Raw genomic sequence first — 57,671 nt, 5'->3', positions numbered from 1 at the left:
CGACCCCGTCCACCCCACGGTCATCCCCCCGCGCTCCGCGACGAACGCCGCAATCTCCTCCGGCGTCGCCGACTGATCCGGCTGCCACCGAATCGTCACGCGGGTCCGTGACGGTCCCTCCGCCGTCAGCTGCACCGTTGTGTGCATGTAGGCCGGCCACAGCGGCGCCATCGGGTGACGCGACAACCGCTCCTCTGCATCCGTGAAGCATTGCGTGTACGCGAGCAGGTGCGGCCGCTCGATGCGCTGGTACGCGATCTTGCCGTACAGCGTGAAGTCGCCACTGCGCATCGAGTAGAAGCCCTCGCCGCCGCTGCGGATGTCGATGCGGTGGAATGTCATCGTCATGCCGGTCGGCGGCAGCCACCTGGCGAAGTGCTCAGGCTTGGTCCACAGGTCGAACATGCGGTCGATCGGCGCGTCGAAGCTGCGATTGATCACGAACACGTCGGTGTGCGACACCTGCTTCTCGAGGAACTCGGCGAGACGATCCCACGTCCCGTTGCCACCGGCGGACTTCACGAAGGCGCGCGCCTGCGCCGCCTCTTCGGCCGTCGCCAGCGTCATGCGCATGTCCAACTCCGTCTTGCCGCCAATGTCCTTGAAGGTGGCCGTCACGCGAAACATCGGCTTCGCATCCGCCGACGACGCACCATGGTCATACACCAGCTTCGCGCGCGGCTCCACTTCGTGATAGCGCGTGAAGTTCGGCCAGTCCTTGCCATCGGGGCCGTGCATGGTGTAGACCCACGTGCCGCCCGGGCGCAGGTCCTTGCTGTGGGTCGTTAGGGAGAAGCCTCGCGGCCCCCACCATTGCCCGACATGCTCGTCCTTGGTCCACGCGTCCCACACCAGCGAGACGGGGGCGTCGTACACGCGCGTGATGCGAATCTCGTTCGCGGCTTCGTAGGGGCTAGCGGTCTGGCTCATGGGAGGGGTCCGGAGGGGTGGGCGGGGTGGGCGGGGTGGGCGTCGTGAGCGTCTTGAGGTAGTCACCCAGTCGGTCGAGGCTCGCTTCCATGTGCGCGCGATACTCATGCATCCACGTGTCCACGTCGCGGAGCGGCGCCGAGTTGAGCGTGCAGGGGCGCCACTGCGCCTCCCGCCCCTTGGTGACGAGCCCCGCCCGCTCCAGCACCTTGAGGTGCTTGGTCACGGCCGGGAGCGTCATGCGCCCCAGGAACGGCTCGGCGAGCTGCCCGACGCTGGCGTCCCCCTCCCGCAATCGGGCGAGGATCGCCCGCCGGGTCGGATCGGCCAGCGCCGAGAAGGTGAGGGACAGCGTGTCGACCATTCTTTACCGTCAGGTGAATTAACCGAATGGTATAATACACAGCGACGCGAACGGCGCAAGGACGTCTGCCCAGGGCGCACCCCGCGGCTCCTCAACCTCTCCCCGTACGAACTAAAGCGCGCCCAGCTCCCGCCGAGTCGCGCTTTCCACATCGTGTACAAACCGTTGTCCTGCTAGTAGCTAGGGACGGAATCGAGCCGTGCCACCTCGGCGTACGTTGGCGTTCGCGGTGTGGAGCGACGTCGAGCTCCGATTCGTGTTCGCCGATGGGCGTGAGGGCAGCGCGCCGCTCGAATGGTTCCCGCGGCTGCGCGACGCGGCCCCGGTAGCGCAGCGGAGCTACCGCCTGATCGGGGGCGGGATCGGGGTGCATCGGCCGGAGCTCGACGAGGACATCTCGGTCGCGGGGCTGCTGGCGATACACTGAGGGGAGGTCACCAGAAGAGAAGGCCGCGCCGGGAAAGCTCCTCGGCGCGGCCTTGTTGCATGCTTGGATGGCAAGCGACGGAATCGAACCGCCCGTACGCGAATCTCCCAAAGCTCTCGCGCACCGTCAGCGCTTCGCTTTCGCTCGGCGGCTGGGCTTCCGCGACTGCTGCAGGTGCTCGATGAGCGCCCGCAGCGCGCGCGAAGCTGTCTGTCGCTGCGGATAGTACAGATAGTAGCCCGGGAACGGCTCGCAGAACTCCTCGAGCACCTCGACCAGCGCGCCGCTCGCCAGCTCCTCGCGAATGTACGCGTCCATCGCCATCGTCACGCCGAGTCCCGCGGCTGCGAGGCGGCGGTTGATCGCCGAGCCCGTCGAGAGGACGCGCGCAGGAACGGCGACGGTGAAGGCGCGCCCTTTCTCCGTGAACTCCCAACGATAGGGGGGCGCGTCGGTCGACGCGTGCCAGTTGAGGCACTCGTGATCGACAAGCTCCCGTGGATGCCTAGGTACGCCGCGCCGCTTGAAGTACGCCGGCGCGCCGACGACGGCCATGCGCAGGTCGCCGGTGACGGGGACGGCGATCATGTCCTTGTCGATGGTCTCGCCGAGCTGCACGCCAGCGTCGAAGCCTGCAGCGACAATGTCGACGGGAGCGTCGCTGATGGTGAGGTCGAGGCGCACGTGCGGATGCGTCGCAAGGAAGGTCGGGAGCAGCGTCTCGCCCATCATCGAGAGGGCGGCGCTCGACGTGTGCAGGCGCAACGTGCCGCGCGGCTCGTGCCCCAGCTCCCCCACCGCAGCGGCGGCGGCGCGCACCTCGTCGAGGGCAGGCCGCAGCGAGTGATACAGCCGCTCGCCGGCCTCCGTCAGGTGCACGCTGCGCGTGGTGCGCCTGACGAGTGCGACGCCGAGCCGCGCCTCGAGGCGGCGCACGGCCTGGCTCACCGCCGAGTGGCTCATGCCGAGCCGCTCGCCGGCGGCACGGAATCCTTTCGTGTCGGCGACGGCGACAAAGGTCGCCATGCCATCCAACTCGTCGCTCATGCGTCCCTCGGCTGCCCCCCGGCGGTCCCTCGGGTGTCCCGACTGGACGGAATGCTGACCAGGGTGGACACCGCTGGCAAGTAGATCGACCGCCTTGTGCGCGGGCACATTGCCATGCACCTCAGCGCGCAGCCGTCGCCATGGCCACCGTCGTCCCGAACGTCACCCTGAACAACGGCGTCGAGCTCCCCTCGCTCGGGCTCGGCGTCTTCCAGAGTCCGCCGGCGGAGACCGCCGCCGCGGTCGAAGCGGCGCTCCGCACCGGCTACCGCCTCATCGATACCGCGGCCGCGTACGCCAACGAGCGCGAGGTAGGTGAGGGGATCCGGCGCGCGGGCCTCGCACGCGACGACGTCTTCATCGAGACGAAGGTCTGGATCAGCGACTACGGCTACGATACCGCGCTCCACGCCTTCGACAAGAGCGCGCGCAAGCTGGGCGTCGAACAGCTCGATCTCCTCCTCCTGCACCAACCGCTCCCTTCGGCGTTCGACCGCACGCTCGCGGCGTATCGCGCGCTCGAGACGTTGCTCGCCGACGGCCGCGTGCGCGCCATCGGCGTGAGCAACTTCATGCCCGATCACTTGGAGCGCCTGCTCGTCGTGGCGAAGGTCGTCCCGGCGGTGAACCAGATCGAAGTGCACCCCTACTTCCAGCAGGCGACGCTGCAACGCATGCACGCCGCGCACGGGATCACGACGCAGGCCTGGTCGCCCATCGGCGGCATCACGTCGTACCGGGGGATGGAGAAGCGCAGCTTCGACGATCCGACGCTGCTCGCGATTGCGCGGCAGTATGGCAAGTCGGCTACGCAGGTCATGCTGCGCTGGCACGTGCAGGAGGGGCGCTCGGCGATCCCGAAGTCGGTCCGGCCCGCGCGCATCGCCGAGAACTTCGACGTCTTCGACTTCACTTTGACGAGCGAACAGATCGCGGCCATCGATTCGCTGGAGACTGGCGTGCGCGGCGGACCCGAACCGGACTCGATCACGCTCGAGGCGTACGGCCGGCCGATCCCTGAAGCATGAGCTACCCATGGCGTTCCAACTGCCCCTAACATCAGCCCCCACTCGCATGAAGCGGATCCTCGGCGCGCTCGTCGCGCTCATGATCGTCCACGTCGCGCCGCTGCTGGCGCAGGCCGCCGGCACACCCACCGCCGCCGAGCAGGAGGTGCTCGCCCTCTCGCGCACAAAGTGGCGCTGGATGGCGGACAAGCAGGGCGACTCGCTTGCCACGCTGTTCCACGATCAGTCGATCTTTGTCCATATGGGCGGCGCGTGGGGGCGGACGCAGGAGCTCGACGTGATCCGGAGCGGCGGGATCCACTACAAGCACGCGGAGGTCTTCGAGGCCTCGGCGCGCATCATCGACGCGACCGCCATCGTGTTCGCACGCATCCGCCTCGACGCCGTCGTCGGAGGGAACGAGGTGAGCAACCCGTTCCTCGTGACGGAGGTCTACGTCCGGCAGGGCGGCGCCTGGAAGCTCGGCTCGCTCTCGTTCACGCGCCTCCTCACCCCGGGGTCGTGACATGCCGGCCGAGCGGAACAACTCGTTAGGCCGTCGCCCCTTCCTGCAGGCGGTCGGTGGAGTCGCCGTCACGTCGTTGCTCGGTGCCGTGCCGACGCCCGTCGCGTCGCAGCCCAGCGTCGTCGCGACGGGCGATACGGACACCAAGCAGTCGATGGGGCGCCGCCGGCTCGGGACGCTCGAGGTCTCCAGCGTCGGGATCGGCGTGCAGAACATGTCGCGTCGCTACGAGACGACGGTGCCGTACCGTCCGGAGATGCACCGGATCATCCGTGCGGCCTACGACCGCGGGATCACCTTCTTCGACGCGGCCGAGGCGTACGTTCCGCACGAGGTCGAGCGCATCCTTGGCGAGGGGATCGCACCCTTCCGCGACAAGGTCGCGATCACCTCGAAGTTCGGATGGAACATCGACCTCGAGACCGGGCAGCGCCGCCCGGGGCTCAACAGCAAGCCCGCGCACATCAGGCTCGCCGTGGAGGGAATGCTCAGGCGCCTGCGCACCGACCGCATCGACCTCCTCTACCAGCATCGCGTCGACCCCGAGGTCCCCATCGAGGACGTCGCCGGGGCGGTGCAGGACCTGATGAACGAAGGGAAGGTCCTGCACTGGGGGCTTAGCGAGATGGGACCCAACACGCTGCGCCGCGCGCACGCGAGCCTTCCGGTCACTGCCGTGCAGAACGAGTACTCGATGCTCTGGCGCGGGCCGGAAGAGGGGATCCTCGCGCTCTGCGAGGAGCTCGGTATCGGCTTCGTCCCCTGGAGCCCGTTAGGCGTGGGCTTCCTCACCGGTGCCATCGATGCCTACACACGCTTTGCGCCTGGCGACATCCGTGGCGTCGAGGGGCGCTTCTCCCCCGAGCACCTTCCGCACAACCTCGCCCTGGTCGAGCTGCTGAAATCGTGGGGCGAGCGGAAGCGGGCGACGCCGGCACAGATCGCGCTGGCGTGGCTCCTGGCGCAGAAGCCGTGGATCGTCCCGATCCCCGGGACGACGCGCGTGTCGCACATGCTGGAGAACGCCGGGGCAGCGGACGTTCGCTTCACGGCGAGCGAGGTCTCGGAGCTGAATGCGGCCGTGCGCGCCATCGAGGTCCACGGCTCGCGTCTCCCCGACCAGGTCCTCGTCTTCTCCGGGGTCGAGGCGCCGCTCAGGAGATGAGCACACGAACCGTTAGGCACACCGGAGCACGGACGATGCAGCATCGCGCGCTGGGCACGAGCGGTCTCGAGGTGTCGGCACTCGGGCTCGGGTGCATGGGGCTGAGCTTCGGGCTCGGGCCCGCGACCGACCGGGGCGACGCTGTGCGCCTGATCCGCGCCGCCGTCGAACGCGGCGTCACCTTCTTCGACACGGCGCAGATCTACGGGCCGTACACGAACGAGGAGGTCGTCGGCGAGGCGCTGGCCCCGTTTCATGGGCAGGTGGTGATCGCGACCAAGTTCGGTTTCGCGTACGATGCGGACGGCAAGCCGGCCGGTGGGCTCGACAGCACCCCGGCAACGATCCGCCGCGGGACGGAGGATTCGCTTCGTCGCCTACGCGTCGACGCCATCGACCTGCTCTACCAGCATCGTGTCGACCCCGCCGTCCCCATCGAGGAGGTGGCCGGGACGGTCCGCGACCTGATCGCCGAGGGGAAGGTGCGGCACTTCGGGCTGTCGGAGGCCGGCGTCCGCACCATCCGTCGCGCGCATGCGGTGCAGCCCGTCACCGCGCTCCAGAGCGAGTACTCGCTGTGGTGGCGGGAGCCGGAGGGGGAGATCTTCCCGGTGCTCGAGGAGCTGGGGATCGGCTTCGTCCCCTTTTCACCGTTAGGCAAGGGCTTCCTGACGGGGAAGATCGACGTGAACACCACGTTCGACCCGAGCGACTTCCGCAACACGGTCCCGCGTTTCGCACCGGAGAACCGCGCAGCCAACCAGACGGTGGTGGAGATGGTGCGCGCGATGGCGGCGCGGAAGGGATGCACGCCGGCGCAGCTCGCCTTGGCGTGGGTGCTGGCCCAGCGGCCGTGGATCGTCCCGATCCCCGGAACCACCAAGGTGCACCGGCTGGAGGAGAACCTCGGCGCCGTGGACGTCGAGCTGTCGCCCGACGAACTGCGCGAAATCGGCGACGCCTCAGTGCGCATCGAGGTGCAGGGGGCGCGTTACTCCGAGGGCTCGCAGCGATTGATCGACCGGTGAGGTGATCATCATGTCATTCAGGACCTTCGCACCGTCCCTCGCGATCGTGCTCGCCGCGTCAGGTGCCGTGGTGCATCCGGCGAGCATCGCCGGCCAGCAACCGGCGCCGCGTACCGCACCCCAGCCATACGTCGTCGGCAATCCGCTCGGCGTCACGCGTCCGGCGCCTAACGACTCAAGTGGGACGTTCGCGCCGATGTCGGCGAACGTCACCGTCTTCGGCGCCATTCACAACGCCGAGAGCTGTTCGTACGATGCCGCGCGCGGCCTCATCGTGGTCCCCAATCGCGGCGTCGCGCAGCGCGTGCAGGCGAACGACGCCTTCGTCTCGCTCATCAGGCATGACGGATCGGTACACACCCCGCGCTGGATCGGCGTGCAGCCGCCGGCGACGCGCGCATCCGTGGCACCAGCGCTCACGCTCAACGAGCCGTTCGGGAGCGACATCGTCGGTGGCGTGCTGTACCTCGCCGACAGCGACGGCAACGCCTCGACGAGCGATCCGCGCGTTGCGGTGATCCGCAGGTTCGACATGAAGACGGGCGTGCCGCGCGGCGAGATCCGCGTCGACCGTTCGCCTTGGCTCAACGATCTTGCCGTCACCGCAGATGGGACCATCTATGCGACGCAGACCGGCGGTCTCGGTCCCGACGCCGACCCCGCGACGTGGCAGGTGCTGAAGATCACGCGCGACGGCGCCATTCGCACGTTCGTGCAGGGGACGCCACTGCGCATGCCTAACGGGATCGCGATCGACCCGCGCGGAAACATCGTGGTCGTCAACAGCGGCGACTCCGCCGTGCTCACCTTCGCGCCGAGCGGGACGCTTCTGGTGACGGAGCACGCCGCGCAGGCGGGGAGCGACGGCGTGGTGATCATGCCCGACGGGACCAAGTACGTGAGCAGCGTCTTCCAGGGCGGGGTTTCCCGGATCACTCCCGGCCGCCCCGCCGAGCTGATCGCGCGGAACATCCCCAGCGCGGCGTCGATGTGCTACGACGCGGCGGGGAACCAGCTCGTGATCCCGATGAATGACCAGAACGGGCTGGCGTTCATCCGGCTGGGGGAGCGTCCGAGGGGACGACCTCTTCGTCCGTGAAGCACTCGGTGCGGGTGCTCGTTGGCGGCACGGGGGCTGCCTGACGGGTTGTGGGCGGGAGCAGCGCCGAATCTCCGGGCGCCTGCCGGACCTCTACTGGGGGATCGAGGGAGGGGGGGCCTCTACCATCCCTCTACCCCCTCGAAATCAGCCGAAAACACGACGGGCCGCCGATATCGCCTCGGCGGCCCGTTCGCATAACTCATTGTCTTTTCAGTCTTACCCGCAAATGGCTAGGGACGGAATCGAACCGCCGACACGCGGATTTTCAGTCCGCTGCTCTACCAACTGAGCTACCTAGCCCCACTCTCCTCCCAACCCGCAGGGAGGACCGGAGAATGTAAACGCCCCTACCCCCCCAACTCTACCCCCCGCAAGTACCCGATACTCGCCCCCAACGCCTCCTTCGGATTCGCCACCAGGTCCTGCTCCACCAGGTAGTGCTCCACCCCCACACGCTTCGCCGCGCTCAGGATCCTCGGCAGCGGCAGCACCCCATCCCCCGCGGTCGTCATCTTCGGGAAGAGCGCCATCCACTGGCTCGCGTCACCGCCATCGCCCGCGAAACGCACCTTCTCGCTCATGTCCTTGATGTGCAGCAAGCGATAGAGCCGTGGATATGCCGTGAGCAGTTCGACGGGGTCGGCGCCGCCGGCCGTGGTCCAGAACAAGTCCATCTCCGCCGCGAACACCGCCGGGTCCACGCGATCGAGCAGCACGCGCAGCGGGATCGCGCCCTCCATCGGCGCCAAGCCGTACCCGTGGTTGTGGTACAGCACCTTGAAGCCGTACGGCTTGGCCTTCGCCCCCATCGCATTGAAGCGATCGGCCATCCGCTTGTAGTCGTCGAGCGTCTTGCGGTACGGCGCCGGGATGTTGCTGATGCCGAGATACCTGAGCCCCAGCGCCTGCGCCGCTTCGCCCACCTGCTCGGGGCGCGCCAGGAGCGTGGCGAGTTCGATGTGCGCCGAGGCGGCCTTGAGCCCGTGCTGGTCCAGGAGCGCACGAAAGTCGCCGGGCGTGCGCCCGTACGTCCCGCTCGCCGCGAAGCCGAGTCGCGCCCCCATCGCCTTCCAGCTCTCGATCGCCTCGGGCGTGCTGAAGCCGTACGGGCCATACAGCTCCACCTCGCGATAGCCAAGCCCCGCCAGCATTGCCAGCGTCCCGTCCAGGTCCTGCTCCAGCAGTTTAGGGAGGGAGAACAACTGCACGCCGATCGTCGTCAGGTGCTCGCCAGGTCGCTCGGCGGCTCGCGCGTCATGGCGCGCGTCAGCGCGCATGTGGATGCGCGCGTCGCTGCCTAACGGCGCAGCCCCCGCCTCGCGTGCGGCCGACCACACGGCCGCGCCCGCGCCGAGCGCTGCACCCCCCATGCCCAGGAACTGTCGTCTGTCCATTGTCAGCAATTCATCGTTTGGTGTCAGCTCTCATCAGGGCGGCGTATCCCCCGCCCCGTCGAGCACGTCGCGCACGCGCCGGGTGAGCGTGGCCGGCACGTAGGGCTTCTGCAGGAAGTGAATCCCATCCTCCAGCACCCCTTGGTGCACAATGGCGTTGCGCGTGTAGCCAGAGGCAAAGAGCACCTTCATCGACGGACGCTCCGCCGAGAGCTTCGCCGCCAGCTCCTTCCCTCCCAGCCGGGGCATCACCACGTCGGTCACCAGGATGTGGATCTCCCCGGCATGGGCACCCGCCACCTGCAACGCATCCTCGCCATCGTACGCCTCGAGCACGGTGAACCCCTGTTCGCGCAGCGTGCGCACGGCAATCGCCCGCACGTCCTCGTCGTCCTCCACCAGCAGCACGGTCTCGTACCCGCGCTGCGGCGTCGCCGCCTCTGCGGGCGCGAGTTCGCTCGGCGTCCCCGTCCCGCGTGGCAGGTAGATCTTGAACGAGGCACCGTTGCCCGGCTCGGAGTACGCCCAGATGTGCCCCCCGGCCTGCTTCACGATCCCGTAGCACGTCGCCAGCCCCAACCCGGTCCCGCTCCCGCTGGGCTTCGTGGTGTAGAACGGCTCGAACACCATGGGAAGCACGTGCGCCTCTATCCCCTTCCCGCTGTCGCTCACGGCCAGCATCACGTACTCGCCCGGCGTCACGCCGGCATGCGCCGCGGCGTAGCCCTCGTCGAGCACCACGTTCGCGGTCTCGATGATCAGCGTCCCACCATCGGGCATCGCGTCGCGCGCATTGACGGCAAGGTTCACCAGCACCTGCTCCATCTGCGCCGGGTCCACGCGCACCGGCCACAACGCGTCGGCACATACGGTTTGCAGCTGCACATGCGCGCCAATGAGGCGCCGCAGCATGCGGTCCACCTGTCCGGTGAGCGCGTTGAGGTCGACGATGCGCGGTTCGATCACCTGCCGCCGCGCAAAGGCCAGGAGCTGCGCCGTGAGTTCCGAGGCGCGCACCCCCGCCTGCTCGATCGCCGACAGGTCCTCGCCAGCCTGCGACACATCCTGCCGGGCAAAGGCCGCATGACTCAGGATCACCGTGAGCAGGTTGTTGAAGTCGTGCGCCACGCCCCCCGCCAGGCGTCCGATGCTCTCCAGTCGTTGCGCCTGCAGCAGTTGCGCCTCCAACGAATGGCGCAGCGTGTCGTCGGTCGCCACGCCGGCCACGCGCCTCACCTCACCCGCGGCATCCAACACGGGAAACGAACGATCGGAAATCCAGCGCACCTCGCCGTCCGGACGCACGATGCGATACTCGGCGCGGAAGCGCACGCGATCGCGCTGCACCAGCTGCCGCACCCGTTCCCGATCGTCCGCGTGCATGCTCTCGAGCCAGAGCCGGGGATTGGCGTACAGCGCCTCCGGCGACAGTCCCCAGATCGAGGCGAAGCCCGGACTCACATACTCCACCGAGCCATCGGGACGCGCGAGATAGAACACCGCATCGACGTTTTCCGCCAACTCGCGGAAGCGTTCTTCGCTTTCCAGCAGCGCCGCTTCCATGCGGCGCGTCTCGGTGTGATCGATGACGAGCGTGAGGCGCCCGGTGCGAACGCCATCCTGCACGAAGTCGCGCGCCAGCACGTCGACCCATAGCACGTCGCCCTCGGGTCGCTGCAGGCGCAACGAGATCGAGTACCCCCCCGCCTGCGTGCGGATCGATTCGGTGATGAGCTGTTGCAGCCGCGGCAGGTCTTCCGGATGAACGACGTTGCTCCAGCCAAAGCCCTGCAGCGCCTCGCTGCTCACGCCGGCCATGCGCTCGGTGGCAGCGTTCGCGTACACCAGGCGGCTGTCGACGTCGCTCAGGATGATCCCGATCGGTGACGAGGCGGCGATGGCGCGAAAGCGCGCCTCGCTCTCGCGCAGCGCGCGCTGCGCTTCGACCTGCGCGGTGCGCTCCTCGACAAAGACGGCGACCCCCGCTTCACCATCGACGGTGATGGGGAGATAGCTGGCGTTCCAGTGCCGCCGCACTCCCGGCTGTGCCGCCGTCTCGCCGGACAGTGGAACGTCGCGCACCACCTCGCCCGCCAGCGCGCGCGCCACGACCGGCTCCACGTCCGGCGCGAGCGCCGGCAGCACGTCGCGCAGCGTGCGCCCGATGTACACGTCCACCGGGAGGCCATGGATGGCGGCGAACACTGCATTCACGCGCACGAAGCGCATCGACGCATCGTACACCGCCAACCCGAATGGCGACGCCTCGAACACCGCTTCCAGCAGCGAATTCTGCCTCGAAGGTGTAGTCACTCCTTGCATCCCGTGTTTGTTCTCGCTGCGCCGGTCGAGCACGCCTGAGATAGCACACAATATGGGCCCCGTCCACCGCGCCCGGTCTACCGCGCTCCACCCCCCGGCCAGCGCGGGCCACCCCGCGGGGGCTCCCATGTGAAGCGCGCAATGACCAGCTTGCGGGCGTCGACGCGGTGTCCCGGTCCGGTCGACCTCGCACCACCGGTGCCCTCGCATACGCATACATCGCCGCCATCGCCGCCGCCTACGCCGCCACAGCCGCATGCCTCCACTTCACCGAGCCCGCTCCCGCACCTTCCCGGCCTTGTCCGCCAGGAGGCCGGTCATCGCACTGGTCATCGCGCTGGTCGCCGGCGTCATCGCCACCCCGGCACCTCGCGCGCTGCACGCGCAAGGCGCGCAGGGCGTGCAGGGCGCGTCGCCCCGCCTCCGCGTCCCCGTCACCGTCGACACCCTCCCCAACGGGCTCACCCTCATCGTCCACGAGGATCACTCGGTCCCCACGGTGGCCACCAACGTCTGGTTCCACGTGGGGTCGGGCGATGAGAAGCCCGGGCGCACCGGCTTCGCGCACCTCTTCGAGCACCTGATGTTCATGGGCTCCGAGCACGCCCAGTATCCGCAGTTCGACCGCCTCCTCGAGTCGGCCGGCGCCAGCAACAACGGGACGACCAACAACGACCGCACCGCGTACTACGAGTGGGGGCCGCGCCACGCGCTCCCCCTCATGCTCTGGCTCGAGGCCGACCGCATGGGTTGGCTCCTCCCAACGATGGACAGCGCCAAGGTCGACGCGCAGCGCGAGGTGGTGAAGAACGAGCGGCGCCAGGGAGTCGAGAACCAGCCGTATGGGATCGTCGAGGACATCTCCGCGCCGGCGATGTACCCCAAGGACCATCCGTATTCGTGGCCGGTGATCGGCTCCATGGCCGACCTCTCCGCCGCCTCGCTCGAGGACACGAAGGAGTTCTTCCGGAAGTACTACGCCCCCAACAACGCCGTCATCGTCGTGGCCGGCGACGTGAAGGGAGACTCGGTGCGCGCCCTCGTGCGGCAGCTCTTCGCCGATATCCCGCGCGGCCCGGCCATCGCCCGCCCCACGCCGGCTCCCATCGTCCCGCGCGACACGGTGATCGTGGCCGAGGATCGCGTGCAGCTCCCGCGCCTCTACCTGTCCTGGCACGCCGTCCCGCGCTTCCACGCCGACGACGCGGCGCTCGAAGTGACGCAATACCTCCTCAGCGGCGCGCGCAACGCCCGCCTGACGAGTGCCGTGGTCTATGAGCAGGAGCTGGCCCGCGACGTCTACGCGCAGAACGACGCCAAGAAGCTCGCCGGCGACTTCACCGTGGTCGCCACCGCCCGCCCCGGCAAGGCGCTCAACGTCGTGCGCGACGCAATCGACCGCGAGCTGGTGCGCCTCGCCACCGACGGCCCCACCGACCGTGAGCTGCAACAGGCGCGCAACGCGCTCGAGTCGCAGTTCCTCAACCGCCTCGAGTTCGTGAACGCCAAGGCCGAACAGCTCAACGAGTACTACTACTTCACCGGCACCCCCGACGCCTTCCAGCGCGACCTGGACCGCATGCAGGGCGTCACCGCCGCCGACGTGAAGCGCGTGGTGAACCAGTACCTGCGCGCCCCGCGCGTCACCGTCAGCGTCGTCCCCACCGGCAAGAAGGAGCTCGCCGCCACCGCGGGAGGTGCCCAGTGAGCCGCGCCCATCTCGCGCGCCACGCGGCCACCGCCGTCGGCGCCACCCTGTTCGCCGTCGCATCGGCGACGTCCCCCGCGCCCGCCCAGCCCGCCGTGCGCGAGCGCCCGCCGGCGTTAGGCTCGGCCGCCCCGCTCACCGTCCCCGCCGTCCATCGCGAGCGCCTCGCCAACGGCCTCGCCCTGAGCGTCGTCGAGCAGCGCGAGCTCCCCCTCGTGCAGCTCGTGGTCTCGTTCCCCGGCGGCGCTCGCCTCGACGCGGCCAACGCCGGCATCGCCGCCTTCACCGCCAACATGCTCGACGAAGGGGCCGGCACGCGCGACGCCGCCACGCTCCAGTCGGAACTCGCCTTTCTCGGCGCCTCGCTCCAGACCGGCGCCGACTGGGACCGCATCACCGTCTCGCTCAAGGTCCCCGTGCGCTCGCTCGCGCCGGCGCTCGACCTCCTGGCCGACGTGATTCGCCGCCCCACCTTTGCCAGCGCCGAGGTCAAGCGGCAACGCGACTTGCGGCTGACGGCTATCCTGCAGCAGCGCGACCAGCCCAACGCCCTCGCCGACATCGCCTTCAACAGCACGCTCTTTCCCACCGGCCACCCCTACCACCGAAATGCCGGCGGCGACTCGGCGACTGTCGCCGCGATCGACAGCAGCGCCGTGCGCAACTTCTACGCGCGGGCGCTGCGCCCCGAGCACGCACAGGTCGTCGTCGTCGGTGATATCGCGGCCGAGCGCGCACGCGCCGAGCTGCAACGGCGGCTTGGCGACTGGCGCGCCGCCGGCGCCCCCGCCGTCGCCGCGGCCGTCACCACGGCGCCGCGCCGCGAGGTGCGCACGCGCGTCTACCTCGTCGACAAGCCCGGCGCCGCACAGTCGGTCATCTCCATCGGGTGGCCCGGCGTCGATCGCCTCTCCCCCGACTACGCCCCGCTGATGGTGATGAACACCCTCCTCGGCGGCTCATTCTCGTCGCGCCTCAACTCCAACCTGCGCGAGGCCAAGGGCTACACCTACGGCGCCAGCTCACGCTTCACCTTCCGCAAGCTGCCCGGCCCCTTCATCGCCTCGGCCGCCGTGCGCACCAACGTCACCGACTCGTCGCTCGTCGAGTTCTTCAAGGAGCTGCGCGCCATTCGCGACCAGCCCGTGTCCAACGACGAATTGCAGCGCGCCAAGGCCTACGTCGAACTGGCGCTCCCCGGTTCGCTCGAGAGCACGTCGCAGGTGGCAGGGGCCATCGCGCAGCTCGCCGTCTTCGACCTCCCACTCGCCGAACTGTCGACGTACGCCGCCAAGGTCCGCCGTGTCACCACCGCCGACGTGCAGCGCGTGGCCAGGCAGTACCTCCACCCCGACCAGGCGTCGGTCATCGTGGTGGGCGACCTCAACAGCGTGCGCCCCTCCATCGAGGCGCTCAAGCTGGGAGAGATCGTCGTCCTCGACCTCGCCGCGCTCACGCGCTGAGATCGAGTTGAGGTCGAAGATGGTGCATGGCCGGGGCTGCGCCGCGCGGCGTGGCTCCCGGCTACGGCTTGCTTCCGTGGTCGACCGTGATGATCGACTTGAGTCCACCGCGCACGTTGAAATCTCCCACCACGCGCATCCAGCGCGGCGACGCCTTGGCCACCAGGTCGTCCAGGATGCGGTTCACCACGCGCTCGTAGAAGATCCCGTCGTTCCGGAAGCTCCAGAGATAGAGCTTGAGACTCTTCAGCTCCAGGCAGAGATCGTCCGGGACATACGAGATATTGATCGTCGCGAAGTCCGGCGCTCCACCCTTGAGCAGCGCCAGCTCGGCCGCATCGGTCTCGATCCCGCCAATCGGGCAGAGCGATGTGAACTCCGGCGTCGTCATGAAGATTTCGTAGTTCCGCCCAGGGTACGGGTTCGGAAACGTCTCGAGCAGTTCGGGTTGCGGCATGTGGCGAAAGGTGATCTTCTGCCTGGTCACGGGGTAGTACTGCTCACCCCTCGCGCGGACACTGTGACCGAAGGGACCCCGCCGCTCTCCCCGCTGGGCGTCGCGATTGTCGCGTCCCAATCCAGTGCGTGACGATTCCACAATGGCGTACGTCCCTGCTATGGACACGCGACCGATTCAACCGTAGGTTGGTTTTCAGGTTGGCGCTCGTTGCGCCGGCCGCTGCCGACGCGAGAACGGCGCGACGGCACTCGCCCCCCGGTACTGCCGGGGGGCTCTTTTTTCCCCCACGCGACTTCGGCGTGAGGCCCGGATGAGTTCCCGACGTGCAAAGGGCCGCCTCTCCGGCGGCCCTCATCGCTTGGAACGTCGCGCGCGACCAAGAGCCTCGCGCTGTCAATCGCTACGCGCCGTCGCGTAGCTCCCGCGACATCTCCTCCAGCATCCGCTTCTCGTCGGCGCTCAGGCTCTCGATCCCCTGCTGCGAGATCTTGTCGAGCACGAGGTCGATGTCGCTCATTCGCTTGACCCCCTTGGCGCCGAGTGGGGGCGACTGCGGCGCCGGGCGCCGCGACACCGCGGAGTTGCTGCGGGCGATGATATCATCGATCTCGTTCCCCTTCTCACGCGCGCGCGGCATGGAGCGCGGAATGGCGCGCGGAGTCTCGTCGGGGATGTCGGTTGCGGGGGTCACACGCTGCTTGAAGCGATCGATTCCGCCGCCGCCAGATGCGGTGCGCAGGTAGAGCCACCCCGCGGCAAGCCCGCCCAGGTGCGCCAGATACGCCACCCCGCCACCCTGTCCCTCGGACATCCCGCCAATGAGGTTGAGCGCCACCATCAGCGCCACCATCCATTTCACCTTGAGCGGGACGACGCCAAACAGGAGGACCTCGTCGTTGGGCCAGCGCGTCGCATAGGCCAGCGTCACCCCCAGCACCGCGGCGGAGGCACCGATCAGCAGCGACTCGCGCGCGAACAGCAAGTGGAAGAACCACCCGCCCAGCCCGCACAGCACGTAGTAACGCGTGAACTCCCCGGCGCTCCACGCATGCTCCACGCGCGGGCCAAAGATGTAGAGCGTGTACATGTTGAGGGCGAGGTGCCAGAAGCCCCCGTGCACGAACATGTACGTCCCGATGGTCCACCACGAACGCGACAGGTCGTCGGCCGAGAAGCCAAGCGCCGGCAGCATGTTCTGCGCACCCACAACCGTCAGCTGCAGGAAGTAGATCGCGACGTTGATCGCGATCAACCACTGCACCGCCTTCGTGAGGCGCGGATAGTCGGTGTCGTCGGTGTACGTGAGGCCCATCGGCGTGATGCGACAAACGGCGATCGCGAAGGCCCTGGCGGCGTGAGCGGCCCTCTGCGCGAACTTTCTCCACTATATCTATCGCAGGGAGGCGCCGACTGTTCCGGCCACGTCCCCGACTGCCCGCACTCTCCCACGCGCGACGGCGCCGCGCACAACGCACCGCGAACGGCACGTCGCCAAGGGCGCCACAACAGCTACCGCAGTGTTGCCGGTCCGCTCAACCGCAGCGCGATCTGCACGTCGGCATGGCGCCCCATGGCGTGCTCGAGCAGCACCGCCCACCGCCGGTCCAGCACCCCGCGCTCGGTCGCGGGGCCGGGATGGATCAGGAGGCGCACCTTCTCGCTTGCGGCGTGCGCCTTCTCGACGATCTGCAAGTAATCGGCGTCACTGGCCTCATCCGTCCCGCCAATGACCACCGCCTGCGCGCATCCCACACGCGCCGCGGCCCGAACCGTCTCCATCGCCCGCTCCACCGTCGCCTCCGATGCCGGCGTGTCGATCGACACCTGCACGAGGGAGAGATAGGCGTGCAGGACGGCGATCGCCTCGGGGCGCTGCCCGTCGGTGTCGGCCACGACCGGCGTGTTCGTCGCCAGTGCCTGCAGCGCCGCCTCCAGGAACTCGGCGTTCCCCAGCGCGTCGCGCCCCGAAATGCAGATCGAGTGCACCGGCGAACGGCTCAACGCCCGCCCCACCTCACGCGCCAGCGCGTCGGACGTGTACATCGTCGCCGTCTCGGCCGGCCCGGCGAACTTGATCAGGAGCTGTCGCCGCCCGGCCCACTGGCCGTGACGCTGGATGCCGATCGGAATCCCCGCGAGCGCCGCTGCCAGTACCGGTCGTGTTCCCATGCGTCCTGAAGATCCTCACCAGATGAAGAACCCGCGGCGGTTACTGTTTGGTCACCGCCAGCCGCGCAATGCGATCGCACAGTTCCGGGAACGAGATGCCCGCCGCCGCCGCCGCCTGCGGAATGAGGCTCGTCTCCGTCATCCCGGGGAGCGTGTTGGCCTCGAGGCAGTAGAACTCCCCCGCCGGCGTCATGCGGAAATCGATCCGCGCACACCCCCCCAGCTTTAACGCGCCGAAGGCAAGCTTCGCTAGACGCTGGACCTCGGCCGTTTGTTCCGGCGTCAGGTCGGCCGGGAAGATCTCCTGCGCCATCCCCGGCGTGTACTTGCACTCGTAGTCGTACAGCTCCTTCACCGGGATGATCTCCCCCACCGGGAGCGCCTCACCCCCCAGGATCCCCACCGTGAGCTCGCGCCCGGCGATGAACGCCTCCAGCATGACCTCGTCGTCGTGCCGGAACGCCTCCTCGATCGCCCCCGGCAACTCGCCCCGCTCCTTCACCAGCGAGAGCCCGACCGTCGACCCCTGCTTGCTCGGCTTGACGATCACCGGGAAGCCCAGCCGCTCGCCAACCGCCTCGATGGAGGCCGGCGCCATCATCCAGTCCGCCGTCGGGACCCCCGCCGCGCGAAAGAGATGCTTGGAGAGATCCTTGTCCATCGCCAGCGCGCTCGCCAGGTGCCCGCTCCCCGTGTAGGGAATCCCGGTGAGGTCGAGCAGCGCCTGGATCGTCCCGTCCTCGCCCGTTCCCCCATGCAGCGCGAGGAAGATGACGTCGGTCTCCCCCACATGATCGATCGACGACGGTAGCTGCCGATTGAGCCGCACCAGCGCCTGCACGTCGGGCGGCACCGTCTTCACCACGCGCCCCCCCTCGAGCATCGAGCGCTCGTCAGCCGCACTGAGCGCCCCCCGCGCCGTATCCACCACGCGCACCTCATGCCCCGCCGCGCGCAGCGCCCCCGCCACTCGAAGCCCCGACGCCAGCGACACATCCCGCTCGGAGGAAGTCCCCCCCATGAGCACCGTCACTCGCATGACCGCCTCTCGTCTTCTCGTCCTCTCGTCGTCTCGTCTTCTGTCACTTCGCCATGAGGTACTGCAGCAAGTCGCCGCGCGTCACGATCCCCGCCAGCTGCCCGTGCGACTGCACCAGCACCGCGGGGTTTGTCTTCGAGAGGAGCTTGGCCACGTTGTCGGCGGGCGTGTTGACGTCGATCATCGGGAAGGGCGGGTCCATCACGTCGCCCACCGTCGCATCCAGCAGCTTGGGGTTGTCCAATGCGCGCGCCGACAACGTGTGCTCGTTGACCGAGCCAATGCAGGTGCTCCCGTCCATCACCGGGAGCTGCGACACGTCGTGCAGCGACATCAGCCGCAACGCCTGCCGCACCGGTGCGCCCGGCGCCGTGCTCACCATCACTGGCGCCCCGCCCGGCTTCACGTTGATCACCTGCGCAATCGTCGCCTTGTCGGCCTCCAGGAGCTGGTTCTCGCGCATCCACTCGTCGTTGTAGAGCTTGGAGAGGTAGCGCTCCCCCGTGTCGCACAGGAAGGTGACCACCAAGGCGTCGGGATCGTTGATGCGGCGCGCCACGTTGAGCGCGGCATGCGCGATGAGCCCCGCCGAGCCGCCCACGAAGAGTCCTTCCTCTCTCGTCAGGCGCCGCGCCATCGAGAAGGCATCCTTGTCGCTGACGGTGATGAACTCGTCGATGACTCCCATGTCGAGCGTCCCCGGGACCTTGTCCTGCCCGATCCCTTCCACCTTGTACGGCGCCCCTTCCGGCTTCCCCTGCCCCTGCGAGCGCCACATCTCGGCCAGGATCGACCCCTGCGGGTCGCCGGCAATGATCTGGATCTTCGGGTTCTTCGACTTGAGGTAACGCCCCACCCCGGTGAGCGTCCCCCCCGTCCCCGCCGCGCCGACAAAGTGCGTGATGCGCCCCTCGGTCTGCTCCCACAGCTCGGGCCCCGTCGTCTCTTCGTGCGCCTGCGGGTTGGCCTCGTTGTAGAACTGGTTGGCCAGCACCGCGTTAGGCGTCTCCGCGGCAATGCGCCGCGCCATCATCACGTAGTTGTCGGGATGGTCCGGCGGAACTGCCGTCGGCGTGATGATCACCTCGGCCCCAAAGGCCTTGAGCAGGCGCACCTTCTCCTGCGACATCTTGTCGGGCATCGTGAAGATGCAGCGATACCCCCTGAGCGCCGCGGCCAGCGCGAGCCCGATCCCCGTGTTGCCGCTCGTCCCTTCCACGATCACCCCGCCTGGCTTGAGCTTCCCCTCGCGCTCGGCCTGCGCGATGATCGGGAGCCCGATGCGGTCCTTCACCGAGCCGCCAGGGTTGAAGAACTCCGCCTTGCCGTACACCGGCGTGCGGATTCCGCGCGTGACGCGCGTGAGGTGGATGAGCGGCGTCCATCCGATCGTCTCCAGCACCGACTCGAAGACCTGGCGGTTGCGGGGAACGCGGCCGGACAGCTGCGCGATGTTCGAGGCGGCGGCGGGGGCGGGGGCGAGGTCGGTCACGAAAGGGGCCGGGTGAATGCCTAACGCTTGACAGCGGACGATTCGGCGACGACGGGCGCAGCGGGCGCAATCGGGGCCCCGCTGTCCCCCGGCATCGGGGGGCCATCGGGGACGCGGAACTTGATCGGAAAGAGCACCGGGAAGGCAATCGCCTTCCCGTCGCGGTACGCCGGTCGGAAGACGAGCTGCGATGCCCCCTCCAGCGCCGAGCTGTCGAAGGCGGCGAGCTTCGCGTGTTCGTGCACCTTCGTCGACTCCGGTACCGGACGGCCAAACTCGTCCAGGTACAGCCGCAACGTGACGTTGTCCTGGACCCCTTCGATATACGGGGCCACCGGGTACTTGAACGGGAGCGAATCACCGATGAACACCGGGAGCGAGTCCGCCGTCGCCACCTGCGGCCCCTCCCCCCTTCCCCCCTTGCCGCACCCCGACGCAAGTAACGCCACGGCCAACGTCGTCACCACAGTAGCCCGCGCGGTGCGCGGGGAGTTGCGGGAGTGGCGGGAGTGGCGGGAGTGGCGGGACACAGGAGGTATGAGCGAAAGGCGGGCGGTGCGCGTCACGTCAGGTGAATACAGTGGCAGGGGTGAACATCGGTCGAACCGAAAGAGCACGTCCAGCGGAATCTACCGTTACTCGCTAGGCATCCCTAGCGAGTCGCGAGAGCTCGTCGAGGATCTTCATCGCTTCCAGCGGCGTCATCTGGTTCACGTCCACCTGCTTGAGCCTGAGCATCGCCGGATGCGGCGCAGTGGCAAAGAGGGACAACTGCGGTGTCGCACCCCCCCCTCTCGTCTTCTCGTCCTCTCGTCTTCCCGTCTTCTCCCCCGAGAGTCCCGCCACCAACGCCTCCCCCTCCAGCAACGCCAGCACTTCGCGCGCACGTCGAATGACGGCGTCGGGCAATCCCGCCAGCCGCCCCACCTCGATCCCGTACGACCGATCCGCCCCACCCGGTTGCAATCGGTGCAGAAAGAGCACCTGCTCCCCCACCTCCCGCACCGCGACGTTGAAGTTGCGCGCCGCCGGGAGTTCGTCGATGAGTTGCGTCAGCTCGTGATAGTGCGTGGCGAAGACGGTCTTGGCCCCGGTCGTGTCGTGCAGGTGCTCGCTCACCGCCCACGCGATCGAGACGCCGTCGTACGTCGACGTCCCGCGCCCGATCTCGTCCAGCAATACCAGCGACCGCCGAGTGGCCGTGTGCAGGATGGCGCTCGTCTCTGCCATCTCCACCATGAACGTCGACTGCCCGCGCACCAGGTTGTCGCTCGCCCCCACCCGCGTGAAGATGCGGTCGATGATCCCGATCGTCGCCTTCGCCGCCGGGACGAACGATCCGACCTGCGCAATGAGCGCGATGAGCCCGATCTGGCGCAGGATCGTCGACTTGCCGGCCATGTTGGGGCCGGTGAGGATGATCATCCGCCCTCCGTCCGTCAGCTGCACATCGTTGGGGATGAACTTGTCGCGCGGCATCATCCGCTCCACCACCGGGTGGCGCCCGCCAATGATGTCCAGCTCGAAGCCGTCCGTGATTTCCGGGCGCACATAGCGCTCGCTCGCCGCCACCTCGGCCAGCGTTGCCAGCACGTCGAGCTGCGCCGCCAGCGCCGCCGCCCCTTGCAGCCGGCGGATGGCCCCGCCCACTCGTGTCCGCAACGCCTCGAACAGCTCGCGCTCACGCACCTCGATGCGCTCGGTCGCCGTCAGGACCTTCTCCTCGTACTCCTTGAGCGCCGGCGTGACGTAGCGCTCGGCGCCGGTGAGCGTTTGGCGGCGCTGGTAGTCGTCGGGAATCAGGTGCCGGTTGGCGTTGCTGATCTCGATGAAATACCCGAAGACGCGGTTGTAACCCACCTTGAGCGAGGTAATCCCCGTCCGCTCGCGCTCGGCGGCCTGGATGTTGGCGATGGCATCGCGCCCACCGTCGCGCAGCGCACGCAGCTCGTCCAGCGCGATGTCCACGCCGGGACGAATGGTATCCTCGTCGCCGATGGCCACCGGCGCTCGCTCCACCAGCGCCGCGGCGATCGCCTCCGCCAGGTCGGCGCACGAGTCCCAGTGCGCGGCAACGTCGCCCAGCGCGCCATAGTCCGTGAGGTGCGCAATCGCGGCCACCACGCGCGGCAGTTGCGCCAGCGAGCTGCCTAACGCGCCCAGCTCGCGCGGCGTGGCGCGCCCCGCGGCCGCCTTGCTCGCCAGCCGCTCCACGTCGCGCACCCCATCCAGCGCGTCGCGCACGGCGCCGCGGGCCAGCGAGTCGCCCACCAGCGCCCCCACCGCATCCAGCCGCGCATCGATCGCCCCCTTGTCCAGGAGCGGCGCCAGGAGCCACTGCCGCAGCGCACGCGCTCCCATTGGCGTCTGCGTGCGGTCGAACACGCCCAGCAGCGTCCCCGCACGCTCGGCGGCCGCGCGCCCGTTGGGGTGCTCGCTCTCGCCACGCAGCGACTCCACCAGCTCCAGGTTGCGGCGCGTCATCTCGTCCAGCGGCATGACGCCGCCCGCGCGCTCCAGCGTCGGGCGCGACAGGTGCGGGATGCCCGCCGGCTGCAACTCTCGCACGTACTTGAGCAACGCCCCCCCCGCCCCCACCGCCGGTGCCGCGTCGCCCCCCACGCCAAAGCCCTCCAGCGAGTGCACGCCGAAGTGCCGCGCCAGCTCCTCGCGCGCCAGCTCCGGGTCGAACTCCCAAGCGTCGCGCTCGGTCACCAGCGCCCCGTCGGCGCTCAGCTCACCGGCCGCCGCCCCTACCAGCGAGGTGCCACGCGCCACCAACACCTCGCTCGGCGCAAAGCGCGCCAGCGCCGCCCCGGCATCGCGCGCCGGCGCAATCACCAGGTGGAACGCCCCGGTCGAGACGTCGGCAGCTGCAATTCCGAACGTGTCGCCGTCACGGTGCACCGCGCACAGGAAGTTGTTCCGCGTGACGTCCAGCAGGTCGTCGGCGAAGGCGGCCCCGGGCGTGATGGTCTCCACCACTTCGCGTCGCACGATCCCCTTGGCCAGCTTGGGATCCTCCACCTGCTCGCAGATGGCGACGCGGAACCCCTGCTGCACGAGCCGGCGCAGGTAGTCATTCACCGCCTTCACGGGCACGCCGGCCAACGGCACGTCGGATGCGCCCCCGTTGTTGCGGCTGGTGAGCGTCAACCCCAGCACGCGCGACGCCACCTCGGCGTCCTCGAAGAACATCTCGTAGAAGTCGCCCATCCGGAACAGCAGGATCGCCTCCTGGTGGCGGGCCTTGATGTCCCGGTACTGCTGCATCAACGGCGTCGCGTCGCGACTCATCGGCGGCTCATCGGTGGCTCATTGCGGCTCGGCTTCGACGACCATCCCGTTCAAGCGCGACCCCTTCATGCGCGCCAACGCCGCGTCGGCCTCTTCATGCGTGGCATAGCGCCCCACCCGCACGCGGAACGGCGCCTTGGCCCCCCACACCCGCGCCTCATAACCGCGCTGCTGCAGCACCTCCTTCAACGCTTCGGCGTCGCGCAGCTTGGGAAAGGCCGCCACCTGCACCGTGAACACCTTCCCGGGAACCGCGGCCGCGCTATCGGCGGCTCGTTGGCGCTCGGCTTGTTCGCGCGCGATGCGTTCCTGCGTCGCCGCCTGCTCCTGCGCGGCACGTTGCTCCAGCGCTACACGCAGCTTCTCCGCGCGTTCAGCTGCAACGCGCTCCTGCTCGAGGCGTACCCGTTCCTTGCGCGCCGATTCCACGCGCGCCCTCTCGGCGCGCACGGAATCGGCGCGCTCCTGCGCCTTCTCCCGGGCCGTCTTCGGCCTGGCCTTCGCGCTCCCCGCCCCGGGCGTGGTCGCCCCCTTGGCCGTGCTCGCGGCGGCAGCCGCCGTGTCCGCCGGCGCCGCGGCAGCCAGCGCCGCCGCGCTGCACCGCTGGCGGTAGTAGTCGATCTGGTTCACCAGCTCCACGTCGTCGGCCGAGACCTTCGCGCGCGAGGTGGCTAACGATTGGCAGCCGTGCGGCAGGTCGCCATCCTCGATCGCCAGCCGCCCCGCCCAGAAGGCGGCTTTCGATGCCTGGCTCCCCTCCGGGTGCTCGCGCACCAGGCGCTCGAAGTTGCGGCGCGCCCCCAACCGGTCGCCCCGCGCGAGCTTGAGCTGCGCCACCATCATCGTGGCATCCTCCGCGCGCGGCGACAGCGAATACTCCACGCTCACCCGCAGGTAGTCACGCTCTGCCTCCACCGCGCTCGGCGAGGCGAATGCGCGCGCGTAGAGCGCCTCCACGTACGCCGCGCTCCCCTCTGGCGACGCCTGCACCACCGAGTCGGCAAACGCGCGCGCACCATCGCGATCGCCGCCGTTCACCATCCGCTGCACGCGCGACAGGATCGCACTGGGCGCCGCTGCCGCATCCGTGCGTTGCGCCCGCGCCGTCGCGGGCGCAACGATGGCAACTGCGCCGAGCGCCACCATGGCGGCACGCACGCCACGCATGCTCACTGCCGTCACGATAGCTACCGTCCTCGCATCTGGCGCATCACGACGCTCAGTGCGGCGCTTGAAGAGCGTTCGTAGCGGAAGCAGCGGCGGCAACGAAGGCATTCGTGGAGCGTGGCGGAAGACGTGGCGAACTGGAAGGTGGGAGAAGAACAGCTGCATGACGTGCTGGCTCGCTCGGGATCGCTGTGGACGCCTGGGTCGCAACAGGCCGCGCCAGGCTGGGTTCAGTTGCGCAGGGCGAGTCAGGCTGCGAGACGCCGCGCCGGCGCACACATCGCGCACACCAGCGAGGCCAGCATCTGCTCGTCCGAGGAGAGCTTGGTGTCCTTGGCCGCGCGGTCGGCGGCAAGCAGCGCCGCCAGCGCGGCGTCGATGCTCGTCGCATCCCAGCGCGCCACGTTTCGCTTCCAGCAATCGGTCGCCTCGCTCCACGAGCGCATGGGATAGGCACCGGTCTCCTTCAACAGGGCAAACAGCTCGCTCCCCAGCCGCGCCTCCGACACGCCGCGATCCCGCGCCTGCCGCGCCCACCCCATGGCCAGCGTCTGCACACTGAGGGCGATGATGATCGGGACGAGCCCCGACTTCGGCAGCTGCAACACGTGCTCGATCAGCGCCAGCGCCCCCGCCGCATCGCGCGCCGCGACCCGGTCCAGGAAGTCTCCCAGCGACTCCCCCTGCCGCACCCCCACCACCGCAGCCACAGCGTCGGTGTCGATCGTCGCTCCCTGCGTGTAGGACACGAGCTTGTCGACCTCCGACGCCAGCTGCCCCGTGTCACTCCCCACCGACTCGAACAGGAGCGAGACCGCGCGCTGCGTCATCGTCACGCCATGCACCTCCTGCGCATGCCGCGACACCCACTCCATCAGCTCCTGGTCGCGCAGCACGGGAAACGGCAGCGACACCACGCCATGGTCCAGCCCTTTCTCCGGCTTGGCTCCGGCAGGTGCAACGAGGATCAGCACCGTATCGCACGAGGGGCGCGTGAGGTACCGCTCGAGCACCGCGCGCGAATCCTTCTTGAGGGCCGGGACATCGCGCAGCACCACCACGCGCCGCTCGGCCATCATGGGAAGCGTGTTCGCCGCCGACGCGAGCTGCTCGGGCGTCACCTCGCCCCCGCGCAGGAGATCGAAGTTGAAGTCGCGCGTGGCCGGATCGACCGCTCCCGCGATCAACTCCCGCACGGCGCTCTCCTTCCGGTACTCGTCGTCGCCGTGAAAGAAGTACGCCGGCTCGAAGGCCTTGCTCACGATCGCCTTCCGCAGCTCGCGGAGCCCCTGGGCACTCATGGTGCCCCAATATAGCGCGCCGGCCGCCCCCCTTCCCGTACCCTTCTCGCGCCAGCAGCGGCGCGCGCGCCCCTAGTGCGCTTGTGCTTCCACCGTGTAGCTCACCGCGCGCACCGCCGCCTCACGGCGACGCCCGGCATAGCGCGATTGCGCCTCCTCCATCATCAGGAGCGCCGGCCATACCGCCATCCCCGTCGAAACCGATGCAACAAATGCGGGAGGCGCCACGGGAAGCGTCGCGTTCACGCCCAACGGCACCCCATTCGGCCGATACACCACGCTTGGCAGGCGAGCCACGTTGCTGGCCTCGCTCGGCGCCGCACCGCCGTCGCGCATCACGACCGCGAAGAGCCCCAGCGCGACGACACCGATGGACATCGACAGAAAGCCACTCATCCCGGGCCCGCGGAACAGCGGCGCGGGAGCGGCCGCACGCCGACGCTCGTCATCGAGGCGCCTGGCCAGGCGCGCCGAGAAGTCGGCTGAGGGCTGGATTGCCGGGAGGTTGTTCCGGATCAGGAGAAGGCTGCGCCGAACGTCGCGGTCCAACCGCGCGCACGACTCGCACTCGTATCGGTGGCGTTCCATGCACACCACGTCCACCCCAGGCAGGGTGTCATCGACGAAGGCGAGATGTTGGCGGCGAAACGACCTGCAATCCATGACGCGGGGAACCGGGGTAGGCTGGCGACGAGGGAGGGTACCCACTCGATCGAGTCGGGTTCCCATTGTGCACACGGCGTACACCGAATGCTAGCGCTCGCCATACTGAAAGACGAAGGGCCCCTCACCTGGTTTCCATGAGGGGCCCCGCGCCCTGGCACTCGAGCGGCGTTCGTCGCCGGCTTACCGCAGCCCCGGACTGATGATCGCCGCGAAGGCGTTCCGCGCCCGGTTCAACCGGGACTTCACCGTTCCCAGGTTGCAGTCGGTGATCTCGGCAATCTCCTCGTACGACTTCCCCTCGAGTTCACGCAGCACGAACACCTGGCGATGGTGTTCTGGCAGGCGCTCCACCGACAGTTCCACCAGCTCGCGCAGGTGGCGCTTGCGATAGAGGTCATCGGGGCGCGACGCCGGATCCTCGAATTGGAGCGGACGATCTTCGTCCTGCCAGTTCTTGCGGATCGCCTGGAAAAGCACGAGCGGATTCCGCGAGCGGTTCCGCAGCTCATTCTTGGCCAGGTTCGACGCGATGGTGTAGATCCACGTCGAGAACTTCTTCGACCGGTCGAAGCGATGAAGGTGGCGGTACACGCGGATGAACACCTCCTGCACGAGGTCCTCCGCGCGCTCACGGTCACCGATGGTCCGGTAGATGAAGTTCAGCAGGCGCGTCTGGTAGCGATCGACCAACTCCTGGAAGGCACGCTCCTCACCCGTGAGGAAGGCGCTGACCACCGCACCGTCATCCACCTGTCGGAGCTGCTCCCTGACCGCGTGCCCCGCGGTAAGGTGCGCCGATTGGAGTGCAGAGTCAGCCATGGTGCGTCTCCTCTTTGGTCTCGCTGGTTGGTCGCGTGCATCCGGACCCGTGGACACATGAGCGGTCCCGTAGTCCTGTTCCCGGTAAGGGCACGCCGCGTGCCCAACCACTCCGCCACTGTGACAGATACCATAACTACGGGTTTTGCTTGTAGTTACAGTGTCGCACGTCACGTTACGTCCCGGCCAGTTTCACCTCCCCGTCCTCTGGGGATGACAGCTCGCTGTTCCTGAATTCAGGACACTCCTCACCGGTCCCCCACCCCACGCGCCTCGCGCCCCCTGCGAGCTCAGCCAGCTCAGCGGCCGCAGCGAAAACCTGCGGCGTACAGAATCGCCACGAGCGTCTTGCCGTCGACCACCTCTCCCTGCTCGATGAGTCGCAGGACCTCGGAGAGCGGCTTGGTGACGACCTCGATAAACTCGTCCGCCTCCAGCCGGCTCTCCCCCATGGTGAGTCCCGTCGCCATGAAGAGGTGGATCTTCTCGTCGGTGAAGCCAGGCGTCGTGTAGATCGTGATCAGGTGTTCGACACGCGCAGCGGTGCAACCCGTTTCCTCCAGGAGTTCGCGAGTTGCGCAGGCCAGGGGCGTTTCTCCCGGGTCCAGCCGCCCCGCCGGTATCTCGTAGATGAAGCGCTCCGCAGCATACCGGTACTGGCGGATGAGGAGGAGCTGCGGATCGTCGCCCGCCGGATCGCTGGCGAAGGGGAGCACCGCCGAGGCGCCGGGATGCCGGATCATCTCCAGCTCGCCGAGTGTCCCGTTGGGAAAGCGCACGCGGTCGAGGTCGACATTCAGGACGCGACCGTGGTAGGCACGCACCGAACCCACCCGCGGAGAGTCGCCGGTGGCGCCGTCGTCGGCGCTGCTGACCGCGTGCTTCGGGGATTCCCGCGTGGAGTCGCTCACTTTAGTCACACCTCAGTACGAAATAGGGGTCGTATGGGCGGCCCCGGAGTCACCCCTCGAGGCGCGCACCGGTCGCGTCGTAGCTGCGCACCTCGCCCAGGGCGAGTGATTCCAGTTGTCCGCGCACCTGCAACGGGTCACCCACCGCCACCACCTGCAGGCGAGCCGGGTCCAGGTGCAGCTGCGCGACGCGCAGCACATCGTCGGCGGTGACCGCGGCGATGCGGGCGCGATACTCGTCGAAGTAGTTCGCCGGGAGGGCAAATCCAGCGCGCGTCGCCAGCGCCCCGGCAATTGCGGCCGACGTCTCGAAGCGAATGGGAAAGACCCCGGTGAGGTAGTCCACCGCCAGCGACAACTCGGCGTCGCTCACCCGTTCGTCGCGCATGCGCGCGATCTCGCCCATGATCTCGGTGACCGCCGCCCCGGTCACGTCGCTGCGCACCGCGGTGGAGACTTCGAACAGCGACGCGTAGCGGCGCCAGTCGAACTGCGAGAAGGCACCGTACGTGTAGGCGTGCACCTCGCGCAGGTTGAGGTTGATGCGCGAGTTGAACAGTCCGCCCAGGATCGCGTTCATCACGGTGAGCGCATGGAAGTCGCGATGGGCGCGCGGCACCGAGGGGTGCCCGATGCGCAACTCGGTCTGCGGGGCGTCGTCCTTTGCCACGAGGTGGAGCCCACGTCCGGCGGTAGCGGCGCCGACATCGATCGCGGGGGCAACTTCGCCATCGCGCCGCCACGCGCCCAGCGTCTCTTCCGCCAGCTGCATCACCTGCGCCACCTCCACGTCGCCCACCACGATCACCCGGCTGCGCGCCGGCACGACATAGCGCGCGTGGTGCGCGACCACCTCGCGCCGCGTCAACGGCGCCACTCCTGCCTCGTCGCCCGCTTCGCCCACGGCATAGCGGCTCGCCGCGACAAAGCAGAAGCGCGCGAACATGTCGTCGGCCAACCCGCGCGGCTCGGCGCGCTGCTGCAGTAGCGCCGCCAGCTGCTCCTCACGCAGGCGATCAACTTCCCCCTCGGGGAACGACGGCTCGCGCAGCACCTCGGCCAGCAGCTGCAACGCACCCGGCAGCCGCGTGGCCAGCACCGTCGTGCTGCACGTGGCGTGCGTCCACGCCACCCCCGTATCCAGCGACCCGCCGAGCTGCTCGAACGTCCCGGCCAGCGCGACCGCGTCGCGCGATCGCGTCCCCTCGGCCAGCGCCTCGGTGGTCAGCTGGGCCGTGCCCGCAGCTGCAACCGCGTCGCACTCGGCGCCCGCATCCGACATCAGGAGCACGGTGGCCAGCGGGAGCCGCCGCAACGGAACCACCAGTGCCTCGAGGCCGTTGGCAAAGCGCTGCGATTCCACGGCGGGAAACGCATAGGGGCGCGCCACGCCTGGCGTGGGGCGTCCGCCGGAAGTCGATCCGCTCATCGCCCCACCTCCACGGCTGTCCCATCAGCCGCACCACCACCAGCCGCCCCCGCATCCTCTCCCGCGCGCGGGACATACAGCAGCGTGGCGCGATTGTCGCGCCCGAAGCGCTCGCGCGCCAGGCGGTTCACGTCGTCAACACTCACACGCTGGAAGCGATCCACGAGCGCGTTGGCTTGTGCCGGATCGCCGAAATAGGTCGCAAACTGGGACAATTTGTCGGCGCGCCCCTGCGCCGACTGCAGCGACGAAACCAGGTCGGTGCAGATCATGGCGGTGGCCCGTGACACTTCAGCCTCGCGCACCCCATCGCTCTGCATCGTGTCCAGCACTTCGCCCACCGCCGCCTCGAGCGTCTCCCCCGACACGCCGGGCCGCCCCGTGATGTCGATGATCAGGAGATCGGTCCCCTTGGCCAGGTCGAAGGTGAAGACCGAGACAGCACTCGCCAGCTGACGCTCGCGCACCAGCTGCTGGTAGAGCCGGCTCCCACGCCCCATTCCCAGCACTCCCCCCGCTACCGACGCGGCGAAGTACGCGTCGGCGCCAAGTACCGGGCTCCGCAGCGCCAGGAAAAGGCGCGGCACCATCACGTCGTCGGCCACCACTTCGCGACGCCACTCCCCAAAGACCGATGGTACCGACATGTCGGGGAGCGGAGGGCGACCGCTCCCGCGCGGAATGGCGCCGAAATGCGCCTCCACCAGCGCCTTCGCCTCAGCGGTGTCGAAATCTCCAACAATCGACAGCACCGCGTTGTCCGGCGTGTAGTACGTACGGAAGAAGTCGGCGACATCCTCGAGCGTCGCATCGCTCAGGTGCTCCATCGACCCAATCAGCGAGTGATGAAACGGATGCTCCGGCGGGAAGGCCAGCGCCGGTAGGCGCTCCCACCACGTCCCGTACGGCTGGTTGTCCACCGACCAGCGGCGCTCGTTCTTCACCACGTCCCGCTGCGTGTCGAGCTTCTCCTGCGTCATGGCCGCCAGCAACCTCGCCATGCGATCCGCTTCAAGCCACAGCGCCAGCGACAGCTGGTTCGACGGGAGCGTTTCGTAGTAGTTGGTGCGCTCCAGCCACGTCGAGCCGTTGAGCGTTCCGCCCGCGCGCTGCACGAGCTCGAAGTGCTCGTTGGCTGCTACGTGCTCCGACCCCTGGAACAGCATGTGCTCGAACAGGTGCGCGAACCCCGTGCGTTCCGGGCGCTCATTCGCGCTCCCCACGTGATACCAGAGGTTCACCGCCACGATGGGCGCCGTGTGATCTTCCGACAGCGTCACGCGCAGTCCGTTCGCCAGTGTGTACGTCTCGATGGGTAGCTGCATGACTCTGTCGGATGGGTGGCGTTGTTCTGAAGCTTGGCGTTGCCCGGCAGCAGCTCGTGCGGTGCTGCATGTGCTGCGTGCGCTCAGCCCAGCGCCGTCGGCCGCAACGCCTCAGCGCGCGTCCCGAGCTCCCCCAATGGGGATCGTGAGCCCGTACAACGCCACGGGATTGAAGCGGTCCGTCTTCCCGTTCACCGGATCTTCGTTCGGGGTCATCAACTGGTTCACCATGGCATACAGCCGCAACCGGGAGAAGCCGGGGCCAAGGTCACGCAGCACCTTGCGGCCGACGTACACCTGCAACGCTGCCTCGGCCACGACGTCACGGCCGTAGATCTGGCTGTTGCGCGCCCCGCCGCCGCCGTAGCTGTACGTGAGGTACACGGGAAACTGCAGCTCGAACCATCCCCCCGTGCGCCGCGCCGGCACCCCGGGAAAGACGTTCCCGATGAAGACGACCGGGGTGTTCGTGCTCCGCGGCGTGACACCCGACGTCCCATACGGCGTCACGCTCGCCCCCACGATGAGCGTCCACCACGCCGACGATGAGGGGACGAGCGTTGCGAAACGCAGGTTGAACCCACTCGTAGCCGGATATCCCGCGGGCGCCGAGACGAAGTCGGCCGTCATCATCCCCGGCTGCAGCAGCAGTTCGGGCGCCCGGCGTTCGCGTCGTGCACCCTCCGCAGCGACGGTATCGACTCCCGTCACCTGCGCCAGCGCCGGCGCCGGCCGTCCCGCGACAAGCATTCCCACAACCGCTATGACTCGCGACAGGTGAGCGGCGCGCACCGCGCACCGCGACCGGACCGCACGCCTCGCGGCACCCGCACCACCCCACGATGTGCACCAACTCCGCGCGTCTCGTCCGGTCATCGACTGGTTCACCGGTGGGCCGTCTGTGGCTTTTCCTAGTTTGACATGGCCGGCGTCAGCGCCAGCAGTGCCGTCAGTGGCACCTTGAGCGACTCCGACAGGATATACCCGACAGACTCCATGCGGTTGGCCGAGATGGGGCTCGTCAACGTGGGGGAGGGGACGGCGTGCAGGCCGTGCCGCCACGCCAGGATCTGCAGCCGCATCATGTGAAACGGGTCCGACACGAGGATGATATCCTCGATCCCGCGCCGCTTCGCGAGCCGCGCCACGCCGCCCAGCGACTCGGCCGTGCTGCGCCCCTCGTTTTCCATCAGCAACGCCGTGTCGGGAACGCCGCGCCGCAACATGTACACGCGCCCCACCGCTGCCTCGCTCGTCGTGTCGCCCGCTCCCTTGCCGCCGGTAAGGATCACCCGCGGCGCCAGGCCGCGCTTCCATAACGAGAGCGCGTGGTCCAGGCGCGCGCGCAACACCGGGGAAGGACGCCCGTCATACTGGGCAGCGCCGAGCACGACGATCGCGTCCGACGCACGCGCCGCATCGCGCGTCCCCCACAACAGGACGCCGCCGAGCGACACCAGCCACGCCACCACCAGGAGGCGTGCCCCCATCAGGGCGATGCGTCGATTCGTCCAGGCGGCGGAACCCATCGCGCGAACTATAAGCCCGCGGCATCCCACCCGGATAGTCGCGACCGCACCCGATGAGCCTACGCGCGACTCAGACGCGACTCAGGCCTGACTCAGGCGTGACTCAGCGCGCCAGACTGAGAAGTGACAGCCAGAACACGTCGAACGAGACGCGAGCGCTGCGATCGGGTTGTCTCCACGCCCACAGGACCAGCCCGTCGCGGAAGGCCAGCTCACTCGCCGCGATCATCGCCGCCGGAAGCCGCGGCGACAGGTCCAGCAACTGGAAGACGCGTGCGACCGTCTGTTCGGCGCGCGCCTGGCGTTGCAGCGACGATTCCTCCAACGCACGTCGCGTCTCGTCCCCCCGCTCCTGCGACAACTCGATCAAGACGCGTAGCTCGCCTTCGCTGATCTCCTCCTCCAGCCATCGCCAGTAGTCCTCCAGCACCGAACTCGCGGTGGACTGCACCAGCGCTTTCCCCTCGCGCTCCAGCAAGCGCGCGGTGAGCCAGCGAATCGCCGTGGCAAGCAACTGCTCCTTGTCACGATAGTGATAGAGGACGAGCGCCTTCGACACCGCTGCCTCTTCTGCGATGGCCTGCAGCGACAGCGCTGCGCCCCCGTCGCGCGCGGCGCAACGCAACGTGGCCTGCAACAGTCGCTCGCGCGCTTCACTCGCGCGCACATCCTGGCGTTTGGCGGCGGGCATCGAAGGGCGCGGTGTCGTCGCTCAGACGTGCACGCGCTCGCCGAGTGACGGCACCACGACGTGGAATCCGTCGGTGCGCAGCGCCTCGGCGAACGCGTCCTGCGCCTCCGCCTCGCCGTGCACGAGGAAGACCGTGCGCGGAGCGCTCCCCTGCCCCCGAACGTGTCGGATCCACTCGCGCAGGTCGGTGCGGTCGCCATGCGCGCTGTACCCGTTGAGCACCTCGACCTGCGCGCGCAGTGGCACCTCGTCACCGAACACCTTGATCACCGGCTGCTTCTCGAGGATGCGCCGCCCCAGCGTGTGCTCGGCCATGAAGCCGACGATGAGGATCGTGTTGCGCGGATCGTCGGCCCCATTCAGCAGATGATGCAGGATGCGCCCCGACTCTGCCATCCCCGATGCCGCGATCACCACCATGGGGCCGCGCATCGTGTTGAGCGCTTTCGACTCCGCGGTGTCGCGCGTGTATCGCACCAGGTCGAAACGAAACAGGTTCGACGCATCCTGCACCATCCGCTCCGAGCGATCGAAGATGTCGGGGTGCATCTCGAAGACCGACGTGGCGTCGATGGCGAGCGGCGAGTCGATGAAGATCGGGATCTCGGGAATCTTCCCCGCGCGCGCGAGCGCGTGGAGTTCGTAGACGAGTTCCTGCGTGCGCCCCACCGCGAACGCCGGGATCAGGAGCTTCCCGCCGCGCTTCGCCGTCTGGCTCACGATCGCCGCGAGTCGAGCCTGGGCATCCTCGAACGCCGGGTGGTCGCGGTTCCCGTACGTCGACTCCATGATGACGATATCCGCCCCTTCGGGCGGTTCGGGGTCACGAATGATCGGGAGTCCCGATCGCCCGATGTCACCGGAGAAGACCAGGCGGGTCGTCGTGTCTCCCTCGGTGCAGTCAAGGATCACCGACGCCGAGCCGAGGATGTGTCCCGCCTCGACGAACGTGAGCTGCACGCCGGGAAGGATCTCGACCCGCTTCTTGAAGGGGACCGAGATCATCTGCTCAACCGTTCGCGCCGCGTCGCGCGCCGTGTACAACGGGTCGGCGTGTGCCTTGTTGTGGCGGCTTAGGTGCTCTGCATCCTTTTCCTGGATGTGCGCCGAATCGGCGAGCATGATCGCGCACAGGTCGCGCGTGGCCGGCGTGCACCAGATCGTCTGCTGGTACCCCTCGCGCATCAGGAGGGGGAGGCGCCCAGAGTGATCGATGTGGGCATGCGAGAGAACGACGGCGTCCAGCTCCTGCACATCGAACGGGAGGCGCCGGTTCTTCTCCTCCGACTCGGCACGTCGCCCCTGGAACAGGCCAAAGTCGAGCGCCAGCATCTTGCCGTTTACCCGGACGATGTGACACGACCCGGTGACCTCACGGGCGGCCCCTGCAAACTGGATCTCCACAGCTGCGCTCTCACTCTCCCTGGTGCAGGTGCCGCCCATGGGCGACATGAGTGTGCCCGGCGCGCGCCGTCTTCTGCGGTGCGCGCGAAATTAGTACCTTGGCCGCCATGCACAACACCCCTGCCGGCTCGACGCCATCGCGCGCCGCGCGTCCATCGCTCACGATCGTCAGGCATCCGCTCATCCAGCACAAGCTCACGCTGATGCGCGATCGCCGAACGCCAAAGAAGATCTTCAAGGAACTCGTCGACGAAATCGCGATGCTCATGGCCTACGAAGCGACGGCGACGTTGTCGCTCGATGAGATCGTCGTGCAAACGCCACTCGAGCAGGCCACCGGGTGGCAAGTGAGCGGGAAGAAGCTCACGCTCGTCCCCATCCTTCGCGCAGGGCTCGGGATGGTCGAGGGAATCCTTCGCCTGGTGCCATCAGCACGCGTCGGCCACATCGGGCTGTATCGCGATCACGACACGCTCGAACCGGTCGACTACTACTTCAAGGTCCCGGGCGACGCCGCGGAGCGAGACTTCTTCCTTCTCGACCCCATGCTCGCCACGGGCGGTAGCGCCGTCTCGGCGATCGACTCCCTCAAGCGCACCGGCGCCACGCGCATCCGCTTTCTCTGCTTGGTCGCGGCGCCGGAAGGGGTGGCGCGTGTCCACGACGCGCATCCCGACGTCCCCATCTACTGCGCGTCGCTCGATCGCGAACTCAACGCGCACGGCTACATCCTGCCAGGGCTCGGCGACGCCGGCGATCGCCTCTTCGGGACGCGCTGAGGCGCTGGAGTACTGCGGCGCTGAGAGGCGCACTGCGGCGCTGAGAGGCGCACTGAGGCGCACTGAGGCGCACTGAGGGGCACTGACGCGCCGCGTGCAGCATTCGCGTTTTCCATCGGCCGCATCGGCCGCATCGGCCGCGTCGGACGCCTCGTCCACATCGTCCACATCGTCCGCGTTTCCCGCGCGGTACTCCGTCGTCCGTTGCTCGGACTCACAGCAGCTGGCGATCACTGTGAAAAACGTCTCTTGTTCGCAAACACGAGCATTACTACATTCCGCCCCATTCCGGGATACGCTGCGCCGAGCCACCCGCGCCTTGGTCGTTGATGCTCATCAATCTGCTGCCGGACTTCTTCGCAGTCCTGAACAGCACCGATCGAGTCGCCGCCTACCAGCAGTACTTCGACGCACACCGCGCCAGGCTGTCCGCCTACTGGCACAACTACGTCTTCGACCCGGATAGCGAGCACTTCCTCGAAGTGGTCCGCATGACCGCGCAGGCCGATCGCTCCGACCTGCGCACGATGCTGGAGCGTACCGACGTCGTCGCGCTCGCGCGCGAGACCGAAGCCCGGTGCGCCGAGTTGTTAGGCACCGACGTTGACCTCGACGTCGTCCTCATGGTCGGTGTCGGCGGCGCCAATGCCGGCGAACTCGTCGTCGCCGGGCGCGGTGTCGCTTTCGTCTGCCTCGAGCACTTCACCGGGATCGCCAATCCGGACACCCAGGGCCTCGGACTCGATCCCGAGCTGATTCCTCTCTGGCTCGCCCACGAAATCGCGCACGTCGTCCGCTATACGTCACCCGCCAGTCGCAGCGAGATGCGACAGCTCATCGACGAAGCCGACGGCTACTATTCCTACTGGGAATCGGGGCGGCGCGCCTCGGTGCGCGAACTCGTCATCAACGAAGGGCTCGCCGTCAGCGTCGCCCGACTCGTGAGCCCCGGGCACGCCGCGTGGGAGTACTACGGCTACGGTCGACGCCAGTATCAACGCGTGCGCGAACTCGAGACGCACATCACGCGGGCCATCACGCAGGAGTTCGACCACCACGCGCTGGGGCTGCGCCTGCGCTACCTCATGGGTGGCACCAGCGACGATGCCCGCACGGTCGATCGCATCGTCATCCCCGAGCGCGCGGGGTATTTCATCGGTGCTCGCATGGTGGAGGCCGCCATCGAGCAACGCGGAATCGCGTGGGCCATCCGCGCCTCCGCAGCGGAGATCGTCGAAGTCGCGCGCACCGCCAGCGTTTCGGCCTGATCTCCTGCACCCGGGCCCATGCCCGGGCGCTCACCGCGCTACTTCCCCACGCAGAACGAACGGAAGACGCGGTCCAGCACGTCGTCCACATCCACATTACCGATCAGTTCATCCAGCGCGTGCGTCGCGCTCCGGATGTGAACCGCCGCGACCGACGCCGGCGCCATCGGTGTGCGCCATATGGCAAGGAAGCGATCCATCTCATCGTGTGCCGTCTGCAGCGCCACACGATGTCGCTCACGCGTGAGCACCGGTAGCTCCGGCGCCACATCGCCGACCTGTCGCTCCAGGACGGCATGCACCTCGCCCAGGAGCCGGTCGAGCCCCTCACGGTGCAGTGCGCTCACGGCAACGGTCGCATCGGCGCCAGCTGCAACGCCGCCATCATCGGCCGCCAGGTCAGTCTTCGTGAGCACCGCGATGCGCGGTGCCGGACCCAGCGCCTCCACGTGCGACAGTGCCTCCGCAATGGCGGCGCGTGTCTCGCCGCACACGAGGACGATGTGCGCCGCCCGGATGTGTCGCTCGCTGACCTCGATCCCCAGGCGCTCAACCACGTCGCGCGTCTCGCGCAGGCCGGCCGTATCCACCAACCGCAGCGGCCACCGCCCCGACTCCACGCGCGCCTCGATGGCATCGCGTGTCGTCCCGGGCACCTCGGTGACAATTGCCCGCGTCTCGCCAAGGAGCGCGTTGAACAGTGACGATTTCCCGGCATTCGGCGCCCCGGCAATCACCACGACGGCCCCGTCACGTGCAATCTCGCCCCGCGGAACCGTCGCCAGGAGACGGGCAATGCCCGCGCGCGCCTCACGCGCCGCGCTCTCGATCGTCTCCCGCGCGATGGGACCGTCGTCTTCCTCCGGGAAGTCGATATCGTACGCCAGCAGCGCCTCCACGTGCAGGATGCGCTCGCGCAGCTCGCGCAACGTGCGCGTCAGCCCACCGTCCAGCTGCTGCACCGCGGTCCGGCGCAGGGCATGCGTCCGCGCATCGACCAGGTCGGCAACGGCCTCGGCCTGCAGGAGGTCCATCTTCCCGTTCAGCACGGCGCGCTGCGTGAACTCTCCGGGCTCGGCGCTTCGCGCCCCCTGCCGCGACAGTGCCTCCAGGATCGCCGACGACACCGCGACTCCACCATGGCAGGCAATCTCCACCATCGGCTCGCCCGTGTAGCTCCGCGGGGCGTCGAAACGCGTCACCATCGCCTGGTCGATCACGCTGTCATCGCGATCGTCGCGCACGAGGGAGCGCGTCACCACGCGCGGCGCGTCTGGCCACGGCGTCACGAGTCGGGCCGCGATACGATGCGCGTCACCCCCGCTGAGTCGGACAATGGCGATCGCGCCGCGTCCTGCGGGGGTGCTCAGCGCGGCGATGGTGTCATCACGGACCAGCATCGGCGCCCCACTCGAGATTCGGGTCAGGCGAGCGCACTCGGCGTCGGCACCTTCGCGCCCCGCAGCACTCGCCACGCGGCGGTTAGCCTTTCTTCCCCCCTCCACCGCCCAGCTTTCCACGCTCGTTGGCAATCAACCATTGCTGCGGCAGCGCGGCAATGTTCTGGATGGCGTAGTAGAGATTGAGGCCAGAGGCAAAGTTCGCGAACAGGAACGTCATCATTACCGGGAAGATGTAGAGCATCATCTTCGCCTGCGGATTGGGCGGCGAATTGCGCATCCCGATCCACGACAGCAGGAACATCGAGACCCCCATCAACAGGGGAACGATGTAGTACGGGTCCTTGATCGAGATATCCGCCAGCCACAAGAACGGGACGCCGCGAAACTCGATGGTGTTCTGGAAGACGAAGAAGAGCGCGAACAGCACGGGCATCGGCAAGAGCATTGGTAAGCACCCGGCAAAGGTGCTGAACGGGCTCATGTCGTGTTCCTTGTACACGCGCATCATCTCCGACTGCATCTTCTGCGGGTCGGCCTTGTAGCGCTTCTGGATGTCGTTCAGCTCGGGCTGGATGCGCTGCATCCGCATGCTCGTGCGCATCGCCCCGTGGTTCAGCGGCCACAGGATGAGACGCACCGCGATGCCGAAGATGACCAGCAGCCAGCCGTAGTCGAGCTTGAGCGTGGCGCGCATCCAGAGCAGGATCTTCATCACGACCGTTGCGAAGGGCTGCACCACTCCCTGCAACCAGCCGCCATAGGGATTCGAGTTCTCGAACTCGCGTCCGAGCGCCTGCAGGCGCTTGTACTGCTGCGGCCCTGTGTACAGCTCGAACCGGAACGTCCCGTTGTTGAGACGAGTGACGACCGTCCCCGTGGCCGACGTCGCGCGCTTCGTCGTGCGCGGGCCACCCACTGTCACGGCTTCGGCAAACGAGTCATCTCCCTCGCTCCCCAGCACCCCGACAATGAAGTACTTCGACTTGGCAGCGGCCCACACCAGCGGCCCCTGCACAAGGTGACGCTCGCCGGGATCGAGCTTGCCAAACGGCACTCCTTCGGCGCCGCGCCCGCGCGGCTTGAGCGCAAAGGCGAAGTGGTTCTGGTCATCCAGCGAATCCGCCTCGAACGAATGAAACGTGTTCGGAAGATCGATCAGCACGAAGCGCGCTGGTTGCCCGTTGGCATCGACGCCAACCGATCCTTCAACGCGCGCCAGGAAGGAGTCCGGCACGATCGTGTACTTGAGCGACAGGGCACGCCCGTTGGCGCTACCCCTGTAGTCAAGCACCGTCGCACCGCTGCTCGCGGTTGAGCGTTCCAGCGTGAAGGACACCGATGCCAATGCCAGCGTGTCCGTCGCCCCGAGGACCCGGTAGGAGATGAGCGATCGCCCGTTCCCGGAGGTGATGGTGACGTTCTCGTTCACCTTGTCCAGCGCGCGGTAACTCGGCAGGCGCACCGACATCGGCGCAGCGCCCTGATTGCTGAACACGTAGTCGGCCACAGCACTGGTCACCGTCGTCGACTCGGGCTTTACCGGACCGGTCGAATCGGTGCTGGTCGCCGCGAGCGTTGGTGCTGCCGGAGCCGAGGGACCGATTGTGCTTCCAGGTGGAACGCTTGCCTGCCCGGATGGCGCGGCAACCGCAGCGCCAGATTGGCTGCTGTCGGTCGTCCCGGCGACTGGCTTGGCTCGCCCTTTCGTCATCGACGTCGGAAAGAGCTTCGGCGTGATCATGATGACGAGCGCTACGAGCGCGAGCGCCAGGATCGTGCGTTTGTCCATCGCTTCGAGCTCTATCAGGGCACAGGATCAAATCCGCCAGGGTGCAGCGGATGACAGCGGGCAATACGCTTCGCTGCCAGGAGGGTACCGCGAAAGGCGCCGTGCTTCTCGAGCGCCTCGATCGCGTACTGGGAGCACGACGGGTAAAACCGGCACACGGCGGGAACGAGCGGACCGATGAACATCTGGTAGATGCGCACCAGCGCGATTGCGACGTGTCGCATCACGCGCCCCCTGAAGGTCGTGGCAGGATGTCATCGCCCTCTGCTCCGGGCGTTGTCCCTCCGGCCACCTCCCGCGTGCGTTGCAGCTTGGTGACGACCAGTTCCATTTGCCCCTGCAGTTGGGCGAAGTCCAGTCGATACGCCGACCGTTGCGCCCAGATCACGACGTCCGACGGAACGCCTAACGGCAGGATGTGCAATCGTACGAACTCCCGCAGGCGCCGTTTCAGCCTATTGCGGTCCACGGCCGAGTGACCATAGCGCGGGACGACAATGCCCACTCGCAAACGCGCGTGAGGGGAAGCGCTCACCCGAACCAGTAGCGCGCTCGTTCGGAGAGCCTTCCCCTCTAGTCGTATGCGCTCGAGGTCGGCACCGCGCGTGATCCTGCTGGCGCGGGCGAACCGGCGATTACTAGGCGGCCGCGTACTTGGACGGCAGCTTAACCGTCAACCGCTTGCGCCCCTTCTTGCGGCGCCGGCTCAGAACTTCGCGCCCCCACTTCGTCTCCATGCGGGTGCGGAATCCGTGCTTGCGAATCCGGCGCTTGTTCCGCGGACGATACGTCGGCTTGCCCATTCCTATCTCCGAAAGCTACTGAAAATCGTGGCGAAAGAACGGGAAGGATAGAGGCTTACGCCTTGCATGTCAACGGGTTAGCTGTTGCTCGCATTCGCGAGGAATTGACTTTTCCACAGGCCGTGCCTACGTTCGGCCGCCCGATCTTTTCCACATGGTCATGGATCTCTCGGCCGACCAAGCCTGGCAGCGCCTCCTCGACTACGTCAAGCGAGACATGGCGGAACAAACGTTCCGTACATGGCTGGAACCGGCTGTGCCTGTTGAACTTACAAAGCACAAACTCACCGTTAGGGTCGCCGACCAGTTCGCCGCCGATTGGAATGAGTCCAAGTTCAGCTCGCTCCTCGACTCCATCGCACCGATGGTGCTCGGCCATCCCTGTCACGTCGTCTTCCTCGCAGACGAAGCTCGGCAGCAGCGTCCTCAAATGGACCTGTTCTCGCAAAGCGGTGCCCCCGTCCAGCCCAAGGGTTCTGCGGGTCAGCTCCGCGTTCACACACCGCCCATTCTTTCTGCTCGATACACCTTCGATCAGTTCGTCATCGGCAAGTCCAATGAGGTGGCGGCAGCAGCAGCCCACGCCGTATCACAGGCTCCTGGTCGCGTCTACAACCCACTCTTCATTTACGGAGCTAGTGGTGTTGGAAAGACACACCTCATGCAAGCAGTAGCTCACGAGCTTCTACAAAGGGAGCCAGGACTTCGCGTCATCAACATGGGTGCCGAGCAGTTCACGAACGAGTATATCAACGCAATCCAGACTCGGTCCACCAATGAGTTCCGCCGGCGTTTTCGGGAGTGTGATCTCCTCCTGATCGATGATGTTCATTTCCTGAAAGGCAAGGAAGCTACCCAGGAAGAGTTTTTCCACACGTTCAATACCCTCTACGAGAACGGCCGGCAGATCATCATGACCTCCGACCGTTCACCGGCAGAGATTCCCGGTATTGAAGCACGGCTCGTAACTCGTTTCCAGTGGGGAATGGTCGCCGACATCGAGCTTCCAGACTTGGAACTTCGTATCGCGATTCTCCGCAAGAAATCTGAGGTTGATCAGCTCCAGCAGACCATTCCCGATGAAGTCATTCGCTTCCTCGCAGAGCATATCCGATCGAGTGTTCGGGAGCTCGAGGGTGCGGTGATACGCCTTCTGGCTTATTCCTCGCTTCGCCGCAAGGAGATCACGATTGCACTCACCCAGGAAGCGCTTCGTGACAAGTTGCGACGCGAGGACAACGGAACGCTCAGTGAACTGACTCCAATAACACCCGAGCGAATTCAGGATATTGTAGCTTCGGAGTGGGGAGTAACCGCTGATGGTTTAAGGTCAAAGACCCGTACCAAGACTCTGACAATACCACGCCAAGCGGCAATGTTGCTTTGCCGTGAGTTACTCGGACTACAGCTAGTGGAAATCGGACATCGTTTCGGGGGTCGCGATCATTCAACGGTTATCCACAGTCTTGAACGCGCTGAAGATCTTTCAGCTAATGACACCACATTTCAGACCAAGATTCAACAGGCAAAGCGACGGCTTACTTCATAATTCACATCCACCAACATCAGTCGACAGTCACTCCACAACAGTTTCTATCCGATAAGTTCAACGTCTATAACCACTTAACTGTTTTACCACACTATTCCCCAGATTATACTAGTTCTACTAGAACTTTCTTCTTCTATACAACTACCTAGTAACTCCTCACCTTCTCCACTCACCGAGTCCAGAAATGCGCCTCACCATCAGTCGTGAGAAGCTCCAGGAAGCCCTCACAGCTGTCGCTGCTGCAGTTCCGACGAAGACAACTCTTCCTGTTCTTGGGAATCTTCTCCTCGAGACAACAGATAAGGGACTTCGTCTTTCCGGAACTGATCTGGATATTGGTGTAAGCACGGAGGTTCTAGCTGATGTGGAAGCGCCAGGTGCGATCACAGTACCAGCGAAGAAGCTGAGTGAGATTGTTCGTGAACTTCCGCCAGCTCCTGTAAAGTTGGCTGCTGCTGGTGAGCAGCGAATTACTCTTGAGTGTGGTCGCTCTCGGTTCAAGCTTCTTGGATTACCGCGGGATGAATTTCCTGCGTTCCCAACTGTAGACTTTGCGCGGTCTTGGCGTGTGAAGTCAGGTGACGTTCAGAAACTGATCTCTCACACAGCCTTTGCGGTATCGACAGAAGAAAGTCGTCCGATCTTGAATGGGGTTCTGTGGGAAGTACGAGAGAAGGAAACGCGAATGGTGGCAACGAATGGTCACCGTTTGGCAAAGATGGAGATCCCGTATAGTGGGTCTCTCACGGGTGATTTCATTATTCCCCCAAAAGCACTCGAACAAGTTCGGCGACTATTCCCCGCTGATGAAGAGCTCGAAGTGGCTCGTGGAGAAAATCACTTGGCTTTTCGATCACCATTCACGGCGGTATTCACACGCCTGATCGAAGGACCGTATCCCAATTACGACCAGGTAATTCCCCGAGATAACAATCGAGTTGCAACGATTGACAAGACTGCGCTGCAAAGCGCACTCAAGCGGATGGCCGTTGTTGCGTCAGATCAAACCCATCGAGTGAAGCTCTCGTTTAATCTGGCGCTGCTGAAGTTCTCGGTGGCCACACCGGATCTTGGAGAAGGTCAGGATGAACTGCCAATCCGTTACGATGGAGATCCGATCGATATTGGCTTCAACGGAATGTATCTCCTGGAGATCCTGCGATACATGCCAACTGAGGAGATCAAGTTCACGTTCAAGGAACCTGAACGTGCAGCGACTCTTGAACCAGAAGGATGGCAAGAACCTGGTAAGTATCTCTGCTTGGTAATGCCACTTCGTCTGGTTGACTGAGCGATTCACTCCTTTTTCTTGGTGAGAATCAGCTCCGTCTGTTGCGTGAAACTCTGGTTTCGGCGTGAACTTCGGAAAGTTGGATTCGAAGTGGAGCGGAGAACGAGTTCATCAGCCATCAGGCTGCTTGCGGGATCTCCCCTGACATACAGTGCAGCCGTCAGGGTTCCGACTCCAGTCATAGGTAGTGCGCGACTACTATCAGCCAAGAATGAACCGGTTGCCGTGATCTGCGAAGAGAGTGTGTCAGTGAGCGGTTGTACTGCTGGTTGAGAGTGTGTGGCAAGAGACACCCTGAACTGAACACCAGCTTGGCAGTAGCGATACGTGAGCGAGTCACCTGTGATGGGTGGCTCGTTTGTCATGTTGAGTATCGCACGCAACCAAATAGTCGAAAGCAGCTGCGATGTGAGGGAGGTAACTGGTTCACATGAAACGTGTGAAGTGCTCGAGCTATCGGGCACGACCCGGCCAGTCCTCGATGCGGCACGCGACACCACGATGACAGGAAAACGTGCCCGCGTGCCAAGCTCGGGTACCATGGGACGCTGAGCAGGAAGACGATACCCTGAATCGGATTGGAGCCTCAACGCCACTCCTCCGTCAGGCATCAGCTCCAGGTGGGCGGATAGGCTCTCCTGTAGCACGAGCGTATCGACTCCGACACTATCGCCTGTGTTCGCGCGCTGGAAATGCTCCTGCGTGATAACCACAGCATGTACACGGTACTGCGCCTCTTGATTTCGCAGAATTGGTCGCGGAGCGGTCGTGCGAACAATGAAAGTGTCGCTCCTGGGCGGCAGCGGGTCGACTTGCACCTGGCGAGCAGGAGACGCAGGTGCGCACGCAGCAGTCCAAATGCCAGCGCCGAACACGAACATCGAGACTGCCCCCGGGAGAATTCTCGTCAACCAATGGGGGTCACGATCCTTGCTGCCATGAGCCTTGGCAGGAGGCGTCAGATACATGCAGGCCTGTAAGCCGGGTTCTGTCGGATCTGTGATCCGGATGATCATTCCTCTCGGCGCAATGTCGCCATTGCGCTCTAGCAGCCAACCCGCGGCGTCTTTGTCGAGAAGGACTGTCTCTCGCCGCCTATTTGGCCTTGCTCCGACTGGGGTTTGCCGTGCCGTTCCTGTTGCCAGGAACGCGGTGGGCTCTTACCCCACCGTTTCACCCTTACCGCTGCTTTCGCAACGGCGGTTTGTTTTCTGTGGCACTTTCCGTCGCAGCATGCGCTACGCCCAGGCGTTACCTGGCAGTCTGTCCAAGGAGCCCGGACTTTCCTCGGCGCAACCGGTTACCCGATTCCGACGCGATCATCCAGCCTGCACGTACCTGACGCCTGCAGTATAACGGTACTGGTACAGGTGACGATGGAGTCAAAACGACAGCATCCTGTGCATGTTGTCACGTGTGTCATGTGACGGAGACGTGACGGTCCCTCGTACTGTTCCCGCTGACCTCACGACGGAAGGCGCCCAATGGGAATCCAATGGCGGGATGCAGGATGGCCGGGTGGAGGAATGGAGAACGGAACCAGTTCCGTGGTAACTCGTGTAGCCACGATGTTGACTCCGGACGAACGTCTCCGCGTCGATGCGGTCGGGATTGGGGTCATACAGGCAGTACACCGGGAATCGGTGGATGATCTGCGTCGAGATCTCCGGTCCCAGCGCGTGCGGGCGCTCATCGTCTCCACCTCCATGTGTCACGGCGTCCAGATGACTGGCGTTGCGCGCATGGTGCGGGAGTTCCCACGTGTACCGACCGTTGCCCTTCTGTCGCAGTTCGACCGTGCGACCGTGAGAACGGTACTCTCGCTGGGACAGTGTGGCATTCGGACACTCATCGATGTCCGGGAGCCCAATGGATGGCGCGAGCTGCGTGCGGTCCTGCTCAACGAGCGCACGTCGGACGTCCAGCGCCTCGCGATGTCGCGATTGGCGCTGGATCTGGCGCAAGCTCCTGCCGGAACTCGGCGCTTCTTTGACACCCTGTTCGCGCTGGCTGCTCGCACGCCAACCATTCGCCAGTTTGCGCGCTCGCTGGAGATCGTGCCCGGGACATTGATGAGCCGCTTCTATCGAGCGCAGCTTCCACCGCCGAAACGATTCCTCGCGTTCGCGCGACTGAGCTGCGCAGCACGACTGTTCGAGAACCCCGGAGTCTCGGTGTCGAGCGTCTCGGACCAGCTCTGCTACTCCTCACCGCAGAGCTTCAGCCGGCACGTACGCTCCATCCTGGGGATGAGTGCGATCCAGTTCCGCGTGCGCTACGATTGCGAAGGGATGCTCGATGCCTTTCGGGAGGAACTCGTCCTGCGACACCTCTCCACGTGGCGGGCGTTCGATCCCTTCGGGCACACGGCGCGGTCGATAGGCATACGGAAGTCCGAGAATCGACGCCGCGTGGTCACATTCCCCGAGCCCGCTCTTCCCCTCCGCAGTGTTGCGGAGGAGTTAAGCGGTGGGGAGCAGCGGGAGGATCTCAGCCGCCCGGGCGAGTGAAACAACCGACAACCCTTGCGCCTCGATCGCTTCGCGTCCGCCTTCCTCGCGGTCAACCAGTGCGAGTACGCCGAGGATGGTCGCGCCATGTTGACGGAGGACCTCGACTGCCTTGAGCGCAGATCCGCCGGTGGTGATGACGTCTTCGACAACCACCACTCGGTCACCCTCGCGGTACGGTCCCTCGACTTGACGCCCCGCTCCGTGCGCCTTGGCTTCCTTGCGAACCGTGAAGGCTCTAACGGGTCGCGAGGTCGACGCACTGGCGAGGGAAATTGCATAGGCAATGGGATCGGCGCCGAGCGTGAGACCGCCGATGGCATCGACATTCGGGCCGAAGGCGCGTCGCGCGGTCTCGAGTCCCAGCGGGCCGATGAGGGCAAGTCCCTCCGGACTCATCGTCGTTAGGCGCGCGTCGATATAGAGGTTCGACGTACGTCCCGACGAAAGAACGAAATGTCCGCGGCGCGCCGACCGTTCGGCGAGCAGGGCCACGAGCTGTTGTTTCGGTTCCATGTGTGAAGGTGCGCGGGCTACCGGCGAAACAGGCCCTTCATCTTGGAGAAGATCCCCGACTCTTCTTGCGGCTCGGCTGGAGCGACCGGGGCGGCGGTCGCGAGCAGCGCATCGTGCAGCTCACGGGCGAAGGTGAGGATGTCGGGGTACCGATCGTCGGGCTGGCGCGCGAGGGCGCGCATGATCACAGACTCGACGCGTGGACCGAAGTCCAGGCTGGTGCGAGCCTTGTTGAGCGCGATCGGTGGTTGCGACAGGAGCTGCGTGAACATCTCCCGCGGGCTCTTGGCGAGATACGGGAGCGTGCCGGTCAGGAGGAAGTAGGCGATGGTTGCCAGCGAATACTGGTCCGCAGCGGGAGTGACCAGTTCCCCCGAGAGGGCTTCGGGAGCCACGTACATCAGCGTCCCCACGAAGTAGCCAGCGCGGGTGAGGCGCTCGTCCTGGCGCGTGTCGGTGGCGGCCGCGATGCCGAAATCGAGGAGCTTGGTGGCACCGGTCTCGGGATCGTACATCGCGTTGTCGGGTTTCAGGTCGCGATGAACGATCCCCGAGTCGTGCGCGGCCTTCACGGCCTCACCAATGCTCAGGATGATGCGGGCGACCTCCTCCCGGGGGAGGGGAGCATGGTCCTTGGCGTATCGCTCGAGCAGCTCGCCGGCTGCCCATTCGATGACCAAGTAGTGGTACCCTTCGGCCTCCCCTGTCTCAATCGTGCGAATGACGTTGGGGTGAATGACTCGTTTGCCGAACTCGGCTTCGCGGTTGAAGCGCGCGACGGCGGTCTTCTCCTGTCGGAGCTTGTCGCGCAGCACCTTGAAGGCAACCTGACCGTTCTGCGCGTGCTCGGCGCGATAGACGACAGAGGTGCCGCCCTCCCCCACGAGGCTTTTCAGCGTGTAGCCGGCGATCGACCGCCCGACAAGATTCTCCTTGGACACGGCGCCGAACCTAATGGTCCCCCAGTAGGGCAGCAAGCAATGCGCGAGAATCACCCCGACTCCTATCTTGCAGCGTCCCTCGGGACGTCCTCCTCTCCTGCCCGCACCTCTTGTGCGGCCTGGGCTCCTATGCGTTCGATCCTCCTCCTGTTCGCCGTGCTGGTCTCGCTCGGGGGATGTGCCTCCAAGAAGGGGGCAAACCCGGGACAGGGGCCGGCTCCCGTCCCCGCTGGTACCGCTTCCAACCCGGCGGCGGCGGGTCCGGTATCCAACCGTCGCATTCCGACGCAGCCGGATCCGGTGATGCTCTATCGCCGGCTGGGGCTGCTCGCCGAGGGCGGTGAGACGCCCTTCGTCGGCTCGCTGGCCTTCCTGGCCGGGCGCACGAACGATTCGACGGTCATGGTGCTCACCGTCTCGCTTGCGAACCGCTCGCTGCGATTTGGTCGAGAGGGCGACCGGTATCGTGCCTCGTACAACGTGGGACTCGAGATCAAGCGCGGAACCACGGTGGTGCAGAACATCAGCTCCAGGGAATCCGTGCGCGTTCTGGTGTTCCGCGAGACGCAGCGAACGGATGAGAGCGTGCTCTATCGTCAGATCGTGACGCTCGCACCGGGGATGTACGACCTGCGCCTGACGGTGCGCGACGATTCTGTGGCACGCGGGAGTGCGATCGAGGCAACGGTGGGAGTGCCGAGGCTGGTCGATGGTTCGATCTCCTCACCGATTGCCTTCTACGAGGCCACACCGCGCACGACGCTCGATTCGCTGCCGCGGTTCATCGCCACGCCGAGGAGCACTACGGTTTTCGGGCGCGACTCGGTTCTTCCGATCTATGTGGAAGGGTATGGGGGAGGCGCGACCTTTCCCGTGCGCATCTCGGTTCGCCCTGATGGGGCGAACACCGTGCTGTGGAGCGATTCTCTGGTGCTCACCCGTCGGGCGAATCTCTTCTCGGGCACCTTCAACGTGCCGCTGGTAAAGCTGGGCGTCGGGGTGATGTCGGTCGGCGTATCGCGCGCGGGAAGTGCCGACACACTGAGGGCGCCGGTGTTCATTGCGTTTGGTGAGGACCTTCCGGTCGCGACGTTCAACGAGATGCTCGACTATCTCCGGTACTTCGCGAGCGCGTCGCGCCTGTCGGCCATGCGCGATGCGCCCCCCGACCAGCGCGCGGCGCTCTGGGCATCGTTCATCCGGGAAACCGACCCGGTCCCCCAGACGCCACAGCACGAGGGGCTGCGCGACTACTTCAACCGCATCGCGCAGGCAAACGCACGTTTCCGTGAAGAGGGGGCCGCCGGCTGGTTAACCGACCGCGGACGAGCGTTCGTGGCGCTGGGAGCGCCAGATCAGATTATCGAGCCCAACCTGGCTGACATGAACCAGCGTGGGCGAAGCCAGGTGTGGGAGTACCGGCAGCACCGGCTGCAGATCGTATTCATTGACCAGACTGGGTTCGGTCGGTGGCGGATGACGATCAGTTCGGAAACGGAATTCGAGAGTGTCGTCCGCAGAATCCTGCCCTAGGCCTCGGCGGGTCCAATATCAATAGGGGTGGTATCTCATTGGCTTTCAATGTCTTCTCTTGACATATCAGAACGTCGGTCCTAAATACGGCGGCGCTGGAGTTCTGGACTTTCAGTCCAGCTCGCGTGAGCTCTGATACCTGCAGGAGGCAACTCGTATGGCCAAGGGGAAGGTGAAGTGGTTCAATGACGCCAAGGGCTTCGGCTTCATTGAACAGGAATCCGGAGAGGACGTCTTTGTCCACTTCTCTGCGATCCAGATGGATGGCTTCAAGACCCTCGCCGAGGGGCAGATGGTCGAGTTTGAGGTCGAGAGTGGTGCCAAGGGACTTCACGCGAGCAGCGTTACCCGAGCGTAGGGACGTCGTGCGCGCGTAACATGCTGGCAGCACGCGCCTAGCGCGCTTCTAGCGCGACCCAGCTCCTCGAGTGCACAAGGCCGCCCTCCTCCTGAAGGAAGGGCGGCCTTGTCACGCTGGTGACACGGCTGGCGAGTACGCTCCTGACATGACTGGTGACAAGAGCGAAGGCGTCGAGGATGGCGCCCTTTGAAACGCCGCTGACAACGCTGCTGGAGACGCTGCTGGAGACGCCGGCGGGCAGCGGATGACGGCGCGCCGCGCTAGAGTTGTGCGTGTTGTACGACGGCGACCGGTCGCACTGCCTTCGCTCGGTCTCGCCCGGTCTCTCCCTCTTTCCCCTTGGTCGCGTGCCGCCCGCCACTCCGCCGACCTCACCGACGCTCTTCCTGATCGATGGATACGCGCTGATCTATCGCGCGTTTTTCGCGCTGCTCTCGCGTCCGTTGACGACGGCGCGCGGCGAGAACACCTCGGCGGCGTGGGGGGTGGTCAACTTCCTCCAGCGACTCGTCGCCAAGCATCGCCCCGAGTACATCGGCTGGGTGCACGATTCGGGGCGGTCGTTCCGCCACGAGATGTATCCGGCGTACAAGGCGACGCGTGAGAAGCTGACGGAGGAACTGCAGGCGGATTTCGATACTGGGGTTGAACGCATCAAGGAGTTGCTCGAGGCGTTCCGCGTCCCCGTCCTGTCGGTGAATGGCTACGAAGCCGACGACGTGATTGGCACGCTCGCGGCACAGGGGACGGCGCAGGGCGTGAACGTCGTCATCGTCTCGGGCGACAAGGACTTCCAGCAGCTCGTTAGGCCGGGCGTGTGGCTGCTGAATCCCGGACGCGGCGGCCCCGCATCGGTGGATGAGCAGTGGGTAGGAGTGGAGAACGCCGCCGAGCGACTGGGTGTGGCGCCGGAGTTTGTTATCGACTACCTGGCGCTGGTGGGCGACAGCTCGGACAACGTGCCTGGCGTTCCGGGAATCGGGGAGAAAACGGCGAAGGAGCTCGTCGAGGCCTTCGGGCACCTGGAATCGATCCTCGAGCACGCGGCCGACGTGACGAAGAAGCGTCCGCGCGAGGCGCTGCTGGCCAACGGCGAGCAGGCGCGTCTGTCGAAGGACCTCGTCACGATTCGCGACACCGTTCCCATTGCTCTCGACCTCCCGGCGCTGCAGCGGCGTGCATCGGACACATCGCGCCTTCGGCAGTTGTACAACGAGCTGGAGTTCACCTCGCTGCTGAAGGACCTGGAGGGTGACGTCCCCGCCGAGCGCGCGCGGGCCGACCGCCAGGTGCAATACTCGGTGATCGATACCGTGGAGTCGCTGGCATCGCTGGTGACGACACTCCGCGATGCGAAGCGTTTCGCCTTCGACACCGAGACCGTCGCGGAGCCGGGAAGCCCGACCAAGGTGGATCCGCTTCGCTCGCGCCTGGTCTCGATCTCCATTGCCACCGGCGCGGGGGTGGGCTACTACCTCCCGTTTGCGCACCGGGTCTGGGAGCCGGAGCAGGGAGCGCTGGCCCTCAAGCTTGGCGCCACCGGCGCCACCGGCGCGACCGGCACCGGAGGCGGAAAGGGGAAGGGAGTGAGCACCAGCACGCGCGGGCCCGAGGGTGACAGCATCGCCGCGCGTGCCCTCGCGGGAGGCGCGACCCCTGTGCGCAACCTCCCCCCCTTGCTCAGCGATGCGTTGCGCGACTTTCGCGCGGTGCTGGAAGACCCGGCCATCGCCAAGGTGGGGCAGAACTGCAAGTTCGACCTGCTGGTGCTCCGCATGGCGGGGGTGACGGTGCGAGGGATCGACTTCGACACGATGCTCGCCAGCTATGTGCTGGACCCCGGGCGTCGCTCGCACTCGCTCGACCTGCTGGCGTCCGAGTTCCTCGATCACGCGATGATCTCGTACGAGGCGCTGTGCGGGAAGGGGAAGCAGGAGCTTCCGTTCGACGTGGTCCCGATCGAGAGCGCACGCGACTACTCGTGCGAGGACGCCGACATGACGTGGCGCCTGCACGAGCTGTTTGCTCCCCAGTTGGAGCAGATGGGTATGCGGGCGCTCTTTCACGAGATCGAGATGCCGCTGGTGTCGGTGCTGGCGGACATGGAGTTGGCTGGCGTCTCCATCGACGTCGCCTGGTTTCACTCGCTCAAGACCCGCTTTGCGCGCGAACGCGAGCGGGTGGAGCAGGAGATCTACGGCGAGGCGGGGGAGCAGTTCAACATCAACTCCAACCCGCAACTGCGCACGATCCTGTTCGAGAAATTGCAGCTGCCGATCAAGAAGAAGACCGCGACCGGCCCCTCGACCGATGCCAGCGTCCTGCAGGAACTCGCCGACGAGGGGCACACGCTCCCCACGCTGCTGATGGAGTACCGAGAGCTGGCCAAGCTCGAGTCGACGTACCTCGACACCCTGCCGGCGCTCATCCACCCGCGCGATGGACGGTTGCATACGTCGTTCAACCAGACCGTGGCCGCCACCGGGCGGCTCTCGTCGAGCGACCCCAACCTCCAGAACATCCCCATTCGCCGCGAACTGGGGCGCGATATCCGCCGAGGCTTTGTGCCGCAGGCCGGGTGGAAGTTCGTCGGCGCCGACTACTCGCAGATCGAGTTGCGGCTGCTGGCGCACCTCTCGCACGATCCCGCGTTCGTGCGGGCGTTCCAGTCGGGCGGCGACATCCACAAGGAGACGGCCGCGATCATCTTCGGAGTGCCGTTAGGCGAGGTGACATCCGAGATGCGCGCCCGCGCCAAGACGATCAACTTCGCGACGATCTACGGGCAGGGGGCACACGCGCTCTCGCGCCAACTCAAGATTGCCAACGCCGAGGCGAAGGCGTTCATCGCCACGTACTTCGAGCGCTTCAGTGGCGTGCGCGAATACCTGGACCGCCAGGTGGAAACGGCGAAGACCAACGGATACGTCGAGACCATCTTCCACCGCCGCCGCTACATCCCCGAGCTCAAGGACCGCAACTTCAACATTCGCGCCTTTGGCGAGCGCGTGGCCACCAACGCCCCCATCCAGGGATCGGCCGCCGACTTGATCAAGATCGCCATGATCCGCATCCACGCGGCGCTGCAGGCGTCGGGGCTGCAGGCGCGCATGCTGCTGCAGGTCCATGACGAGCTGGTCTTCGAATGCCCCGCGGCGGAGGTGGCGGCACTCACGGCCCTGGTGCGCGACCGGATGGAGTCGGCGGCGCAGCTCGACGTTCCGCTCCTGGTGGAGGTGGGGGTGGGCGACAACTGGCTGGACACCAAATAGGAGCGATCTGGCGCACGGTTGCGAATTGCATCCTGCCCGAATTGCGGCGAAACGACGGACTGCCGTGGTTTGTGCGTGACGTCACAGGGGGGGCGTAAGTCCATGTAGAACAACCCCTTGATCTTGGCAAATCGAGACGGCCCCGGCATTGCCCTCTCAGCGGCCAGTCCTCCCCCGCCCGGGGGCCCAGTCTGCGGCTCGTTCGCCAGCCCGCACGCCCGTTCGACGATTCAGGTGCGCCCTATGCGCCATACCAACTCCTTGTCCGCCCTCGCGCGACGTCGCCCTCGTCGAGGCTTCACGCTCATCGAGCTCCTGATTGTCGTCGTGATTATCGGGGTGCTTGCCGCGATCGCCATCCCCAAGTTCCAGAACACGAAAGGGAAGGCGAACCTCGCCGCGCTCAAGTCGGACCTTCGCAACCTCGCGACGGCCGAAGAGGCCTACTTCTACCAGAACGGGACCTATACCTCCAGCCTGGTGGCGCTGAACATCCTCCCCTCGCCCGGTGTGACGTTCACGTTCGGTACGGTGACCGCCGGCGGATGGTCGGCCAAGGTCACGCACCCGCAGGCCTTTCCCATCGAGTGCGCGCTCTTCATGGGAGGCGTCCCCGCCTACACGCCCGCAACCATCGAGGGCGTGATCAACTGCCAGTAACGTCCCGCTCGACGTCGCTGCACCCGAACGCCGGTCGCCTCCTGTTGGGAGGGGCCGGCGTTCTGGTTATCGTTGGCGTCGATGTCGTCCGCAGACCCCCATTCCGACGCTCCCGCTCCGCCGCCACTTGAAGGGGGCGAGACCGTCCGCGGCGCCATGCAGCACGTCCGCGTCGTGTTCGGTGCGATGGCGCTCGTGTACGTCGAGTTCGAGTTCCGGCGCGACGGGATGATCCACGCGATGAACGGCGGGCTGTGGCTGCATCGTCACGTGTGGAAGGGGCGAGCAATGGCCCATCTCGTCTCCACGGATCGCGCCCTGCTCCTCGCCTATGGCCGCGCCGTCGGGCTTCCAGCCGAGCGGCTGCAATTCAAGCCGCTCAAGGATCCGCGCACGACGGAGCGGCGCGAGGCCTGGCACTGGGATCTCGTGGGGCGCTTTCTCCCGCCTCCGCCGTCAGCCGACGAGTAGTTCGTTCTCAGCGCCCCGCGTCACCCATGCCACACCGCGGACTATCGCAACGCGGCATCCAGACGACGAGCCTCGGCACGCAGGTCGCTGGCTTCGCGCCGCAGCTCTCCCCTGAGCTGGGGATCGAGGCGCAAGGTCACGAAGGCTCGTGCCCGTCGCCGCGCGCGACGCAACCGATCGCTCAGCCAGAAATCGAGTGATGCGGAGGGCGGGAGCGAGAACAGATATGCGAGCGCCCACCAGATGCCGTGATGGGATCCGATGAAGAGCGCGACCGCCAGGTAGAAGGCCACGACCAGAAACAGCCCTGCCACCAGCGTATGCATTGCCGGCTCGTCCGGGTTCTTCGACGAGGCGTTGCCGAGCCAGCGGGCGAGCGTGATGGGAATCCAGTGGTTGATGCGTCCCCAGAGTGCCAGCGGCGCCGCAACCAGGGCGATCGCCCCCTCGCGCACGGCGAACCAGCTGCCGGCGACGAGCGACATCGAGAGCCACAGGTCGTTGATCGGGATCCGGGCGGTGCGCATGCGTGCGCGAAAGGCGTCCAGGCGTGTGAGGAACGCATCGGCTTGCGCCACCGTCTCACCGGGTGCGGCCGGCAGGAGCTGACGCGCCGCCTCGAGCCGCTTGGCGATGCGCATTGCATCGGCGAGTGGGGCATCCGGTGCGTGGAGCGGTCGCACGCGATCGAGCAGCTGGTTGAGCAGCGCCGAGACTTCGAGCACCTGTCCGGCGGCGTCGTGATCGGGAAAGTTGAGCGTCACGCGCCGGAGCCCCTCGTCGAGGCGCGCGGTGAGCGTCGCGACGGCCTGCGGTGAGGGGGCGGTGAGGTCGTCGGATCGAATCGGGACGCCGACCTGGATTGCCACGCGCGTTCTCGGCGCGCCCTTTCGCTCGAAGGTGAGTCCCACCGGGATGATGGGGACGGGGGGGAGTCCGCGCTCCGAACGGGCGAGGAGTGCGAGGCGTGCGCACCCGGTCTTGAGCGGGGCGAGTTCGGGGTCGCTGTGACTCTTCCCCTCGGGGAAGATGAGGACGACTTCGCCGGCGGCGAGCGCGTCGAGGATGGCGGCGAACGACTCGGCGTTGCGCCCCTCGACCACCATGCCGTCGCCGCGCGGGCGCTCGTCGCTCATCCGTCGGAGGGGAATGACCCCCACGGCGCGCACCAGGAGGCGCGTGATCGGGTGCTCGAGGAGCGTGGCCTTGGCCGTCAGGCGCACGGGGCGTGCGAGGGCCGTGCCGAGCAGAAGGGCGTCGACGAGCGCGTTCCAGTGGTTGGCGGCGACGATCGCCGCCCCCGTGGGGGGAATGCGCTCGATCCCGTTCACCTCGATGCGCCGGTAGTACCAGCGAACCGCGATCGACGCCAGCGCGCTCAGGAAGCGATAGAGCATCCGCTCGTTCGGTCGGTGTCGTTAGGCGGCGATGGGCGCATCCTCAGCCGGCGCCGTTCACGCGCACGAGGTCGCGCTCGGCGTCGCGCGCCATCTGGCGCCCCTCGGCCACGTTGACGCGGGCGAGGATGGCCGCGCCCACGGCAAAGAAGATGATGACGCCCAGTATCGCGTTGCGGCTGCTCCCGGTCATGGCGATGGTGATCGAGAAGAGGAGCGGGCCAAAGATGGACGAGAACTTCTCGAACACGGAGTAGAAGCCGAAGAACTCCCCCGACTTGTGCGCCGGAATCAGCGACGCGAACAGCGACCGTGACAGCGCCTGCGTGCCACCCTGCACCATCCCCACCAGGAAGGCGAGCATGTAGAAGTCGCGCGCGGTCTTCATGTAATAGCCGGTGACGCTGATGGCCGCGTAGGCCAGCAATCCCAGGAAGACCGATTGCTTGGCGCCGATGCGATCCGCGAGCATCCCGAAGAGGAAGGCGAACGGGATGCCCACGAACTGCACGATGAGGATGGCAATCGTGAGCGCGCTGGACGGAATCCCCAACTCCGTGCCGTACGCAGTGGCCATGCGAATGATGGTCTGGATCCCGTCGTTGTAGACCAGGAAGGCCAGCAACATCAGGAAAGCGTGTTTGAAGGTGCGCAGCTCGCGCACCGTTTCCCCCATGCGGCGGAATGGCGTGACGAAGAGGTTGATCCCCGTGCTGGCCTCATCGGGCTCCATGGTGCGCGCCGGCTCGCGCACACGGCGCAGAATGGGCAACGAGAAGACGAACCACCACACCGCCACGGAGACGAAGGCGAGGCGCGCCGGCAGCGTCTTTTGCTCCGGCGAGGCAGCGTCGCCGTGCGGGAGGTCGAAGGCCTGCGGGGCCAGGATCCAGGCAAGGTTGAGCGCGAGCAGGACGCCGCCCCCCACATAGCCTAACGCGTAGCCGGCGCTCGACACGCGGTCCATCTCCTCGGGGCGGCTCAGGTGCGGGAGGAGCGCCTCGTAGAAGACCACGCTCGCCGTGGCCCCGACGGTTGCGAGGATGTAGAGCGTGGACGCGAGCACGTAGTCGCCGCGCTGGATGAAGTACATCCCGCCGCATGCCGCAACGCCGAGCAGCATGAAGATCGCCAGCATGCGCTTCTTGGCCGCCGCCACGTCCGAGATCGCGCCAAGCACCGGCGACACGATGGCGACCAGGATAGAGGCAATGGTGTTGGCGTTCGCCCAGGCCTGTGTCCCGCGACTCCCCGGAAGGTCTGCCGCGGCAACGCTCACGAAGTAGATCTGGAAGACCGCCACCTGGATGGTGGTCTGGAACGACGACACGGCCCAGTCGTACATGGCCCAGGCACGCAGGTCCGGGCGATCGAGCCCGACCTTGGCGAGCCACGAACGCCGGGACGGGGGGGGCGAAGTGGCGGGCGCCGGACTGGCGGGCGCGGCGACCGTGTTGTCGTCAGGCGTCATGGCGTGAGGGGGGTGGCAATCCTGGTGCGCGCCTGCAATTCCGGACGTACTTGGTTGACGCGCTTCCGGCACCGCACAGATTTGGTTGCATGCTGCGTCGCGTGGTGCGGAGCGTGATACCGGGACAACGTCCGACGGCGCGTCGTGCGGCCGGCGGTGCGGGGGGCGGTGCGGTTGTTGGTGCGCTGTCGTTGCTCCCCGCGTTGTTCCTGTCGTTGCTCCTGCTGGTCGCTGCGTGCGACAAGCCGGTGCCGGCGCCGGGCAACGATACGGCGACCGTGCCCCCCCCGCCACCTCAGGCGGGTGTCACTCCGCCACCGGTAGTCGACGCGCCGTGGGACTCGGCGGGAGGGGCCGTCTTCCTCACGACAGGCCCCAATGCAACCACGGCGGCCGTCATCTTCCCGGCACTCGCCAGCGACGCCGAGGTGGAGTCGACGCGACTCGATCCCCAGCCGTACCGGGGCGGCGCCTTCGACTTGCTGGCCAACGGGCGCATCGTGGGCCAGGTGACGGTGACGAGCATCGTCCCGCCCGACGCACCGGAGGAGTGCTCGAGCTGGCCGCTGGTGCAGCTGTCGGACGTTGGTGCCGACACCGCGTCACGCTCCTGGGTCGTCGGCTTCCAGCACGGGCGCTTGATTCCCATCGCCTACGATTCCATTGCGGCGCTCCCATCCGCGGACTCGTCGCGCCTGGCCATGGAGGTGGCGCGTCTGGCCTCCGGGCTGCCTAACGACACGGTCTCGTCGCTGCGTGGCATTCCCTACCAGGTGCGGCGCGCCTATCGCTTCGCCCTCGCACCCGGGGTGGAAGGGTTGGTCGCCGAGGTCCTGCGCACGCTCAACCAGGAAGCGAATCCCACGCAGGAGCACCTCCTCGTGGTGGCGGAACGCGACTCCCTGAGCCGTGGGCGCTGGGACGTCTCATACAGCGAGCGTGCCGCTGGCGGAGAGGAGGTCCTCGAATCGAGCGAGTTGCTCGCCATCGGGCGTTATGCACCCACGCGCGATGCCGTGGTCCTGCTGGCGCGCTACGTGGGTGACGGGGTGGTGTACGCGCTCCTCGAGCGTACCGGCTCGCGCCGCTGGCGCCTGCGCTGGACCAGCCCGTACGTGGGCTGTTAGGCGGACGACGCGTCGCGGGGTTTTCCGGCGGCGGCGCCCTGCCCCGCGCGCAGCGTGAGGATCACGACTTCTGGCCGGGTGCCGAAGCGCAGCGGGATCTGGGCGCCGACGCCGCTCGACACGAGCATCGGTACCCAGGGATTGGGGATCCATCCCGACGCATGATGACGCGTGCAGATCACCGATCGGGTAACGGGTGCCCCGATGAACGGCAGCACCACCTGTCCGCCATGCGTGTGCCCGGACAGCACGAGCGCCACACCGGGGTGCGCGCAGTGCGGCAGCGCGTCCGGGTGATGGGAGAGGACGATGGTAGGCGTGTCGCTGTCCACGAGCGCGGCAACGGAC

Annotated in this window: 52 protein-coding genes, 1 tRNA gene and 1 other RNA gene (2 of these 54 cut by a window edge); 19 read left to right on the top strand and 35 right to left on the bottom strand. The window is 66.7% G+C overall.

The annotated features are described in order from the left end of the window. Positions 1-930: the 5' portion of an SRPBCC domain-containing protein gene (locus IT359_05185; GenBank protein MCC6928371.1), read on the bottom strand. It extends 45 nt beyond the left edge of the window; only the first 930 of its 975 coding nucleotides appear in the window; its start codon is at positions 928-930; its stop codon lies beyond the left edge, outside the window. After that, positions 914-1,294, bottom strand: coding sequence for a winged helix-turn-helix transcriptional regulator (locus IT359_05180; protein MCC6928370.1), 381 nt, complete (start codon positions 1,292-1,294; stop codon positions 914-916). The genes IT359_05185 and IT359_05180 overlap by 17 nt, the downstream gene beginning before the upstream one ends. Before the next feature lie 199 nt (positions 1,295-1,493). Between IT359_05180 and IT359_05175 the strand changes: the two genes are divergently transcribed. After that, the gene (locus tag IT359_05175) at positions 1,494-1,721 is read left to right on the top strand and encodes a DUF2442 domain-containing protein (GenBank protein MCC6928369.1); all 228 of its coding nucleotides are present in this window, start codon (positions 1,494-1,496) and stop codon (positions 1,719-1,721) included. A 126-nt stretch (positions 1,722-1,847) separates the two neighbouring features. Here the strand turns inward: IT359_05175 and IT359_05170 are convergent, their stop codons facing one another. Continuing rightward, positions 1,848-2,768: a LysR family transcriptional regulator gene (locus IT359_05170; GenBank protein MCC6928368.1), complete on the bottom strand. Its 921-nt coding sequence runs from the start codon at positions 2,766-2,768 to the stop codon at positions 1,848-1,850. 140 nt (positions 2,769-2,908) lie between these two features. Between IT359_05170 and IT359_05165 the strand changes: the two genes are divergently transcribed. The 5 genes from IT359_05165 to IT359_05145 all read left to right on the top strand — a co-directional run bounded on the left by IT359_05165 (position 2,909) and on the right by IT359_05145 (position 7,593). After that, positions 2,909-3,796: an aldo/keto reductase gene (locus IT359_05165; protein ID MCC6928367.1), complete on the top strand. Its 888-nt coding sequence runs from the start codon at positions 2,909-2,911 to the stop codon at positions 3,794-3,796. A gap of 46 nt (positions 3,797-3,842) precedes the next feature. Beyond that, positions 3,843-4,301: a nuclear transport factor 2 family protein gene (locus IT359_05160; GenBank protein MCC6928366.1), complete on the top strand. Its 459-nt coding sequence runs from the start codon at positions 3,843-3,845 to the stop codon at positions 4,299-4,301. A 154-nt stretch (positions 4,302-4,455) separates the two neighbouring features. Next, entirely contained in the window at positions 4,456-5,466 is a 1,011-nt protein-coding gene (locus IT359_05155) for an aldo/keto reductase (protein MCC6928365.1), read from the top strand. A 35-nt stretch (positions 5,467-5,501) separates the two neighbouring features. Further along, positions 5,502-6,494: an aldo/keto reductase gene (locus IT359_05150; GenBank protein ID MCC6928364.1), complete on the top strand. Its 993-nt coding sequence runs from the start codon at positions 5,502-5,504 to the stop codon at positions 6,492-6,494. A gap of 10 nt (positions 6,495-6,504) precedes the next feature. Then, on the top strand, positions 6,505-7,593 hold the full coding sequence (locus IT359_05145) for a hypothetical protein (GenBank protein ID MCC6928363.1): 1,089 nt from the start codon (positions 6,505-6,507) through the stop codon (positions 7,591-7,593). Between the two features lie 230 nt (positions 7,594-7,823). Here IT359_05145 and IT359_05140 read toward each other — a convergent pair. The 3 genes from IT359_05140 to IT359_05130 all read right to left on the bottom strand — a co-directional run bounded on the left by IT359_05140 (position 7,824) and on the right by IT359_05130 (position 11,303). Then, positions 7,824-7,896: transfer RNA gene (locus tag IT359_05140), tRNA-Phe, on the bottom strand. Between the two features lie 47 nt (positions 7,897-7,943). Then, positions 7,944-8,990 carry a sugar phosphate isomerase/epimerase gene (locus tag IT359_05135; GenBank protein ID MCC6928362.1) on the bottom strand — a complete coding sequence of 349 codons (1,047 nt, stop codon included), beginning with the start codon at positions 8,988-8,990 and terminating at the stop codon, positions 7,944-7,946. A gap of 33 nt (positions 8,991-9,023) precedes the next feature. Further along, complete coding sequence (locus tag IT359_05130) at positions 9,024-11,303, bottom strand: PAS domain S-box protein (protein MCC6928361.1); 2,280 nt, start codon at positions 11,301-11,303, stop codon at positions 9,024-9,026. Between the two features lie 307 nt (positions 11,304-11,610). Here IT359_05130 and IT359_05125 point away from each other — a divergent pair, with 307 nt between their 5' ends. Further along, entirely contained in the window at positions 11,611-13,020 is a 1,410-nt protein-coding gene (locus IT359_05125) for an insulinase family protein (protein MCC6928360.1), read from the top strand. Then, positions 13,017-14,483 (top strand): insulinase family protein, encoded by a 1,467-nt coding sequence (locus IT359_05120; protein ID MCC6928359.1) that lies wholly within the window; start codon positions 13,017-13,019, stop codon positions 14,481-14,483. Before IT359_05125 ends, IT359_05120 begins: the two co-directional genes overlap by 4 nt. Before the next feature lie 61 nt (positions 14,484-14,544). On the opposite strand, the gene queF is transcribed toward IT359_05120, so the two are convergent. The 18 genes from queF to IT359_05030 all read right to left on the bottom strand — a co-directional run bounded on the left by queF (position 14,545) and on the right by IT359_05030 (position 34,230). Beyond that, entirely contained in the window at positions 14,545-14,940 is a 396-nt protein-coding gene (gene queF / locus IT359_05115) for an NADPH-dependent 7-cyano-7-deazaguanine reductase QueF (protein MCC6928358.1), read from the bottom strand. Between the two features lie 403 nt (positions 14,941-15,343). Further along, a complete protein-coding gene (locus IT359_05110) occupies positions 15,344-16,255 on the bottom strand; it encodes a rhomboid family intramembrane serine protease (GenBank protein MCC6928357.1) in 912 nt (303 codons plus the stop codon). Between the two features lie 197 nt (positions 16,256-16,452). Continuing rightward, the gene (locus IT359_05105) at positions 16,453-17,112 is read right to left on the bottom strand and encodes a radical SAM protein (protein ID MCC6928356.1); all 660 of its coding nucleotides are present in this window, start codon (positions 17,110-17,112) and stop codon (positions 16,453-16,455) included. 40 nt (positions 17,113-17,152) lie between these two features. Next, on the bottom strand, positions 17,153-18,151 hold the full coding sequence (locus IT359_05100; protein ID MCC6928355.1) for a D-alanine--D-alanine ligase: 999 nt from the start codon (positions 18,149-18,151) through the stop codon (positions 17,153-17,155). Positions 18,152-18,194: 43 nt separating this feature from the next. Next, positions 18,195-19,604 (bottom strand): pyridoxal-phosphate dependent enzyme, encoded by a 1,410-nt coding sequence (locus IT359_05095; protein ID MCC6928354.1) that lies wholly within the window; start codon positions 19,602-19,604, stop codon positions 18,195-18,197. Between the two features lie 59 nt (positions 19,605-19,663). Next, positions 19,664-20,092: an energy transducer TonB gene (locus IT359_05090; protein ID MCC6928353.1), complete on the bottom strand. Its 429-nt coding sequence runs from the start codon at positions 20,090-20,092 to the stop codon at positions 19,664-19,666. A gap of 193 nt (positions 20,093-20,285) precedes the next feature. Then, positions 20,286-22,940 carry a DNA mismatch repair protein MutS gene (gene mutS / locus IT359_05085; protein ID MCC6928352.1) on the bottom strand — a complete coding sequence of 885 codons (2,655 nt, stop codon included), beginning with the start codon at positions 22,938-22,940 and terminating at the stop codon, positions 20,286-20,288. Positions 22,941-22,958: 18 nt separating this feature from the next. Next, on the bottom strand, positions 22,959-24,113 hold the full coding sequence (locus tag IT359_05080) for an SPOR domain-containing protein (protein MCC6928351.1): 1,155 nt from the start codon (positions 24,111-24,113) through the stop codon (positions 22,959-22,961). A gap of 242 nt (positions 24,114-24,355) precedes the next feature. Next, positions 24,356-25,408, bottom strand: coding sequence for a DNA polymerase III subunit delta (gene holA, locus IT359_05075; GenBank protein MCC6928350.1), 1,053 nt, complete (start codon positions 25,406-25,408; stop codon positions 24,356-24,358). A 72-nt stretch (positions 25,409-25,480) separates the two neighbouring features. Continuing rightward, the gene (locus IT359_05070) at positions 25,481-25,996 is read right to left on the bottom strand and encodes a hypothetical protein (GenBank protein MCC6928349.1); all 516 of its coding nucleotides are present in this window, start codon (positions 25,994-25,996) and stop codon (positions 25,481-25,483) included. A gap of 258 nt (positions 25,997-26,254) precedes the next feature. Next, positions 26,255-26,893: a sigma-70 family RNA polymerase sigma factor gene (locus IT359_05065; protein ID MCC6928348.1), complete on the bottom strand. Its 639-nt coding sequence runs from the start codon at positions 26,891-26,893 to the stop codon at positions 26,255-26,257. Between the two features lie 299 nt (positions 26,894-27,192). Then, on the bottom strand, positions 27,193-27,804 hold the full coding sequence (locus tag IT359_05060; protein ID MCC6928347.1) for an NUDIX hydrolase: 612 nt from the start codon (positions 27,802-27,804) through the stop codon (positions 27,193-27,195). Between the two features lie 49 nt (positions 27,805-27,853). Beyond that, positions 27,854-29,233, bottom strand: a complete 1,380-nt coding sequence (locus IT359_05055) for an insulinase family protein (protein MCC6928346.1) — start codon at positions 29,231-29,233, stop codon at positions 27,854-27,856. Beyond that, the gene (locus tag IT359_05050; protein MCC6928345.1) at positions 29,230-30,558 is read right to left on the bottom strand and encodes an insulinase family protein; all 1,329 of its coding nucleotides are present in this window, start codon (positions 30,556-30,558) and stop codon (positions 29,230-29,232) included. The genes IT359_05055 and IT359_05050 overlap by 4 nt, the downstream gene beginning before the upstream one ends. 111 nt (positions 30,559-30,669) lie before the next feature. Continuing rightward, positions 30,670-31,308 (bottom strand): hypothetical protein, encoded by a 639-nt coding sequence (locus IT359_05045; GenBank protein ID MCC6928344.1) that lies wholly within the window; start codon positions 31,306-31,308, stop codon positions 30,670-30,672. A gap of 161 nt (positions 31,309-31,469) precedes the next feature. Next, positions 31,470-32,087, bottom strand: coding sequence for a YdcF family protein (locus tag IT359_05040; protein ID MCC6928343.1), 618 nt, complete (start codon positions 32,085-32,087; stop codon positions 31,470-31,472). Positions 32,088-32,190: 103 nt separating this feature from the next. After that, complete coding sequence (locus IT359_05035) at positions 32,191-32,778, bottom strand: TetR/AcrR family transcriptional regulator (GenBank protein MCC6928342.1); 588 nt, start codon at positions 32,776-32,778, stop codon at positions 32,191-32,193. 21 nt (positions 32,779-32,799) lie between these two features. After that, positions 32,800-34,230: an MBL fold metallo-hydrolase gene (locus IT359_05030; protein MCC6928341.1), complete on the bottom strand. Its 1,431-nt coding sequence runs from the start codon at positions 34,228-34,230 to the stop codon at positions 32,800-32,802. Positions 34,231-34,289: 59 nt separating this feature from the next. Here IT359_05030 and upp point away from each other — a divergent pair, with 59 nt between their 5' ends. Both upp and IT359_05020 read left to right on the top strand, forming a co-directional pair. Further along, positions 34,290-34,961 (top strand): uracil phosphoribosyltransferase, encoded by a 672-nt coding sequence (gene upp / locus IT359_05025; GenBank protein ID MCC6928340.1) that lies wholly within the window; start codon positions 34,290-34,292, stop codon positions 34,959-34,961. Between the two features lie 326 nt (positions 34,962-35,287). Then, on the top strand, positions 35,288-36,229 hold the full coding sequence (locus IT359_05020) for a hypothetical protein (protein ID MCC6928339.1): 942 nt from the start codon (positions 35,288-35,290) through the stop codon (positions 36,227-36,229). Positions 36,230-36,267: 38 nt separating this feature from the next. Here IT359_05020 and mnmE read toward each other — a convergent pair whose 3' ends face one another. The 5 genes from mnmE to rpmH form a co-directional block, all read right to left on the bottom strand. Beyond that, positions 36,268-37,629: a tRNA uridine-5-carboxymethylaminomethyl(34) synthesis GTPase MnmE gene (gene mnmE / locus IT359_05015; protein MCC6928338.1), complete on the bottom strand. Its 1,362-nt coding sequence runs from the start codon at positions 37,627-37,629 to the stop codon at positions 36,268-36,270. Between the two features lie 82 nt (positions 37,630-37,711). Then, a complete protein-coding gene (gene yidC, locus IT359_05010) occupies positions 37,712-39,421 on the bottom strand; it encodes a membrane protein insertase YidC (protein MCC6928337.1) in 1,710 nt (569 codons plus the stop codon). A gap of 14 nt (positions 39,422-39,435) precedes the next feature. Continuing rightward, positions 39,436-39,645: a membrane protein insertion efficiency factor YidD gene (gene yidD, locus IT359_05005; protein ID MCC6928336.1), complete on the bottom strand. Its 210-nt coding sequence runs from the start codon at positions 39,643-39,645 to the stop codon at positions 39,436-39,438. Then, positions 39,645-40,031 (bottom strand): ribonuclease P protein component, encoded by a 387-nt coding sequence (rnpA, locus tag IT359_05000; GenBank protein ID MCC6928335.1) that lies wholly within the window; start codon positions 40,029-40,031, stop codon positions 39,645-39,647. Before rnpA ends, yidD begins: the two co-directional genes overlap by 1 nt. Positions 40,032-40,059: 28 nt before the next feature. Then, positions 40,060-40,224, bottom strand: a complete 165-nt coding sequence (rpmH, locus tag IT359_04995) for a 50S ribosomal protein L34 (GenBank protein ID MCC6928334.1) — start codon at positions 40,222-40,224, stop codon at positions 40,060-40,062. A gap of 160 nt (positions 40,225-40,384) precedes the next feature. On the opposite strand from rpmH, the gene dnaA reads away from it, so the two are divergent. After that, positions 40,385-41,773 (top strand): chromosomal replication initiator protein DnaA, encoded by a 1,389-nt coding sequence (gene dnaA / locus IT359_04990; GenBank protein MCC6928333.1) that lies wholly within the window; start codon positions 40,385-40,387, stop codon positions 41,771-41,773. 184 nt (positions 41,774-41,957) lie between these two features. After that, on the top strand, positions 41,958-43,064 hold the full coding sequence (dnaN, locus tag IT359_04985) for a DNA polymerase III subunit beta (protein ID MCC6928332.1): 1,107 nt from the start codon (positions 41,958-41,960) through the stop codon (positions 43,062-43,064). A 961-nt stretch (positions 43,065-44,025) separates the two neighbouring features. On the opposite strand, the gene rnpB is transcribed toward dnaN, so the two are convergent. After that, positions 44,026-44,399, bottom strand: an RNA gene (gene rnpB / locus IT359_04980) — RNase P RNA component class A. Positions 44,400-44,770: 371 nt separating this feature from the next. On the opposite strand from rnpB, the gene IT359_04975 reads away from it, so the two are divergent. Next, positions 44,771-45,574 carry a helix-turn-helix transcriptional regulator gene (locus IT359_04975; GenBank protein MCC6928331.1) on the top strand — a complete coding sequence of 268 codons (804 nt, stop codon included), beginning with the start codon at positions 44,771-44,773 and terminating at the stop codon, positions 45,572-45,574. Here the strand turns inward: IT359_04975 and pyrE are convergent. Together pyrE and IT359_04965 are read right to left on the bottom strand one after the other, a co-directional pair. Then, positions 45,527-46,090, bottom strand: a complete 564-nt coding sequence (gene pyrE / locus IT359_04970; protein MCC6928330.1) for an orotate phosphoribosyltransferase — start codon at positions 46,088-46,090, stop codon at positions 45,527-45,529. The two genes, IT359_04975 and pyrE, sit on opposite strands and share 48 nt — an antisense overlap. A 17-nt stretch (positions 46,091-46,107) precedes the next feature. Next, positions 46,108-47,085 carry a serine/threonine protein kinase gene (locus IT359_04965; protein MCC6928329.1) on the bottom strand — a complete coding sequence of 326 codons (978 nt, stop codon included), beginning with the start codon at positions 47,083-47,085 and terminating at the stop codon, positions 46,108-46,110. A 75-nt stretch (positions 47,086-47,160) separates the two neighbouring features. Between IT359_04965 and IT359_04960 the strand changes: the two genes are divergently transcribed. The 5 genes from IT359_04960 (at position 47,161) to IT359_04940 (ending at position 53,328) form a co-directional block, all read left to right on the top strand. After that, positions 47,161-48,564: a GWxTD domain-containing protein gene (locus IT359_04960; GenBank protein MCC6928328.1), complete on the top strand. Its 1,404-nt coding sequence runs from the start codon at positions 47,161-47,163 to the stop codon at positions 48,562-48,564. A 157-nt stretch (positions 48,565-48,721) separates the two neighbouring features. Beyond that, the gene (locus IT359_04955; protein ID MCC6928327.1) at positions 48,722-48,922 is read left to right on the top strand and encodes a cold-shock protein; all 201 of its coding nucleotides are present in this window, start codon (positions 48,722-48,724) and stop codon (positions 48,920-48,922) included. 350 nt (positions 48,923-49,272) lie between these two features. After that, positions 49,273-52,197, top strand: coding sequence for a DNA polymerase I (gene polA, locus IT359_04950; GenBank protein MCC6928326.1), 2,925 nt, complete (start codon positions 49,273-49,275; stop codon positions 52,195-52,197). 243 nt (positions 52,198-52,440) lie between these two features. After that, positions 52,441-52,857, top strand: coding sequence for a prepilin-type N-terminal cleavage/methylation domain-containing protein (locus IT359_04945; protein ID MCC6928325.1), 417 nt, complete (start codon positions 52,441-52,443; stop codon positions 52,855-52,857). Between the two features lie 156 nt (positions 52,858-53,013). Continuing rightward, entirely contained in the window at positions 53,014-53,328 is a 315-nt protein-coding gene (locus tag IT359_04940; GenBank protein ID MCC6928324.1) for a hypothetical protein, read from the top strand. Positions 53,329-53,369: 41 nt separating this feature from the next. Here the strand turns inward: IT359_04940 and IT359_04935 are convergent, their stop codons facing one another. After that, positions 53,370-54,725, bottom strand: coding sequence for a 1-acyl-sn-glycerol-3-phosphate acyltransferase (locus IT359_04935; protein MCC6928323.1), 1,356 nt, complete (start codon positions 54,723-54,725; stop codon positions 53,370-53,372). A gap of 43 nt (positions 54,726-54,768) precedes the next feature. After that, positions 54,769-56,196: an MFS transporter gene (locus IT359_04930; GenBank protein ID MCC6928322.1), complete on the bottom strand. Its 1,428-nt coding sequence runs from the start codon at positions 56,194-56,196 to the stop codon at positions 54,769-54,771. A gap of 89 nt (positions 56,197-56,285) precedes the next feature. Between IT359_04930 and IT359_04925 the strand changes: the two genes are divergently transcribed. Further along, positions 56,286-57,323: a hypothetical protein gene (locus IT359_04925; GenBank protein ID MCC6928321.1), complete on the top strand. Its 1,038-nt coding sequence runs from the start codon at positions 56,286-56,288 to the stop codon at positions 57,321-57,323. On the opposite strand, the gene IT359_04920 is transcribed toward IT359_04925, so the two are convergent. Continuing rightward, positions 57,320-57,671: the 3' portion of a metallophosphoesterase family protein gene (locus IT359_04920; GenBank protein MCC6928320.1), read on the bottom strand. 548 nt of this gene lie beyond the right edge of the window; 352 of the gene's 900 nt are visible here — the last part of the coding sequence; the start codon falls outside the window, past its right edge; the stop codon is at positions 57,320-57,322. The two genes, IT359_04925 and IT359_04920, sit on opposite strands and share 4 nt — an antisense overlap.

It is taken from the genome of Gemmatimonadaceae bacterium, from assembly GCA_020852815.1.
GTDB lineage: Bacteria > Gemmatimonadota > Gemmatimonadetes > Gemmatimonadales > Gemmatimonadaceae > SCN-70-22.
The sequence above is the reverse complement of the archived record's forward strand: the minus strand, read 5'-3'. Positions and strand labels throughout refer to the sequence as shown.

Coding starts and splice junctions, on each gene's coding strand:
- mnmE (MCC6928338.1), bottom strand. CDS start 37,629: ATGCTGGTCCGTGATGACACCATCGCCGCGCTGAGCACCCCCGCAGGA.
- yidD (MCC6928336.1), bottom strand. CDS start 39,645: ATGCGACACGTCGCAATCGCGCTGGTGCGCATCTACCAGATGTTCATC.
- IT359_05055 (MCC6928346.1), bottom strand. CDS start 29,233: ATGAGCGGATCGACTTCCGGCGGACGCCCCACGCCAGGCGTGGCGCGC.
- IT359_04975 (MCC6928331.1), top strand. CDS start 44,771: ATGTGTCACGGCGTCCAGATGACTGGCGTTGCGCGCATGGTGCGGGAG.
- IT359_04935 (MCC6928323.1), bottom strand. CDS start 54,725: ATGCTCTATCGCTTCCTGAGCGCGCTGGCGTCGATCGCGGTTCGCTGG.
- dnaN (MCC6928332.1), top strand. CDS start 41,958: ATGCGCCTCACCATCAGTCGTGAGAAGCTCCAGGAAGCCCTCACAGCT.
- IT359_04925 (MCC6928321.1), top strand. CDS start 56,286: ATGCTGCGTCGCGTGGTGCGGAGCGTGATACCGGGACAACGTCCGACG.
- rpmH (MCC6928334.1), bottom strand. CDS start 40,224: ATGGGCAAGCCGACGTATCGTCCGCGGAACAAGCGCCGGATTCGCAAG.
- IT359_05135 (MCC6928362.1), bottom strand. CDS start 8,990: ATGGACAGACGACAGTTCCTGGGCATGGGGGGTGCAGCGCTCGGCGCG.
- IT359_04945 (MCC6928325.1), top strand. CDS start 52,441: ATGCGCCATACCAACTCCTTGTCCGCCCTCGCGCGACGTCGCCCTCGT.
- yidC (MCC6928337.1), bottom strand. CDS start 39,421: ATGGACAAACGCACGATCCTGGCGCTCGCGCTCGTAGCGCTCGTCATC.
- dnaA (MCC6928333.1), top strand. CDS start 40,385: ATGGATCTCTCGGCCGACCAAGCCTGGCAGCGCCTCCTCGACTACGTC.
- IT359_05155 (MCC6928365.1), top strand. CDS start 4,456: ATGGGGCGCCGCCGGCTCGGGACGCTCGAGGTCTCCAGCGTCGGGATC.
- upp (MCC6928340.1), top strand. CDS start 34,290: ATGCACAACACCCCTGCCGGCTCGACGCCATCGCGCGCCGCGCGTCCA.
- IT359_05070 (MCC6928349.1), bottom strand. CDS start 25,996: ATGGAACGCCACCGATACGAGTGCGAGTCGTGCGCGCGGTTGGACCGC.
- IT359_04955 (MCC6928327.1), top strand. CDS start 48,722: ATGGCCAAGGGGAAGGTGAAGTGGTTCAATGACGCCAAGGGCTTCGGC.
- IT359_05145 (MCC6928363.1), top strand. CDS start 6,505: ATGTCATTCAGGACCTTCGCACCGTCCCTCGCGATCGTGCTCGCCGCG.
- IT359_05030 (MCC6928341.1), bottom strand. CDS start 34,230: ATGTCGCCCATGGGCGGCACCTGCACCAGGGAGAGTGAGAGCGCAGCT.
- IT359_04930 (MCC6928322.1), bottom strand. CDS start 56,196: ATGACGCCTGACGACAACACGGTCGCCGCGCCCGCCAGTCCGGCGCCC.
- IT359_04960 (MCC6928328.1), top strand. CDS start 47,161: ATGCGTTCGATCCTCCTCCTGTTCGCCGTGCTGGTCTCGCTCGGGGGA.
- IT359_05045 (MCC6928344.1), bottom strand. CDS start 31,308: ATGCTTGTCGCGGGACGGCCGGCGCCGGCGCTGGCGCAGGTGACGGGA.
- IT359_05170 (MCC6928368.1), bottom strand. CDS start 2,768: ATGAGCGACGAGTTGGATGGCATGGCGACCTTTGTCGCCGTCGCCGAC.
- mutS (MCC6928352.1), bottom strand. CDS start 22,940: ATGAGTCGCGACGCGACGCCGTTGATGCAGCAGTACCGGGACATCAAG.
- IT359_05165 (MCC6928367.1), top strand. CDS start 2,909: ATGGCCACCGTCGTCCCGAACGTCACCCTGAACAACGGCGTCGAGCTC.
- IT359_05100 (MCC6928355.1), bottom strand. CDS start 18,151: ATGCGAGTGACGGTGCTCATGGGGGGGACTTCCTCCGAGCGGGATGTG.
- IT359_05105 (MCC6928356.1), bottom strand. CDS start 17,112: ATGGGAACACGACCGGTACTGGCAGCGGCGCTCGCGGGGATTCCGATC.
- IT359_05110 (MCC6928357.1), bottom strand. CDS start 16,255: ATGGGCCTCACGTACACCGACGACACCGACTATCCGCGCCTCACGAAG.
- IT359_05180 (MCC6928370.1), bottom strand. CDS start 1,294: ATGGTCGACACGCTGTCCCTCACCTTCTCGGCGCTGGCCGATCCGACC.
- IT359_05040 (MCC6928343.1), bottom strand. CDS start 32,087: ATGGGTTCCGCCGCCTGGACGAATCGACGCATCGCCCTGATGGGGGCA.
- IT359_05050 (MCC6928345.1), bottom strand. CDS start 30,558: ATGCAGCTACCCATCGAGACGTACACACTGGCGAACGGACTGCGCGTG.
- IT359_05065 (MCC6928348.1), bottom strand. CDS start 26,893: ATGGCTGACTCTGCACTCCAATCGGCGCACCTTACCGCGGGGCACGCG.
- IT359_04940 (MCC6928324.1), top strand. CDS start 53,014: ATGCAGCACGTCCGCGTCGTGTTCGGTGCGATGGCGCTCGTGTACGTC.
- IT359_05150 (MCC6928364.1), top strand. CDS start 5,502: ATGCAGCATCGCGCGCTGGGCACGAGCGGTCTCGAGGTGTCGGCACTC.
- queF (MCC6928358.1), bottom strand. CDS start 14,940: ATGCCGCAACCCGAACTGCTCGAGACGTTTCCGAACCCGTACCCTGGG.
- IT359_05035 (MCC6928342.1), bottom strand. CDS start 32,778: ATGCCCGCCGCCAAACGCCAGGATGTGCGCGCGAGTGAAGCGCGCGAG.
- holA (MCC6928350.1), bottom strand. CDS start 25,408: ATGAGTGCCCAGGGGCTCCGCGAGCTGCGGAAGGCGATCGTGAGCAAG.
- IT359_05160 (MCC6928366.1), top strand. CDS start 3,843: ATGAAGCGGATCCTCGGCGCGCTCGTCGCGCTCATGATCGTCCACGTC.
- pyrE (MCC6928330.1), bottom strand. CDS start 46,090: ATGGAACCGAAACAACAGCTCGTGGCCCTGCTCGCCGAACGGTCGGCG.